This window comes from Labilithrix sp. (assembly GCA_019637155.1).
Classification (GTDB): Bacteria; Myxococcota_A; Polyangia; order Polyangiales; family Polyangiaceae; genus Labilithrix.
Genome location: JAHBWE010000001.1, coordinates 576135 through 633805, shown reverse-complemented (window position 1 = coordinate 633805; position 57671 = coordinate 576135). Strand labels below are relative to the sequence as shown.

46 protein-coding genes (1 of these 46 only partly in view) are annotated in these 57671 nt (G+C 70.7%); 25 read left to right on the top strand and 21 right to left on the bottom strand.

Annotation, left to right across the window (positions count from 1 at the left end):
- The first annotated feature begins 301 nt into the window (after positions 1-301).
- The gene (pbpC, locus tag KF837_02715; GenBank protein MBX3226192.1) at positions 302-2833 is read left to right on the top strand and encodes a penicillin-binding protein 1C; all 2532 of its coding nucleotides are present in this window, start codon (positions 302-304) and stop codon (positions 2831-2833) included.
- A 184-nt stretch (positions 2834-3017) separates the two neighbouring features.
- Here the strand turns inward: pbpC and KF837_02710 are convergent, their stop codons facing one another.
- Complete coding sequence (locus KF837_02710) at positions 3018-3923, bottom strand: GGDEF domain-containing protein (protein ID MBX3226191.1); 906 nt, start codon at positions 3921-3923, stop codon at positions 3018-3020.
- Positions 3924-4040: 117 nt separating this feature from the next.
- On the opposite strand from KF837_02710, the gene KF837_02705 reads away from it, so the two are divergent.
- From KF837_02705 to KF837_02695, 3 genes are all read left to right on the top strand, one after another.
- Entirely contained in the window at positions 4041-10118 is a 6078-nt protein-coding gene (locus KF837_02705; protein MBX3226190.1) for a hypothetical protein, read from the top strand.
- A gap of 206 nt (positions 10119-10324) precedes the next feature.
- Complete coding sequence (locus KF837_02700) at positions 10325-10669, top strand: hypothetical protein (protein MBX3226189.1); 345 nt, start codon at positions 10325-10327, stop codon at positions 10667-10669.
- Complete coding sequence (locus KF837_02695) at positions 10666-11208, top strand: GNAT family N-acetyltransferase (protein ID MBX3226188.1); 543 nt, start codon at positions 10666-10668, stop codon at positions 11206-11208. Before KF837_02700 ends, KF837_02695 begins: the two co-directional genes overlap by 4 nt.
- A 30-nt stretch (positions 11209-11238) precedes the next feature.
- Here the strand turns inward: KF837_02695 and KF837_02690 are convergent, their stop codons facing one another.
- Both KF837_02690 and KF837_02685 read right to left on the bottom strand, forming a co-directional pair.
- Positions 11239-12147, bottom strand: coding sequence for a VanW family protein (locus tag KF837_02690; protein MBX3226187.1), 909 nt, complete (start codon positions 12145-12147; stop codon positions 11239-11241).
- The gene (locus KF837_02685) at positions 12144-13157 is read right to left on the bottom strand and encodes a hypothetical protein (protein ID MBX3226186.1); all 1014 of its coding nucleotides are present in this window, start codon (positions 13155-13157) and stop codon (positions 12144-12146) included. The genes KF837_02690 and KF837_02685 overlap by 4 nt, the downstream gene beginning before the upstream one ends.
- 89 nt (positions 13158-13246) lie before the next feature.
- Here KF837_02685 and KF837_02680 point away from each other — a divergent pair, with 89 nt between their 5' ends.
- The 3 genes from KF837_02680 (at position 13247) to KF837_02670 (ending at position 14626) form a co-directional block, all read left to right on the top strand.
- Positions 13247-13813: a hypothetical protein gene (locus tag KF837_02680; protein MBX3226185.1), complete on the top strand. Its 567-nt coding sequence runs from the start codon at positions 13247-13249 to the stop codon at positions 13811-13813.
- Positions 13814-13898: 85 nt separating this feature from the next.
- Positions 13899-14228 carry a nucleotidyltransferase domain-containing protein gene (locus KF837_02675; GenBank protein MBX3226184.1) on the top strand — a complete coding sequence of 110 codons (330 nt, stop codon included), beginning with the start codon at positions 13899-13901 and terminating at the stop codon, positions 14226-14228.
- A 68-nt stretch (positions 14229-14296) separates the two neighbouring features.
- A complete protein-coding gene (locus KF837_02670; protein ID MBX3226183.1) occupies positions 14297-14626 on the top strand; it encodes a HEPN domain-containing protein in 330 nt (109 codons plus the stop codon).
- Here KF837_02670 and KF837_02665 read toward each other — a convergent pair.
- The 3 genes from KF837_02665 to KF837_02655 are packed head-to-tail and all read right to left on the bottom strand — an operon-like array spanning position 14623 to position 18513.
- Complete coding sequence (locus KF837_02665) at positions 14623-15528, bottom strand: glutathione S-transferase family protein (GenBank protein MBX3226182.1); 906 nt, start codon at positions 15526-15528, stop codon at positions 14623-14625. The two genes, KF837_02670 and KF837_02665, sit on opposite strands and share 4 nt — an antisense overlap.
- 9 nt (positions 15529-15537) lie before the next feature.
- Positions 15538-17853 (bottom strand): heavy metal translocating P-type ATPase, encoded by a 2316-nt coding sequence (locus tag KF837_02660; GenBank protein MBX3226181.1) that lies wholly within the window; start codon positions 17851-17853, stop codon positions 15538-15540.
- 30 nt (positions 17854-17883) lie between these two features.
- Positions 17884-18513, bottom strand: coding sequence for a sigma-70 family RNA polymerase sigma factor (locus tag KF837_02655; GenBank protein ID MBX3226180.1), 630 nt, complete (start codon positions 18511-18513; stop codon positions 17884-17886).
- A 35-nt stretch (positions 18514-18548) separates the two neighbouring features.
- Here KF837_02655 and KF837_02650 point away from each other — a divergent pair, with 35 nt between their 5' ends.
- From KF837_02650 to KF837_02630, 5 genes are read left to right on the top strand one after another with little or no spacing between them, the layout of a single operon-like run.
- Positions 18549-18815, top strand: a complete 267-nt coding sequence (locus KF837_02650; GenBank protein ID MBX3226179.1) for a hypothetical protein — start codon at positions 18549-18551, stop codon at positions 18813-18815.
- On the top strand, positions 18815-20185 hold the full coding sequence (locus KF837_02645; GenBank protein ID MBX3226178.1) for a TolC family protein: 1371 nt from the start codon (positions 18815-18817) through the stop codon (positions 20183-20185). The genes KF837_02650 and KF837_02645 overlap by 1 nt, the downstream gene beginning before the upstream one ends.
- Positions 20186-20189: 4 nt before the next feature.
- Positions 20190-21389 (top strand): copper oxidase, encoded by a 1200-nt coding sequence (locus KF837_02640; GenBank protein MBX3226177.1) that lies wholly within the window; start codon positions 20190-20192, stop codon positions 21387-21389.
- Positions 21390-22067 (top strand): methyltransferase, encoded by a 678-nt coding sequence (locus KF837_02635; protein MBX3226176.1) that lies wholly within the window; start codon positions 21390-21392, stop codon positions 22065-22067.
- Between the two features lie 13 nt (positions 22068-22080).
- A complete protein-coding gene (locus KF837_02630; protein ID MBX3226175.1) occupies positions 22081-24627 on the top strand; it encodes a hypothetical protein in 2547 nt (848 codons plus the stop codon).
- Positions 24628-24642: 15 nt separating this feature from the next.
- Here KF837_02630 and KF837_02625 read toward each other — a convergent pair whose 3' ends face one another.
- The 3 genes from KF837_02625 to KF837_02615 are packed head-to-tail and all read right to left on the bottom strand — an operon-like array spanning position 24643 to position 28320.
- Complete coding sequence (locus KF837_02625; GenBank protein ID MBX3226174.1) at positions 24643-25173, bottom strand: hypothetical protein; 531 nt, start codon at positions 25171-25173, stop codon at positions 24643-24645.
- A 12-nt stretch (positions 25174-25185) separates the two neighbouring features.
- Positions 25186-27261, bottom strand: coding sequence for an oligopeptide transporter, OPT family (locus tag KF837_02620; GenBank protein MBX3226173.1), 2076 nt, complete (start codon positions 27259-27261; stop codon positions 25186-25188).
- A 3-nt stretch (positions 27262-27264) separates the two neighbouring features.
- A complete protein-coding gene (locus tag KF837_02615; protein ID MBX3226172.1) occupies positions 27265-28320 on the bottom strand; it encodes a class I SAM-dependent methyltransferase in 1056 nt (351 codons plus the stop codon).
- Positions 28321-28482: 162 nt separating this feature from the next.
- Here KF837_02615 and KF837_02610 point away from each other — a divergent pair, with 162 nt between their 5' ends.
- Both KF837_02610 and KF837_02605 read left to right on the top strand, forming a co-directional pair.
- Positions 28483-29202, top strand: a complete 720-nt coding sequence (locus KF837_02610) for a trypsin-like serine protease (protein ID MBX3226171.1) — start codon at positions 28483-28485, stop codon at positions 29200-29202.
- 258 nt (positions 29203-29460) lie between these two features.
- Positions 29461-30609 carry a hypothetical protein gene (locus KF837_02605; GenBank protein MBX3226170.1) on the top strand — a complete coding sequence of 383 codons (1149 nt, stop codon included), beginning with the start codon at positions 29461-29463 and terminating at the stop codon, positions 30607-30609.
- 129 nt (positions 30610-30738) lie between these two features.
- Here the strand turns inward: KF837_02605 and KF837_02600 are convergent, their stop codons facing one another.
- The 3 genes from KF837_02600 to KF837_02590 form a co-directional block, all read right to left on the bottom strand.
- The gene (locus KF837_02600) at positions 30739-32148 is read right to left on the bottom strand and encodes a sigma-54-dependent Fis family transcriptional regulator (GenBank protein MBX3226169.1); all 1410 of its coding nucleotides are present in this window, start codon (positions 32146-32148) and stop codon (positions 30739-30741) included.
- A gap of 286 nt (positions 32149-32434) precedes the next feature.
- Positions 32435-33829, bottom strand: coding sequence for a serine/threonine protein kinase (locus KF837_02595; protein MBX3226168.1), 1395 nt, complete (start codon positions 33827-33829; stop codon positions 32435-32437).
- Positions 33830-33871: 42 nt separating this feature from the next.
- Positions 33872-34897: a hypothetical protein gene (locus tag KF837_02590; protein MBX3226167.1), complete on the bottom strand. Its 1026-nt coding sequence runs from the start codon at positions 34895-34897 to the stop codon at positions 33872-33874.
- Positions 34898-34945: 48 nt separating this feature from the next.
- Between KF837_02590 and KF837_02585 the strand changes: the two genes are divergently transcribed.
- The 3 genes from KF837_02585 to KF837_02575 all read left to right on the top strand — a co-directional run bounded on the left by KF837_02585 (position 34946) and on the right by KF837_02575 (position 38009).
- Positions 34946-36028 (top strand): aromatic ring-hydroxylating dioxygenase subunit alpha, encoded by a 1083-nt coding sequence (locus tag KF837_02585; protein ID MBX3226166.1) that lies wholly within the window; start codon positions 34946-34948, stop codon positions 36026-36028.
- Positions 36025-36834: a hypothetical protein gene (locus KF837_02580; protein MBX3226165.1), complete on the top strand. Its 810-nt coding sequence runs from the start codon at positions 36025-36027 to the stop codon at positions 36832-36834. Before KF837_02585 ends, KF837_02580 begins: the two co-directional genes overlap by 4 nt.
- Before the next feature lie 83 nt (positions 36835-36917).
- Positions 36918-38009, top strand: coding sequence for a hypothetical protein (locus KF837_02575; GenBank protein ID MBX3226164.1), 1092 nt, complete (start codon positions 36918-36920; stop codon positions 38007-38009).
- Here the strand turns inward: KF837_02575 and KF837_02570 are convergent.
- Positions 37924-39141 carry a hypothetical protein gene (locus tag KF837_02570; GenBank protein ID MBX3226163.1) on the bottom strand — a complete coding sequence of 406 codons (1218 nt, stop codon included), beginning with the start codon at positions 39139-39141 and terminating at the stop codon, positions 37924-37926. The genes KF837_02575 and KF837_02570 overlap by 86 nt on opposite strands.
- Positions 39142-39382: 241 nt before the next feature.
- On the opposite strand from KF837_02570, the gene KF837_02565 reads away from it, so the two are divergent.
- On the top strand, positions 39383-39940 hold the full coding sequence (locus KF837_02565) for a hypothetical protein (GenBank protein MBX3226162.1): 558 nt from the start codon (positions 39383-39385) through the stop codon (positions 39938-39940).
- 8 nt (positions 39941-39948) lie between these two features.
- Here KF837_02565 and KF837_02560 read toward each other — a convergent pair whose 3' ends face one another.
- The 4 genes from KF837_02560 to KF837_02545 all read right to left on the bottom strand — a co-directional run bounded on the left by KF837_02560 (position 39949) and on the right by KF837_02545 (position 43909).
- Positions 39949-41190 carry a glutathionylspermidine synthase family protein gene (locus tag KF837_02560; GenBank protein ID MBX3226161.1) on the bottom strand — a complete coding sequence of 414 codons (1242 nt, stop codon included), beginning with the start codon at positions 41188-41190 and terminating at the stop codon, positions 39949-39951.
- Positions 41187-42035 carry a DUF350 domain-containing protein gene (locus KF837_02555; protein ID MBX3226160.1) on the bottom strand — a complete coding sequence of 283 codons (849 nt, stop codon included), beginning with the start codon at positions 42033-42035 and terminating at the stop codon, positions 41187-41189. The genes KF837_02560 and KF837_02555 overlap by 4 nt, the downstream gene beginning before the upstream one ends.
- Before the next feature lie 17 nt (positions 42036-42052).
- The gene (locus tag KF837_02550) at positions 42053-42682 is read right to left on the bottom strand and encodes a hypothetical protein (protein ID MBX3226159.1); all 630 of its coding nucleotides are present in this window, start codon (positions 42680-42682) and stop codon (positions 42053-42055) included.
- Between the two features lie 105 nt (positions 42683-42787).
- Positions 42788-43909 (bottom strand): hypothetical protein, encoded by a 1122-nt coding sequence (locus KF837_02545; GenBank protein ID MBX3226158.1) that lies wholly within the window; start codon positions 43907-43909, stop codon positions 42788-42790.
- Between the two features lie 64 nt (positions 43910-43973).
- Here KF837_02545 and KF837_02540 point away from each other — a divergent pair, with 64 nt between their 5' ends.
- The 4 genes from KF837_02540 to KF837_02525 are packed head-to-tail and all read left to right on the top strand — an operon-like array spanning position 43974 to position 47129.
- On the top strand, positions 43974-44798 hold the full coding sequence (locus tag KF837_02540) for a hypothetical protein (protein MBX3226157.1): 825 nt from the start codon (positions 43974-43976) through the stop codon (positions 44796-44798).
- Positions 44795-46156: a hypothetical protein gene (locus KF837_02535; protein ID MBX3226156.1), complete on the top strand. Its 1362-nt coding sequence runs from the start codon at positions 44795-44797 to the stop codon at positions 46154-46156. Before KF837_02540 ends, KF837_02535 begins: the two co-directional genes overlap by 4 nt.
- A gap of 3 nt (positions 46157-46159) precedes the next feature.
- A complete protein-coding gene (locus tag KF837_02530) occupies positions 46160-46738 on the top strand; it encodes a hypothetical protein (GenBank protein ID MBX3226155.1) in 579 nt (192 codons plus the stop codon).
- 1 nt (position 46739) lies between these two features.
- Positions 46740-47129 carry a hypothetical protein gene (locus tag KF837_02525; protein ID MBX3226154.1) on the top strand — a complete coding sequence of 130 codons (390 nt, stop codon included), beginning with the start codon at positions 46740-46742 and terminating at the stop codon, positions 47127-47129.
- Between the two features lie 6 nt (positions 47130-47135).
- On the opposite strand, the gene KF837_02520 is transcribed toward KF837_02525, so the two are convergent.
- Positions 47136-47801 carry a hypothetical protein gene (locus tag KF837_02520; GenBank protein MBX3226153.1) on the bottom strand — a complete coding sequence of 222 codons (666 nt, stop codon included), beginning with the start codon at positions 47799-47801 and terminating at the stop codon, positions 47136-47138.
- 164 nt (positions 47802-47965) lie between these two features.
- On the opposite strand from KF837_02520, the gene KF837_02515 reads away from it, so the two are divergent.
- A complete protein-coding gene (locus tag KF837_02515) occupies positions 47966-50002 on the top strand; it encodes a cation:proton antiporter (GenBank protein MBX3226152.1) in 2037 nt (678 codons plus the stop codon).
- A gap of 6 nt (positions 50003-50008) precedes the next feature.
- Here KF837_02515 and KF837_02510 read toward each other — a convergent pair whose 3' ends face one another.
- From KF837_02510 to KF837_02500, 3 genes are read right to left on the bottom strand one after another with little or no spacing between them, the layout of a single operon-like run.
- Positions 50009-51295, bottom strand: coding sequence for a hypothetical protein (locus tag KF837_02510; GenBank protein ID MBX3226151.1), 1287 nt, complete (start codon positions 51293-51295; stop codon positions 50009-50011).
- 15 nt (positions 51296-51310) lie between these two features.
- The gene (locus KF837_02505) at positions 51311-52051 is read right to left on the bottom strand and encodes a hypothetical protein (protein ID MBX3226150.1); all 741 of its coding nucleotides are present in this window, start codon (positions 52049-52051) and stop codon (positions 51311-51313) included.
- Positions 52052-52083: 32 nt separating this feature from the next.
- On the bottom strand, positions 52084-53079 hold the full coding sequence (locus KF837_02500; GenBank protein MBX3226149.1) for a hypothetical protein: 996 nt from the start codon (positions 53077-53079) through the stop codon (positions 52084-52086).
- A 1030-nt stretch (positions 53080-54109) separates the two neighbouring features.
- Here KF837_02500 and KF837_02495 point away from each other — a divergent pair.
- Both KF837_02495 and KF837_02490 read left to right on the top strand, forming a co-directional pair.
- Positions 54110-55558: a serine/threonine protein kinase gene (locus KF837_02495; GenBank protein ID MBX3226148.1), complete on the top strand. Its 1449-nt coding sequence runs from the start codon at positions 54110-54112 to the stop codon at positions 55556-55558.
- A 17-nt stretch (positions 55559-55575) separates the two neighbouring features.
- Positions 55576-57671, top strand: the 5' portion of a protein-coding gene (locus tag KF837_02490; protein MBX3226147.1) for a hypothetical protein. It continues 52 nt past the right edge of the window; only the first 2096 of its 2148 coding nucleotides appear in the window; it begins with the start codon at positions 55576-55578; its stop codon lies off the right edge, out of view.

Below are 57671 nucleotides of genomic sequence, written 5' to 3'. Positions count from 1 at the left end.
GATGACCTGCGAAGCGTTCTCACCCGCGGGCGGACGCGAGCCCCTTTCAGCTCCTTCAAATCATGCACGCGTGCGGCTCTCAACGTCGGGGCTTCGCCCCGACACCCCACCCCAGACACGGCCCTCGCGCTGCGCGCTCGGGGCGCTTCGCGCCCGCTTCTCAACGTCGGGGCTTCGCCCCGACACCCCACCCCAGACACGGCCCTCGCGCTGCGCGCTCGGGGCGCTTCGCGCCCGCTTGCGCGGCCGCTTCTGGGGCCCTGTATTGCGCTTGCGCGAGGTCGACTATAGAGGCGCCGTGATGCGGCGGCGCGTGGCTTCGTTCTTCTCGGCCGCGCGGCGACGGGGCGTCGGCTCGATCGTCGCGGCCGCGCGGCGACGGCTCACCCGGCGGAACGTCGGCTTGGTCCTCGCGGCCGTGCGGCGACGGCTCACGCGCCGGCGCGTCGTCGCGGCGTTGCTCGCCGTCGTCGCGGCGCCGTTCGTGATCGTCGCGATCGTCGCGGTCTTCACGCCGCTCCCGGCGGAGCTGCGTGAGCCGGCGCCGCCGTCGCTGCGTGTGCTCGCGAAGGATGGGAAGCTGCTCCGTGAGGTGCGCGCCGATGACGGCGCTCGCGCGCGCCCGCTGCCGCTCGCGGCGTTTCCGAAGCGCGTGACCGACGCGGTGCTCGCCGCGGAGGACCGCCACTTCCGCTCGCACCTCGGCGTCGACGTCGCCGCGGTCGTGCGCGCGATCGGGAGCAACGTCGCGCACCGCCGCGTCGTGTCGGGCGCGTCCACGATCACGATGCAGCTCGCGCGCACGGTGCGGCCGCACAAGCGATCGCTCTGGGGGAAGATCACGGAGGCGGGGCTCGCGGTGCGGATCGAGGCGTCGCTCTCGAAGGACGAGATCCTCGAGCAGTACCTGAACCGCGTCGTCTACGGACCCTCGATGCGCGGGTTCGCGGCCGCGGCCCATGGCTATTGCGGCGTCGCGCCGGACGGCCTCTCGCTCGCGGAGGCCGCGCTCGTCGCGGGTCTGCCGCGCGGGCCCTCGCTCTACGCCGTGACGAAGCGGCCCGAGCTCGCGCGCAGGCGGCGCGACCGCGTGCTCGATCGCATGGCGGACGCGGGCTTCGTGACGAACGAAGAAGCGGAGCGCGCGAAGGCGGAGCCGATCGCCGCCGCGCTCGACAAGCCTGCCTTCGGCGCGCCGCACCTCGTGCGCGGCCTCGCGTCCGGCGCGCTCGCGTCGTGGCAGCCAGGGCTCGCGGAGGCGCTCGGGGAGCGCAAGACGATCCAGGAGATCCACACGACGATCGATCCGGAGCTCCAGCGCGTGGCGGAGGACGCGGTCGTCACCTCGCTCGCCGCGCTCGCGGACCGGCACGTCACCGCCGCGTCCGTCGTCGCGATCGACAACGCGACCGGCGACGTCCTCGCGTGGGTCGGCTCGCCTGCGTTCTACGACGAGGCCGCGCTCGGCCAGAACGACGGCGTCGTCGCGCTGCGCCAGCCCGGCTCGGCGCTGAAGCCCTTCGTCTACGCCGAGGCGATGCGGCGGCTCGGCTTCACGCCGGCGACGATGCTCCCCGACGTCGAGATCCACATCCCGCTCCCCGGCGGCGGCGACTACGTCCCCCACGACTACGACCAGAAGCAGCGCGGTCCGGTCCGGCTCCGCGAGGCGCTCGGGAGCTCGCTCAACATCCCCGCCGTCGACACGATCCGGCGCGTCGGCACCGAGAACGTCCTCGCGCGCTTGCACGCGTTCGGCTTCGAGTCGCTCCGCGAAGAGGCCGAGCACTACGGACCCGCGCTCGCGCTCGGCGACGGCGAGGTCACGCTCGTGGAGCTCGCCCGCGCGTACGTCGCGCTCGCGCGCGGCGGGACGACGAAGCCGCTCCGCGTCGTGAAGCGCGTCGTGCGGTCGCCCTCCGACGCCGTCCTCCTCGCGCCGCGCGAAGGCGAACGCGTCGTCGACGAGCGCGTCGCGGCGATGCTCGCCGACGTCCTCGCCGACAAGACCGCGCGCATGTCCGCGTTCGGCGATCAGAACGTGCTCGAGGTCCCCGGCGTCGAGGTCGCGGCGAAGACCGGCACGTCGAAGGGCTTCCGCGACAACGTCGCGGTCGGCTTCAGCCGCCGCGTCACCGTCGCGGTGTGGGCCGGCAACTTCGACGGCTCGCCGATGCAAGGCGTGAGCGGCATCAGCGGCGCGGGCCCGATCTTCCGCGCGGTGATGACGGCGGCCTCTACCGGCGAGAAGCGCCGCCCGTTCATCGCGCCGGAGAGCGCGGAGCAGCTCGGCCTCGCGCGCACGTCGGTCTGCGCGCTCACCGGCGACGTCCCGGGGCCACATTGCCCCCACACCGTCCGCGAGTGGCTCCCGGCCGACGCGGCCGAGCACGGCGCGACGTGCACCGTGCACCAGGCGGTGCGCGTCGACGTACGGAACGGCCTCCCCGCCGGCGAAGCGTGCGGCGGCGAGCTCGTGCAGACGCGTCTCTTCGAGGCGTGGCCGCCATCGTACCGCGCGTGGGCGGAGCGCATGAACCGCCCGCTCTTGCCGCGCGAGAGCTCGCCCGCGTGCCCTCTCGCGCCGCGCGACGACGACGACGGCGCGGCGCCGACGATCACGTATCCCGTCGACGGCGCGCGCTTCGTGATCGATCCCGATCGCCCGCGCGACCTCCAGCTCCTCCACGTCGAGGCGATCGGCGACGACGTCGAGGTCGACGGCGAGAAGCTGCCGCCCACACGCGAGTGGCGCCTCGAGCCCGGCGACCACGTCCTCACCGCCCGCCGCGGCGCAACGACGAGCAAGCCCGTCCGCTTCACCGTACGCTGACACGCCGCGCGAACCGCCACGCGCGCGGACGCGTCCTCGTGGAGGCGCAGCTGCCACGCCGGCGGAAGCCCTCGAAAGGAGACGCCCGAGCACGAGGCGGCGAGCCGCGCGAGCGTCGCGTCGTCGATCGGCGGCTGTGTGTCGTGGAGGATCCGGTCCGCGAAGACGGCGAGGTGCACGTCGGTCAGGGACCGACGACGCGGTTGCGGCCGCCTTGCTTCGCGGCGTAGAGGCGCTTGTCGGCGGTGCCGAGGAGCGTGGCGCGATCGCGGCTCTCGCCGCAGCACGCGAGCGAGGCGACGCCGCCGCTCGAGGTGATCTTGATGTCCTTGCCGTCGAAGTGGATGGTCTCCGCTTCGACCGCGGCGCGGAGGCGCTCGGCGAGGACCTCTGCCTGCGCGACGTCGGTGCCGCGCGCGATGACGACGAACTCCTCGCCGCCGTAGCGCGCGAGGATGTCCTCCGGGCGGATGAGGCGCTTCAAGAGCGCCGACATGTGCTTGAGCACCGCGTCGCCGGCGAGGTGGCCGAGCGTGTCGTTCACCTTCTTGAAGTGATCGACGTCGATGATGATGATCGAGAGCGGCTCCTCGTGGCGCGTCGCGTACGCGAGCTCGGCGGTGAGGCGCTCCTCGAGGTGCTTCCGGTTGTAGACGCCGGTGAGGCCGTCGAGGTGGGCCGCCTCGAAGACGCGGCGGAGCGCGATCTCCTCCTGATCGTCGACGAACTGGAAGCGGAGGAACGTGCTCGTGCCGAGCTGCACGCGGTCGCCGTCGCGCAGCTCGGCGACGGTGGTGAGGCGCTGCTCGTTCACGAACGTGCCGTTCGTCGACGTGTCCTTCAGGATGTACGCGCCGCCGGCCCGCATCACGATCGCGTGCTCGCGCGAGAGGCTCTGGTCCTCGAACGAGAACTGGCACTCCTTCGCCCGCCCGAGCGTCGTCATCCCGTCCTTCGTGAGGACGAGCACCTGCCCGGCGTCGAAGCCGGCCGCGACGATGAAGACGCCGTGCCGGCGCGCGGAGTGGGGTTGTGCCTCGATCGCACGGGTCTTGTCGGCGCGGGAACGAGGCGGCTGGTCTCCAGACATGCCCCACCAGGGTGCTCCCGTCCGCGCCGTTCGTAAAGGGTCGTGGAATAGGTCGCGGCTCGACGCGCGTTTCCGCGCACCCCCTGATCACAGGGGCCCTGATATAAGGGCCGCGCAATGCCGTCTCGTCGACTCTCCTTCGGCTTCGTCGGGCTGATCGCTCTCGCGTCGTGCTTCCACGGCGCCGCCCCCGTCGCGACCATCTCGCCGCGCGGCGCCGACGCGCTCAGCGCGCGCACGCAGGGCCCGTTCGCGGTGGTGCACGCCGCGCCGAAGGGCCACGTCGCCGACCGCAAGCAGCCCGGCGTGACGGTGATGTTCTCGCGCGGCGTCCGCTCGGTCGACACCGCCGACGATCAGAGCCTGCCCGCGATCACGATCAAGACGAGGACCGGCGGCCTCGTGAAGGGCACGTGGCGCTGGACGGGGACGCGCGGGCTCCTCTTCTCCCCCGACGGCGAGCTCCCCGGCGGCAACGACTACGTCGTCACCGTTCCGCCCGACGTGCGCGCGCTCGACGGCTCCGTCCTCGGCAAACCTTACGTCCTCGAGCTCTCGACCGACGGACCGCAGATGACCCACTACTGGGTCTCGGGCGCCGCCGGCGTGACGGAGCGCTCGCTCCCGACCGATCCCGCCTTTCACGTCCAGTTCGATCAGGAGGTCGACCCCGCCGCCGTCGCCGCCGCGACGACGCTGCACGTCTTCGAGAAGGACGGCGACAAAGGCACGACGATGAAGGTCGTCGCGACGCGCGATCCCGATCACGCCAAGGTCACGCCGCCGATCCCCGACGGCTGGCTCGTTCGGCTCAAGCCGGAGAAGCCGCTACCGCCGAACCACCAGATCGAGCTCACGATCGCAGAGAGCCTCCGCGGCACCGGCGGCCCGCGCACGATGGAGGGCCCGATCACGCGCACGATGCGCACGCACGGCCCGCTCCGCTTCGTCGATTTCTACTGTCCGCGCCTCGAGGCGAAGGGCCGCTGCCGCCAGGGCGGCGACGTGAAGGTGATCCTCTCGAACCCCGTCGCGCCGGCGGAGCTCAAGGCGCACCTGAAGACGGACAAGCTCCCGCCGCGCCCGCCGCCGAAGCCCGGACAGAAGGCGCCGATCCGGAAGATCGACACGTCGACGGAGCACTGGCTCGGCGTCGCGCCGAAGCTCGGTGAAAAATACAAGGTCACCCTCACCGCGGGGATGAAGGACGTCTTCGGGCAGAAGCTCGAGAAGGACGCGTCGTTCGATCTCGTGGTCGAGGCGCCGCTCGTCGCTCCCCCCGCGCCCGCGCCGGCCGCGCCCGAAGAGGAGAAGGCGGCCACGCCGAAGAAGCCGCCCGCGCCGGTCGCGGACCTGCGTCCGCGCCGCGAGCGACTTCCCTACCGCCTCGACGTCGGGCTCAGCGGACAAGTGCTGGAGGCCAACGTGCCGGGCGGGCACAAGATCCCCGTCGGCGCGATCAACGTCCCGACCTACTCGAGCCTCGCCGCGCCGCTCACGGAGGCGCAGGCGACCTCGTGGACGCTCTCGCGCGGCTCCACGACCGAGTTCCTCTCCCGCAACGGGTTCGCCTCGACCTGGATCTCGAACCGGGCGCCGCAGAACGAGCGCGTCGTCGACTTCCTCGACCTCGACGCCGTCCTCGCCCCGAAGAAAGGCCGCGGACCGGCGCTCCTCGTCGTCTCCCCGCCCGGCGTCGTCAGCACGAACGGCAGCGGCCGCACCGAGTCGTTCGTCACCGTGACCGACCTCGGCGTGAGCGCGAAGATGAGCGCGTTCGGCTCGCTCGTGTGGGTGACGAGCCTCGCGACGGGGAAGCCGATCAAGGGCGCGTCGGTCACGGTGCGCACGACGAAGGGCGGCGACGTCTACAGCGGGACGGCGGACGACGGCGGCCTCGTCGTCGTCCCGACCGATCGGTTCGATCCGATGAAGAACGAAGGCGGGGGTCCGGCGCCGTCGCCCTACGACGACGACGGCGACGACCGCGTCCGCGCCGACGCGGCGCTCGTCGTACGCCACGGCGACGACTGGACGATCCACAAGATCGGCCGCTCGAGCGTCGAGAGCCGCCTCACGTCCGACTTCGCCAGCCTCTCGAAGGAGGGCCGCTGGGCGGGGATGGTCTTCGCCGATCGCGGCGTCTTCCGCCCCGGCGAGACGGCCAAGGTCGCCGGCATCGTGCGCGTCGTCGACGGCGACGCGCTCAGGTCCGTCGCCGGGCGCGAGCTCCGGATCGAGCTCAAGGACCACAACGGCGAGCAGATCTTCGACGGTCGCGCGAAGTGCGACGACTTCGGCACCTTCGCGGTCGACATGCCGATTCCCAAGAACGCGGAAGTGGGATTGGCGGAGGTCTCCGCCACCGCCCTCCCCGGCGGCAAATCGAATACGAAGCAGGCGGCAGTATTCAGCAGTCCGATCCGGATCCTCGAGTTCAAGCCGAACGAGTTCAAGGTCCTCTCGGAGGCGGACAAGCCCTTTTACGTCCGCGGCGACGAGGCCACGTTCACGACCCAAGGCGATTACCTCTACGGCGCGCCGATGCAGGGCGCCGACGTCGTCACGACCGTGACGCGCCAGGAGGTGCCTTTCACGCCGCCCGGCGCCGAGGCCTTCACCGTGTCGGACGACCTGTTCACCGGCGACTACGCCGACGAGACGAGGTCGGCGGCCGAGGTCGAGAGCGAGGACGGGAAGCTCGACGCGAAGGGCGGCTTCTCGCGCAAGGTGAAGCTCGCGTTCGACGATCAGCGCCGCCCCGAGCGCATCGTCTTCGAGGCCGAGGTCGCCGACCTCTCGCGCGCGACCGTGACCGCGCGATCGACCGTGCTCGTCCATCCCGGCGAGTTCTACGTCGGCATCAAGTCGCCGCCGGACCGCTTCGTCGCCGCCGGTGCGCAGATGCGCGCCGACGTCGCCGCGATCGAGCCGACCGGCAGCCGCCGCGCGAACGTGAAGGTGAAGGTCGAGCTCGTGGAGCGCCGCTGGTCGAGCGTCACCGGCGAGCAGCCCGACGGCCGGCCCGCGCGATCGAGCAAGCCCGTCGACACCGTCGTCGGCTCCTGCGACGCGCTCACCACCACGACGACCGGCACGTGCAACGTCCAGGTCCCGCACGCCGGCTTCTTCATCGTGCGCGCCACCGCCTCGGATCCACGAGGAAACGCGGTCCGCGCGAGCACCTCCGTGTACGGCACCGAGACGACGACCGCCGCCCAGACCGCGTGGGCGGCGGACGATCGGCACGGGATCAAGCTCGAGGCGAACAAGCCGCGCTACGACGTCGGCGACACGGCGAAGATCCTCCTCCGCAGCCCGTTCAAGGACGGCAACGCGCTCGTCACGGTGGAGCGCAACGGCGTCCTCTTCCACAAGGTGATCGCGATCAGCGGGCCGGTGCCGGTCGTCGAGGTGCCGATCGCGCCGAGCTTCTACCCGAACGCCTTCGTCAGCGTCGTCGCGCTGCGCGGCCGCGTGCAGGCGCCGCCGCCGCGGGGCGCCGACCTCGGTGGTCCGGACTACCGCTACGGCTGGACCGAGCTCGTCGTGAACGAGGAGGCGCATCGCCTCACGGTCGGGGTGAAGGCGGACAAGGCGGAGTACCAGCCGGGCTCGATGGTCGAGGCCGACGTCGAGGTGAAGGACAAGAGCGGCAAGCCGGTCGAGACCGCGCTCACGTTCTACGTCGTCGACGAGGGCGTCCTCGCGCTCACGAGCTACCAGACGCCCGATCCCCTCCCCGCCTTCGTCCAGCGGCGGAAGCTCGGCGTCTTCACCTTCGATAATCGGGAATCGCTCGCGCATATCCTCGCGATGAAAGCGGGAGAGAGGGTCGCCTCGCTCGGCTACGAATACGCCCTCGCGCGCAACCCCGGCGACGCCTTCGACAAGGGCGACGACGGCGGCGACGGCGCCGACGGGCTGAAGCGCGCCGATTTCCGGACGACGGCCTATTTCGAATCAGGCAAGAAGACCGACAAGAGCGGCAAAGCCCATTTCTCGTTCAAGCTGCCCGACAACCTCACGACGTTCCGCCTCATGGCGGTCGCGGCCGCGGCCGACGACCGGTTCGGCTCCGGCGACTCGAAGCTCTCCACCTTCCGCAAGCTGATGGCGCGCCCCGCGCTGCCGCGCCTGCTCCGCGTCGGCGACCAGGTCGAGGCGAGCGTGGTGGTGTCGTCGAAGCCGGACGAGAAGAGCCAGGACCGCTCCCCGATCCCGGTCAACGTCGCGATCGACGTCCGCGGCCTCACCCTGACGGGGCCGAAGACGAAGTCGATCACGATGCCGCGCGGCGGCCAGATGGAGGTCCGCTTCCCGGTGAAGGCGACCGATCCGGGCGAGGCGATCGTCACGTTCGACGTCGCGTCGAGCGCCGGCGATCGCGACCGGGTCGAGCTGAAGCGAAAGGTCGAGCTCCCGGTGTCGATCGAGTCGACCGGCGTCTACGGCGAGGGCTCGCGCGACGCGTCGATCGCGCTCGGCGACCTCACCCAGATGCGGAAGGACTTCGGCGGGCTCGACGTGCGCGTCTCCTCGAGCGCCCTCGCCGGCCTCGGCCTCGTCGTCGATCGGCTGAACGACTACCCGTACGACTGCACCGAGCAGCTGACGAGCCGGGTCCTCCCCCTCGTCGCCGCGTTCGATCTCGCGAAGGACGCGGGTGCGAAGATGCCGCCCGACGTCAACGCGCACATCGACGCGACGATCGAGAGCATCCTCAAGCGCCAGAGCTACGAGGGCGGCTTCGGCTTCTGGGACAAGACCACCTCCGAGCCGTGGCTCAGCGCGTACGCGATGCTCGCGATCGGCGGCGCGACGGAGCGAAAGCGCTTCGTCCCGCGCGACGTGCTCGAGCGCGGCCACGACTACCTGAACGGCGTGCTCGCGGCGTCGACACGGCGCCTCGCGAAGCCGCCGCCGTCGGAGGACGACGCGAAGAAGCCGGACGCCGACGCTGGCGCGGCGGCGGCGGAGAGGGCAGCAGAGAAGGCGCTGAAGGAAGAGACCGAGCGCGTGCTCGACTTCGTCAACGCGGCGATGGTGGCGGACACGCTCGCGTCCCTCGGCTGGCCCAACCCGGGCGCGCTCAACGTCCTCTACGACGCGCGCTTCGGCCAGCGCCTCTCCGGCCTCGCGTCCCTCCTCCACGCGATGACGAAGAGCAACATGCCGCCCGCGCAGATCAAGGCGCTGCGGAGCGAGATCGAGCAGCGGATCCGTGTCGGCGCGAACACGGCGGAGGTCGACGAGCCCGAGAGCGATCGCTGGGAGCCCGTCCTCGATTCGCACGTCCGCACGCAGGCGCTCGTCCTCCGCGCGTTCGTCGCGGCCGACCCGAAGGATCCGCTCGCGGCCCGCCTCGCGCGGCGCCTCCTCGCGCTCCGCCAGCAAGACGGCGCGTGGCGCACGACGCAGGAGGACGCGTGGGCGCTCATGGCGCTCGCGGACTACCGGCGCGCGCAGGAGACGAGCGGCCCCGGCCTCGACGTGCGCACGCTCCTCGGCGGCACGGAGATGATGCGCACGAAGATCCCGCGCGGCAGCTTCCGCGAGGACAAGCTGTTCATCTCCGCCGACACGCTGGTCGCGAAGGGTCCCACGCTCTCCTTCGACGTGAAGGAGGGCCGCTTCTTCTACTCCGCGCAGCTCAAGTACGCGACGGCGGCGCTCCCGACCAAGCCGGTGGACGAGGGCCTCTTCGTCGCGAAGTACGTGCGCGGCGTCGCGCCTTCGGCGGTGAAGGAGGCGATGAGCTCCATCCCGAAGAAGACGGCGACCGAGATCACGGCGGGCGACCTCGTCGTGGTCGATCTCGTCTTCGAGACGGCGGAGCCGCGCGACCGCATCGTGATCGCAGACCCGCTCCCGGCCGGCCTCGAGGCGCTCGACTACGACCTCGACACGACGTCACGCCACGACACGAGCATCCCGGAGGATCCGACGAAGCCGCGACCGACCTTCCTCGGCACGACCTTCCGCTACGCCGACTCACGCCGGCAGATCCACGACGACCGCGTCGACACGTTCTTCGCCCACGTCGACCCCGGCATGTACCACGTACGCTACCTCGCCCGCGCGACCGCGATCGGCTCCTTCGTCGTCCCACCGACCCGCATCGAGGCGATGTACGCCCCCGAGGTCTACGGGCGCACCGCGGCGACCGCGCTGGCGGTGAGGGCGAAGCCTTGAAGGTGCGGATGGCTTGCTATTCGCTTCGGACGAGCCGCGGGAGTGGCGCACGAACGAACGCCTGACGGATCTCGGCCCACGAAGGCAGGGACTCGTCGTCGTCGAGCTCGGCCGTAGCCGTGAGCGTCTACTGACGACGAGCTTGCCAAGGATGCAGGTCGGCCCTACCCTCAATTTTACCTCACTATTGAGGTACAGGAGCTCCCATGCGGCTTGAAGCAACCGTTCCCGATACCCGTGGCAGCGCGATCGTGCAGCTCGCGGAGGAGCTCGGGCTCAGCCGCAGCCAGATCGTCGACGAGGCGCTCGCTCTCTTCCTCAAGGCCGTGCTCGAGGTACGCCGGGGGCGGCGGCTGGTCACGCTTGATCCGACATCGTCGCAGCCCGCGTGTGAGATCGCGACGCCGACGCTCGCGGCGCTCGAGTGGGCGCAGAGGCCCGAGAAGCTCGAGCTCCCGTCTGAAGCGCTTGCGAAGATGAAGGCCTTGACTGAGGCTGCGTCGCAGCCGAGCCCGCGCCTGCGAGCGGCCGCCAAGCGCCACTCGAGATGAGCGAAGCCGAGTCCCTTTACGTCACGACACCGATCGAACCCGCCGACGCGAGGTCCGGCTTCTCGTGCGGCAAGCACGCGCTCGACGACTACTTCGCGCGGCACGCCGTGGCGAACGACGCTACTGGCCTTGGTCGCGCCTACGTATTGCGCCGGGGGGCCGAGGATCCAACCACGCTTCCCATCGTGCTCGGCTTCTACACGCTGAGCATGGCCGTCGCCGACTCGGCGCACGTCGCGCAGATACTGGAGAAGAAGCTCCCGAAGTACCCGATGCCCGTCGCGTTGATCGGGCGACTCGCCATCGACCATCGCGCCCAAGGACGACGACTCGGCGAGAAGCTGTTGATCGACGCCTTGCGCCGGGTCGTGGACGCCGCGAGCATCCTCGGCTGCCTGGGCATCATCGTCGACGCGAAGGACGAGGACGCCGAGCGCTTCTACACGAAGTACGACTTTGTTGCGATCACGGACAGCGGCTGGCCGAAGCGCATGTTCCTGCCGATCGGCACGGCGCGTGCCGCGTTCGCAGAGATCTGAACGCACGCCCTAGCTGATCTACTTGCCGATTCAGGTCCGGTTGTCGAGCGTCACGAGCGTGCTCGGCTTGAGCTGCGCGGCGGCGGGGCGGAGCGCGGTGGGGGCGGTCGTGACCGTGACCTTCGCCATCGCGGCGTGCTCCTCGTCCTCCGGCGGCGCGAGGCGGGCGTGGTCGAAGCCGGGCGCGACGCGCAGGACCTCGGGGACGGCGGCGTAGGTGTCGATGCGGACGTCGTGGCGCGGCGTGCCGTCGTCCTGCACGAGCGTGCGCACGCGGCGGACGCGATAACCGGGTATCCCGAACGCGGTGCGGCGCGCCTCGTCGGGGCCGACCTTGGGATCGGGCTCGAAGGTACGCGGGATCGCGGTGCGGTCGAGGACCTCCGTCGTCAGCGTGACGTCGCGGCGCGTAATGCCTTGAATCCGTATTTCGATGTTGCCGTTGGCGGCGCGGGCGACAATTCCGACTTCGTCCGCGGTCGAATTGGCTATTTTCAGGTCGATCTTCGGATAAGCGACGGTCGCGTCGAGCGCCATCCGGACGTAAGCGCTGGGCCGCGAGTGCGGGACGCGGAGCGCGACGTCGAGGCCGGCGAGGAGGGCGGCGGCGTGCAGCGTCGACGCGACCTGGCAGGCGCCGCCGCCGGCTCCCTCCGCGAGCATCCCGTCGCGGAGGACGAGCGCCTTCGCGTACCCGAACGCCGCGGTGCGCTCGCCCACGGCGTCGTTGAACGAGAAGGTGCCGCCGGCGGGGACCTTCTTGCCGTCGATCGCCTCCGCCGCGAGCTGCACGTTCGACGCCCGCGCCTTGTGCTCGGCGTCGAAGGCGTACGACGTCGCGAAGCGGCCGAGCGTGACGAGCGCGGGCTCGGCGCCGGCGCGGCGGGCGACGAGGGACGCGGCGCCGCCGAGCACGAGCGCGCGGCGCGGGAGCTTCATTTCCCTTTCGTCGCGACGACGAGGCACGCCTTCGCGGGTTGCACGTGGTAGCCGAAGCCGAAGGGGAGCGCGGCGACGCTGCGGTGCTCGAGCGCGACCTTGAGGTCGCTCTCGGCGCGGTCGGCGTAGGCCGGCGGCGGCGGCTCGTAGGCGCCGTAGAAGCGCATCGCCCAGCGCGCGTCGAAGCAGCGGAGCGGGACGCCGGTGTCGTCCTGCAGCACGACGGCGCTCTCGTCGAGGATCGTCTGACGGAGGTACGAGAAGCGGGCCTCGCCGAGCAGGTACATCGCCGCCTTGAGGAACGTGACGTACGGCGCGAGCGCGTGGATGTCGGCGACGAGCTGCGCCTGCGCCTTGAGGCCGGTGTTCGCGAGGTCGGTCTGGACGTAGTCGAGGCGCCGCGCCTCGCCGGCCTTGTTGATCCAGTCGATCCGCGCCGACGGCGGCGTCGCGCCGAGCTGGACGCTCGCGATCTTCCCGCCGAGCCGCGCGATCGTGCCGGCGAGCGCGGCGACGACGCCCTCGCGCGCGAAGTCCGACGCCATCTCCTGCGTGCGGAAGAACCCGAGGCGATGGAGGTCGGCCTGCGCCGCTCCGAGGCGCGTGAAATACCCGGCGGCGGGGGCGCGCGCGGCGTCGGGCAAGGCGCCGACGGGCTCGAGGCCGACGAGGAAGAGGCGCTTCGCCTTTCCGAAGAGCGCGACAGCGTGGAGCGCGTCGGGCCCCGCGAACGGATAGACGACGGGCCGATCGAACGGAAGGCTCGCGAGCTCGCGCGCCGACCAGTCTTCCATCGCCTTGATGCGCGGGGCGGTCGCCTGCCAGCGCTCCGTCTCGGTCTGGGCGAAGGCGCGCCACTCCGCGCTCGCCTCGAACGCGCGCGGCGGCTCGAGCCCCGCGAGCCATCGCGCACGGGCGTTCTCGCCCTCGTCGTCGGCGCGGGCGCGCCCACCCCCGAGCGCCGCCGCCGCGAACGCACCAAGGACCAGAGGACGCCGCCCAACCCGCACGCCCCCGTTGTTCCACAGACACGAGCCCGCCGCCACTTCGCGAACGCCGCTACTTCGCGGGCGACGCTGTCGCGTGCTTTCATGGGGGCGTGGCGCGGATCGGGATGTGGATCGCCGTCGGGCTCCTCGCGGTCGCGATGCCCGCCTGCCGCACGCACCGCCGAGCGCGGCCGCCAGTGACGATGGTGTCGATGCAGCCGCCCGCGGACACGCCGCACGCGCAGGCGAGCGTGCCGGTCGGCGGGAGCGTGACGTTCGAGGCGGAGCACGTCGTCTCGTGCGAGTCCGACGTGCCGGACCTCTTCCGCGCCTACGCCACGACGCAGTCGCTCACGCTGCTGGGGCGCAAGGCCGGACGCGGGACGCTGCACCTCCGCATCCAGGCCGGCGACGAGTTCTACCTCGACGTCGACGTCACGAGCGACGAGCCGGCGCGCCGGGCCCTCGCCGTCGGCGAGCAGCTCCCGCTCCCGCTCGATGACGTGAAAGACACGAGCGTGACCGGCGACGCCGTCACCACCGCGAAGTCGAGCGACGGCACGCAGCTCTTCGTCACCGCGGTGAAGCCGGGCATCGCCATCGTCGTCCTCGAAGCCAACGACGGCACCCCGCGCCCCGTCGACATCCTCGTCATCAGCGGCACGCGGCTCCTTTAGAGGTGCCAACGTCTCACGCGACGAGGATCGGACGAACCTCGACGCCGGGACGCCTGACGCGTAGTAGCTGCGCTAAGCTCGTGAGATGCCGATCCCCGACTCGCTGCGCGGTCCGCTCGAGCAGTACCGCGAGCTCCTGCGCGGGATGTTCGGTGAGCGCCTCCGTGACGTGCGGTTGTTCGGTTCCTACGCGCGGGGTGAGGCCCACGAGGACTCCGACGTCGACGTGCTGGTCGTCATCGACGGGCTCACGCCGGCCGAGCACTGGCGAACGGCCGGCGCAGAGACGCCGATCGCCCTCGCGAGCGGCCTCATGATCGCGCCGCTCATCTTGGCGACGGAGAAGCTCGACGAGCTACGACGCTCGGAGCGCCTCCTCGCGAAGGACCTGGACGCGGAAGGGATCTCCCTTTGACCGACGAGAATCGCCGCGCCGCGATCGCGAAGGAGCTGGCGCACGCCGACCAAGCGTACCGCGCTGCCGTGATGCTGCGCGACGCTGGCCTCTTCAACGATTGCCTGAGCCGCCTCTACTACGCCCTCTTTCACACGATGGTCGCGCTCCTTCTGACCGTCGGCGTCGAGCCGCGACGTCACCGCGCCCTTCCCCACCTCCTCGGCCAACATGTCTCGAACGTCCTGACCGCGAGCGAGATCGCTGCGGTGGGCCGCGCAGCGACGTACCGCGAGCTGGCGGACTACGAGCGTGCGTGGGATGCGGATGCCGAGGCCGTGAGCGAGGCGTTCGCCGAGATCGACCGGCTCATCAAACGCGCGCGGGCGCACCTCGTCGGTGGTGGATGGGCGGCTTAGAGATCGAGCGACGGGCCGAGCGGGACGATGCGGGAGGGGTTCACCGTCGTTTGGCTCCAGTAATAGTGGAGCTTGATCTGGTTCAGGTCGCAGGTGCGCTTCACGGCGGGGAGCGAATAGAGCTCACGTACGAAGCGCCAGACGTTCTTGTAGTCCTGGATGCGGCGCACGTTGCACTTGAAATGCGAGTAGTAGACGAGGTCGAAGCGGAGTGACGTCGTGAAGAACGCCACGTCGGCCTCGGTCATCGTCTCGCCGCAGAGGAAGCGCTGATTGCCCAATAGCGCGTCCATTCGATCCAGCGTCGCGAACACGTCGCGCACCGCCTCGTCGTACGCCTCTTGCTTGCCGGCGAATCCGGCGCGGTAGACGCCGTTGTTGTAGGGGTCGTAGATCTCGTCGAGGCGCTGATCGATGAGCGGCACGAGGTCGGGGGGCGCGAGCGACGGGCCGTCCGCGAGCGCGTCGAACGCGGTGTCGAGGATGCGGATCACGTCGCGCGACTCGTTGTTGACGATCGTGTCCTTCTTCTTGTCCCAGAGCACCGGCACCGTGACGCGGCCGGTGTACTTGCGATCCGCGCGCGTGTAGACGTCGCGCAGGTACGGGTAGTCGAAGAGCGGATCCTTCTCGCCCTCGCCCCCGAAGGACCAGCCCTCGTCGGTCATGCGCGGGTCGACGAACGTCATCGCGATCGCGTCCTCGAGGCCGCGCATCGCGCGAACGATCATGGCGCGATGCGCCCACGGGCAGGCGTAGGCCACGTAGAGGTGGTAGCGACCGCGCTCGACGTCCGCCGGCGCGACGGTGCCGCGGAAGACCGTCTTCGGTCGCTGGAACGCCCCCTTCGCGTCGGGATCGTACCAACCCTTTTGCCACTTCCCTTCGACGAGCTGTCCCATTCCCTCTCCTTAGCGCACCCGGCCGCGGAGGCGGAGCGCGTTGGCGATGACGCTGACCGAGCTCACGCTCATCGCCGCCGCAGCGATCATCGGCCCAATTCGGCCGCTCGCCGCGAGCGGCAGCGCCGCGACGTTGTACCCGAACGCGAGCACGAGGTTCTGGCGGATGTTGCTCGCGGTGGCGCGACCGAGATCGAGCGCCCGCGCGATGCCGCGGAGGTCCCCCTTCACGAGCGTCACCGGCGCGCTCGCGATCGCCACGTCGGAGCCGTCACCCATCGCGATGCCGACGTGTGCGCGCGCGAGCGCCGGCGCGTCGTTGATGCCGTCGCCGGCCATCGCGACGATCGCGCCTTCCTTCTCGAGCCGCTCCACCGTCGCGACCTTGTCCGCCGGCAACACCTCGGCGACGACGTCCCGCTCGAGCTCGGCGTCGGTGAACCCCGCCTCCCGCGCGACCGCCCGCGCCGTCGCCTTCGCGTCCCCGGTGAGCATCACGACGCGCAACCCACGCCCCCGCAAGACCGCGAGCGCCTCCTCCGCTCCGGGCTTCAGCGCGTCGCCGATCGCGACGACTCCGGCGAACGCGCCGTCGAGCGCCGCGAACGACACCGTGAGCCCCCGCGCACGCAGCCTCGCCACCGCCGCGTCGAGCGCCTCCTCGCGACCGGCCTCGCTGGTGGATTGCACAACCGTGGTTGTGGGAATCGTCACGCCGCGGTCGGCGAGCAACGCGGCGGTCCCGAAGACGAGCGGGCCCGCGACGATGCCCTTCCCACGCACCGCCTCGACGCGCGCCGCGTCGGCGGCGGTCGCTGCGCGGTCCGTGAGGTACGCGACGATCGCGCGGGCGAGCGGGTGCTCGCTCTGCTTTTCGGCGGCGAGGAGGAGCGTGAAGAGGCGCGCGCGGTCGGTGGTCGGGGCGAGGAGGACCTCGTGGACGCGGGGCTTGCCGGCGGTGAGGGTGCCGGTCTTGTCGACGACGAGCGTCGTGACGTGCGCCAGGCGCTCGAGCGCGTCGGCGTCCTTCACGAGGATGCCCGCGCGGGCGCCGGCGCCGGTCGCGACCATGATCGACATCGGCGTCGCGAGGCCGAGCGCGCACGGGCACGCGATGACGAGCACCGCGATGCCCGTCACGAGGGCGTGCGCGAAGCGCGGCTCGGGACCGAGCGCGAGCCACGCGATGAAGGTCCCGATCGCGAGCGCGACGACGGCGGGCACGAAGTACGCGCTGACGCGGTCCACGAGCTGCTGCACACGCGCACGCGAGCGCGCGGCTTGCGAGACGAGCTGCACGATCTTCGCGAGGGTCGAGTCCTTGCCGGTGCGGGCCACGCGGACCAGGAGCGCGCCGTCGCCGTTCATCGTGCCGCCGGTCACGCTCGCGCCGGCGGCCTTCTCGACGGGAAGCGGCTCGCCCGTCAGCATCGACTCGTCCACCGCCGACTCGCCCTCGACGACGTCACCGTCGGCCGGCACGCGCTCGCCGGGGCGCACGCGCACGCGGTCGCCCTCGCGCAGCTCGACGAGCTCGACGTCGGACTCGGTGCCGTCGTCGGCGACGCGCCGCGCGGTCTTCGGCGCCAGCGCGAGGAGGGCGCGGATCGCCTCCGCCGTGTGATGGCGCGCGCGGAGCTCCAGCACCTGGCCGGCCAGGACCAGCGTCGTCACCATCGCCGCGGTCTCGAAGTAGACCTCCGGCGGCGCCGGGAAGACCCCCGGCGCGAGGGCGGCGACGAGGCTGTGCACGTACGCGACGCCGACGCCGAGCGCGATGAGCGTGAACATGTTCGGGGAGAGCGCCGGGATCGAGCGCGCGCCGCGGACGAAGAACGGCGCGGCGCACCAGAGGACGACCGGCGTCGCGAGCACGAGCTGCACCCACGTCCACAGCGAGCCGTGGAACGCATGCACGAAGTGACCGCCCATCGCGATGACGAAGAGCGGCACCGTGAAGACCGCGGCGACGACGAGACGCCGCCGCATGTCGATGAGCTCGGGGTCCGGCCCCGCCTCCGCGGTGACCTCCTTCGGCTCGAGCGCCATCCCGCACTTCGGGCACGCACCGGGACCCAGCTGCACCACCTCCGGATGCATCGGGCACGTGTACTGGGTCGCTTCGCGACCGCTCTCGCGGCCGCTTCTGGGGCCCCGATCGAGGTCCTCCTCCGGCGCGGGCGGCGCGAGGTACTTCGCGGGGTTGGCGGCGAATTTGTCTTTGCAGCGTGGGTTGCAGAAGAAATGCGTCTCGCCCTCGTGCTCGAGGACGTGCTTCGCCTTCGCGGGGTCGACCTTCATTCCGCAGACGGGGTCGGTCTTCATGGCGGGGCTGACGCGCGGGAGGGGCGGCGCTTACACGCCGTGCTTGCAGGTGCAGTCGACGCAGCCGTGCGTCGCGCAGGACTTGCACGTCGCGACGACGGCCTCGCGCAGCGCGGCGCGGGCGCGGTGGAGGCGGACGGCCGCGTTGTTCGTCGTGATGCCCGCCTCCGCGGCGACCTCGCCGAGCGATCGCTCCTCGAGGTCGACCTGCTCGAGCATCCGCGCGTACTCGGGCTTCAAGCCCTTCGCGAGCCTCCGAACGCACGCGCACGCGCGCGGCTTCTCGTCGGGCGGCACGTCGTCGCTCGCCTCCGTCGCGCCCGCGGCGACCTCCTCGAGCGCGCGGCCGGCGGCGTCGCGGCGGCGGTAGTGGTCCACGACCGCGTTCCGCAGCGTGCGGTACATCCACGCCACCGCGCTCTCGTCGGCGCGGAGCTCGGCCGCGTGCTCGACGCCGCGGAGGAGCGCGGACTGGAGGATCTCCTCCGCGACCGCGTCGCTCTCGACGCGGCCGCGCACGAAACGGAGGAGCTCCGCGCGGCGTTCGAGCATCTCGGAGACGGCCGACGACGTCATTCCGATGTCCCTTAGCACTTTCGACGCGACCCCTGTAAGAGCCTGCGACCTCGTGCGTCGGCAGCGCCGTGAGCATTCCTGCATCCCTCCCCGCGGCGGCGAGGTATACCGCCCGTCTCATGCGCCCTTCCTTCGAATGGCTCGTCGCGATCGCCATGGCGGTCGCCGCGTGCTCGCCCGCGCCGGCGCCCGTCGCCAGCTCGTCGCGCGATCCCTCGAACCCGGCCGCGCCCGAGAGCGTCGATCCCGTCGCCGCGCTGAACGTCGCCGTCGCGCCCGCCGACGCCGGCCCCGTCGTCTACGCGTGCCCGATGCACCCCGAAGTGACCGCCGACCACGCGACGAAGTGCCCGAAATGCGGGATGACGCTCGCGCCGAAGAAGTGATGCGCGCGCTCTCCTACGGCCTCTTGCTCCTCGCCGCGACGGTCACCGGCTGCGCGTCGACCACGCCCACCCGCGCGACGGCGGACGTCCGCGACGACGTACGCGCGCGGATCGGACACGACCTTCGATGGGACCGGCAGACGAAAGAAGACGACGAGGCGAAGAAGGCGATCGACGCGCTCCTCGCGCGCGAGCTCGGCGTCGACGCGGCGGTCCAGATCGCCCTCCTCGCGAGCCCGCGCGTGCGCGCGCTCCTCGAGGAGCTCGCGATCGGTCAGGCCGACCTCGTCCAGGCCGGGCTCCTCTCGAACCCCGTCTTCGGCTTCGGCAAGACCGCCTGGGACGGCGAGCACATCGTCCCGAACCTCTTCGCGAGCGTGGAGCAGAGCTTCCTCGACGTCGTGACGCTGCCGATGAAGAAGCGCGTCGCGGCGACCGAGCTCGAGGCGACGAAGCTCCGCGTCGCCTTCGAGGTGATCGACCTCGCCGCCGACGTCCGCCGGGCCTACTACGAGGCCCAGGCCGCCGAGCAGACCGCGGCCGTGAGCACGCTCCTGAACGAGGCGTCGCAGACCGCGGCCGAGCTCGCGCGCCGCCAGCACGCGGCCGGCAACATGAACGACCTCGCGCTGAGCAGCGAGCTCGCCCTCGCCGCCGACCAGGCGCTCGCGCTCCGGCGCGCCGTCACCGACGCCGCCGTCGCCCGCACCGAGCTCGACAAACACATGGGGGTGTGGGGCCCGCGCACGGCGTGGAAGCTCCCGCGCCGGCTGCCCGACCTCCCGCCGGAGGAGCCCTCGCTCGAGCACCTCGAGGCGCGCGCGGTGGGGGAGCGCCTCGACCTCGCCGCGGGGCGGCGCAGCCTCCAGGCGCTCACGTCCGCGATCTCGCTCGCCAAGACGACGCGCTGGTTCGGCAAGGTCGACGTCGCGGTCGAGGCCGGCCGCCTGCGCGAGACCCGCCGCTACTCGTTCGGACCGAGCGTCGCGCTCGAGATCCCGCTCTTCGATCAGCGGCAGGGCGCGATCGCGCGGCTCGAGGCGATGGCCCGCCGCACCGACGACGAGCTCCAGGCCCTCGCCGTCGACGTCCGCGCCGACGTGCGCGCGGGCCGCGCCAAGCTCGTCGCGGCCCGCGCGACGGTGAGCGACTACACGCGGACGATCATCCCACTACGCGAGGACATCGTCCGTTATTCGCAGCAGCAATACGACGCGATGCTCCTCGGCGTCTACCAGCTCCTCCAGGCTCGTCAGGCCGAGTTCACGGCCTATACCGACTCCATCGCCGCGCTCCGCGATTACTGGATCGCGCGCAGCGAGCTCGAGCGCATCGTCGGCTCTCGCCTCACCCCGAACAATCCACGGTAATCGCATGAAGCTCCTCCCTCGATTGCTCGTCCTGATCCTCGTGCTCTGCGCGAAGACCGCCTTCGCGCAGCAGTACGTCCCCGTCGTCACCCCCAACGGCTCGACGCTGCCGTACGTGATGAAAGACGGCGTAAAGGAGTTTCGCCTCACCGCGGAGCAGGTCAAACGCGAGTTCGCGCCGGGCATGATCGTCAATGCGTGGGGCTACAACGGATCTTCGCCCGGACCCACGATCGAGGCGGTCGAGGGCGATCGCGTCCGCTTCTACGTCACGAACAAGCTGCCGGAGCGCACGAGCGTGCACTGGCACGGCATCCTCCTCCCCAACGGCCAGGACGGCGTCGCCGGGCTCAACCAGGACCACATCAAACCGGGCGAGACCTACGTCTACGAGTTCACGCTCCGGCAGCACGGCGTCCACATGTATCACCCGCACTCGGACGAAATGGTCCAGATGGCGATGGGGATGATGGGCTTCTTCGTCGTCCACCCGAAGGTGCCGGAGGTGCCGAAGGTCGACCGCCACTTCGTCGTCATGCTCGGCGAGTGGTTCGTCGAGCCCGGCACCGCGACGCCGAACCCGATGGTGATGAACGACTTCAACCTCTTCACCTTCAACAGCCGCGTCTGGCCGGGGACCGATCCGTGGGTCGTGAAGAAGGGCGAGCGCGTCCGCTTCTCGTTCGGCAACCTGTCGATGGACAGCCACCCCATCCACGTCCACGGCTACACCTTCGAGGAGGTCGGGACCGACGGCGGCGTCGTCCCGAAGAGCGCGCGCCGGCCCGAGACGACGGTGAACGTGCCGGTCGGGTCGACGCGGACGGTGGAGCTCGTCGCGAACGTCGAGGGCGACTGGGCATTTCATTGCCACAAATCGCATCACACGATGAACGCGATGAGCCACGATATCCCCAACATGATCGGCGTCGCGCAGCCCCCCGCGCTCGAGGACAAAGTGCGGAGTCTCCTCCCCGGGTACATGGCCATGGGCGAAAAGGGAATGGGCGACATGATGGAGATGGGGCTCCCGAAGAACACGCTCCCGATGATGACGGGCACCGGCCCGTTCGGCGCGATCGAGATGGGCGGCATGTTCACGGTGCTGAAGGTCCGCGCCGGCATCACGAGCTACGCCGATCCGGGCTGGTACCAGAACCCGCCCGGCACCGGCGCGCACAAAGTCGACGCCCCTCCCCCCTGAATGGCCTTCGATCCGTCGAGCCGCGTCCGCCTCAAGCCGACGAGCGCGCACCACTTCGCGGGGAGCACGCTCTTCGATCGGATCGGGCGCGTCGTGTGCTCCACCTCCGCGCTCCCGCGCAAGGAGCTCTACGAGTCGTGGGAGGTCGCGCGGCGCACGCGGCGGCGCTTCCGCGGCGGCCGCGTCGTCGACCTCGCCTGCGGCCACGGGCTCGTCGCGTTCCTCATGCTGCTCCTCGACGACACGTCGCCGTCCGCGCTCTCCGTCGACAAGCGGATCCCGAAGAGCGCAGGCCGCCTCGCGGAGGCGCTCGTCGCGGAGTGGCCGCGCCTCGCGGGTCGCGTCACGTTCGAAGAGCGCCCGATCGCCGAGGTCCAGCTCGCGTCCGGCGACGTCGTGGTGTCGTCCCACGCCTGCGGCGCGTTGACCGACGCGGTCCTCGACGCCGCGGCGGCGGCGCGGGCGCGCGTCGCGGTCCTGCCCTGCTGCCACGACGAGGAGACCTGCGACGCGGGCGGCCTCGCGGGATGGGTCGACCTGCCGCTCGCGATCGACGCGACGCGCGCGCGCCGCCTCGCCGAGCGCGGCTACGCCGTCCACACCCAGCTCGTGCCCGCCGCGATCACCCCGAAGAACCGCCTCCTGCTCGGCGAGCCGAAGGACAGCCAAATAGACTGATAGCATCGGGCGCATGCAGCGAAAGACCTTCGCGGCGCTGTGCGCCGTCGCCCTCGGAGTCGCGTGGGCGGCCGGATGCGGGAGCTCCGCCGACTCCGCCTTCGTCGATCCCGACGCCGGCCCGGACGGGAACACGAGCTCGAGCTCCGGCGGCTTCACCCCGACCGACGCGCCGGTCGGTCCGCCCGACGACGTGAACGTCACGCCGCCGCCGCAAGCGAGCTGCGGACCCGACGCGGGGCCCGACTCCGGCACGTGCCAGTACGACACGTACTGCGATCCGCTCACGAGGCAGTGCGTTCCGTTCCAGCCCGGCGCCAGCAACAGCGAGTGCCGCCGCATCGTCGTCCCCGGCAACTTCGCGCCGAAGACGAAATGCGAGTTCCCGAGCGCGATCCCGATCCCCGGCGATCCCTTCCCGAACCACGTCGACGTCCAGACGACGCCGCTCGTCGTGCGCTTCGGCGCGCTGCCGACGCCGCCGAGCATCGTCGCGCCCTTCACCGTGCCGGTGAAGCCGGACGCGGGGCAATACACGGAGCACCTCGGCGTCCTCCGCATCCTCCGCGGGACCGACTGCACGCAAGAGGCCGTCCTCGGCGGCGTCGATCTCGACGGCGACGGGCAGACCGACTGGTTCCGCTCCTCCGCCGTCCCCGCGATCGGCGATCTCGACGGCGACGGACTGCCCGACATCGTCGCCTTCACCACCGCCGAGAACACCGTCACCGAGACGATGATGGCCTTCACGCGGAAGAGCGGGACGTGGGAGCCGCTCTGGCTCACGAAGAAGGCGACCCAGACGAACGGCGTGACCGTCTTCACCGCGGACGTCCCCGCCGTGAACACGACGGCCGGCCTGAACTTCGGAAAGAACAACTGGGCCTCGCCGAGCATTCACGACCTCGACGACGACGGCATTCCGGAGATCATCCGCGAAGGCTGGGTGTTCGACGGCGCGACGGGCCGCCTCCGCGCCGCGCCGCCGGCGAACTACGCGACGTACCGCCAGGGCATGCACCCCGTCCTCGCGAACCTCGACGCCGATCCGAAGATCGAAATGACGAACGGCGCGCGTATTTGGGAGTTCGACGGCGCCGCGAACGCCTGGGTCGAAGAGACCTATTACGATCAGACGACGTCGAGCCCGCCGGGCTGGGCCGCCGTCGCCGACTTCGACCCCGCGCCCGGCGTCACCGCCGTCCCCGAGATCGCGGTCGCGGCGGGCGGCTCCGTCTCCGTGTTCAAGACCGACCACAGCGTCTTCATGGGCATGACGCTCCCGGTCCCCGGCGGCGGCGGAGGCCCGCCCACGATTGCCGACTTCGACGGCGACGGGCTGCCCGAAATCGGGATTGCGGGCGAGGCCTTCTACACCGTCTTCGATCCCGACTGCCAGGCGACGCCGCGCCCGGGCGGCAAATGCGAAGACCGCGCGCACTGCGATCACGTGAGCGGCGGCGCGTGCCCCGACAAGATCCTCTGGTCCCGCGCGACGCAGGACATCTCCTCCAACGTCACCGGCAGCTCCGTCTTCGACTTCGAGGCCGACGGCAAGGCCGAGGTCGTCTACGCCGACGAGTGCTTCACCCGCGTCTACTCCGGCACCGACGGCACCGTCCTCTTCTCGCGCTACCGCTCCTCCTGCACCTGGAACGAGAACCCGATCGTCGCCGACGTCGACGGAGACTTCCGCGCCGAGCTCGTCGTCCCGAGCAACACCGCCTGCGGTGAGATCGGACAAGGCCGCCCCTGCCTCGCGACCGACGCGACGCCCGACCGCGGACAGCTCGAGCCCGGCACGCGGATCGATTCGCAGTTCGCCGGCCTTCGCTGCCTCGCGAACACCGACTGCGTCAGCGGCTCCTGCGTGAGCGGCCTCTGCCGCTGCACGACGAGCGCGGAGTGCTGCGCCGATCGCGACGTCGCCGCGTGCGAGCTCTTCGGAACGCAGTGCGCCGATCCGCCGGCCGGCACACCCGGCAGCGGCAAGACCTGCCGCGCGAACCACCCGAAGGCGACGCAAGGCATTCGCGTCTACGAAGACGCCAACGATCAGTGGGTCCGCTCGCGATCGATCTGGAACCAGCACGCGTACGCCGTCACCAACGTCTCCGAGGACGGCACGATCCCGAAGACCAGCGCGTGGGCGACGAACTGGACGCAGCCGGGCCTCAACAACTTCCGCCAGAACGTCCCCGGCACGCAGAACGCGACCGACATCGGCGACCTCACCTCGCAGGTCTCCGCCGCGTTCGCGTGCAACGGCTCGGCGGCCGAGCTCGCGACCCCGGTCTGCAACCGCGGCACCGCGCCGATCGGCGCCGGCGTGAGCGTCGGCTTCTACGTCGGGACGACGAAGGCCTGCGGCGCGAAGACGGCGAACGTGCTCCAGCCCGGCGCGTGCGAGTCGGTGAAATGCACGTGGGGCGCGCCGCCCTCCTCCGGCCCCGGCGTCGACGTGACCGTGATCCCGAACGACGACGGCGCGATCACGCAGTGCGATCCCGACAACGACAAGGGCCTCGTGAAGGCCGTGTTCTGCACCGGTCCGAAGTAGCGCCCGGAGCCTGCGTCAGCTCGCGTCGATCGTCAGGGTGAAGGTCTGCGTCGGCTTCGCGGTCTTGTCGCCGGCCTTCTTGTTGCCGAAGGTCGCGGTCGACTTGCCGGCCTTCACGCCGGTCCACTTGAACTGGTGGCCGTTGGTCTTCGGCGCGAAGCCGGGGATGACCTCCTCCTTCGGCTTGCCGACGGAGCCGTCCGCCTTCTCGAAGGCCCACACCGTGCCGGGGTAATCCGGGAGGAAGAGCGTGAGCGATCCGGCGGGCGCGACCTTCACCGAGACGGTCGCGTCCTTGCTCGGATCCTTCACCGTGACGATGCGATCGTCCGGCTCGCCGCTCACGAGCTGCGAGCTCCCGTCCGCAGACGCCGACGGAGCGGCCGACGGCGCGGCCGACGCGGTCTCGGGCGGCGGCGGCGGCGGAACGACGACCGACGCCACCGCCGACGCGGACGTGGCGGTGGGCGTCGCCTCCTTCTTCTCGTCGCACGCGACGACGAGGACGAGAGCAGCAGCGACGAGACCGAGGCGCGTGTAACCCATTGGCGCCCGAGCTTACGCGGAGACCTTGCTCCGCGCGACCTTGTAGAGGACCGCCGCCATCCCCGCGAAACAGAGCGCGCCGAGCGCCTCGTAGCCCTTGGGGCCGAGCGCGGCGACGAGCGAATGCTCGATGCTGAGCGCCTTGAGGCCCTCCGCCCAGGAGTCCTTCGCCGAGAAGATCGCGACGACGACGCCCGCGATCGCGCCGCCCGCGACGAGGCCCGTCGCGAAGAGGTTCCCCGGCCCGAGCTCCTCGTCCTCCGCGCTCTTCTCCTCGCCCTTCTTCTTCCCCGCCCAGTCCGCGAAGCCCTTGATCACGCTGCCGGCGAAGATCGGCGCCGTCGTCGAGAGCGGGAGGTACGCGCCGACCGCGAACGAGAGCGACGGGATCCCGCAGAGCTCCATCGTGATCGCGAGGAACGCGCCGACGAGGACGAAGTTCCAATCGAGGTTGAACGCGAGGAGGCCCTTGATGAGCGTCGCCATCAACGTCCCCTGCGGGGCGGGGAACTTCTCGGTGCCGATCGCGTGCGTGATGCCCTGCGCCGCTTGCTCGGCGGAGGGGTGGTCGAGGACCTGCACCGTGACGCCGATGACGGCGGCGGCGGTGACGCAGCCGATGACGAGGCCGAGCTGCTGGAAGCGCGGCGTCGCGCCGACGAGGTAGCCCGTCTTCAGGTCCTGCGACGTCGCGCCCGCGTTCGCGGCGGCGATGCAGACCATGCTGCCGACGCAGAGCGCCATCGGCTGGTACACGTCGCCGGTCCAGCCGACGCCGACGAAGACGAGGCTCGTCGCCATGAGCGTCGCGATCGTCATGCCCGAGATCGGGTTCGACGACGAGCCGATGATGCCGACGATGCGGCTCGAGACGGTGACGAAGAAGAAGCCGAAGACGACGATGAAGATCCCGAGCACGAGCTTCGAGAAGAGCCCGGTGCCGGGGAGGAACGGCAGGATCGCCATCGTCAGGACGAGCACGCCGCAGCCGACCACGACGTACGTGATCGGCAGATCGCGCTCGGTGCGCTTCTGCGCGGCCGCGCTCACGCCCTTCCGCAGCGCCGCGACGCTCTCCTTGAACGACGACACGATGGTGGGGAGCGTCTTCAGCAGCGTGATGAACCCGCCAGCCGCGACCGCGCCGGCGCCGATCTGACGCACGTACGCGAAGTAGATCGCGACCGCGGTGTTGCCGAACGTGTGGGTCTCCGGATCCCAGCCGCCCTTGCCGCCCTTCGTCGCGACGTCGGCGAGGTAGCCGAGCTTCACGAGCTGCAGCGCGATCGCGTCGGCGGGGACGAGCGACGCGAGCAAGGGGATGAGCGCGAGCCACGCGAGGACGCCGCCGGCGACGAGCACGCCGCCGATGCGCGGGCCGACGATGTAGCCGACGCCGAGGTACTCGGGCGTGATCTCGCCGTTGAGCGTCGCGCTCGGGAAGTACTTGTTCGTCTGCTGCGTGACGAGCGCGGGCGTCTCCGCGATGACCTTCACGACCTTCTGGAGGAGCGCGTAGACGAACGCGAAGAGCACGCCGCGATACGCGACCGCGGCGAGCTTGCCGCCCTTCTCGCCCGCGATGAGCACCTGCGCGCAGGCGGTGCCCTCCGGGTACGGGAGGTTCTTGTGCTCGTTGACGATGAGCGATCGCCGGAGCGGGATCATCATCATGACGCCGAGCGCGCCGCCGAGGAGCGCGAGCGTGAAGATGGTCCAGTACGAGAAGTAGTGCTCGCCGACGCTGACGCCGGTGCCGGTGTCGCGCGAGAGGAAGAGGAAGCCGGGGAGCGTGAAGACGACGCCGGCCGCGATCGACTCGCCGGCGGAGCCGATCGTCTGGACGATGTTGTTCTCGAGGATGGTGGAGCCGCCGAGGCGGCGGAGGAGCGAGATCGAGAGGACCGCGATCGGGATCGACGCCGACACGGTGAGCCCTGCCTTGAGCGCGAGGTACACCGTCGCGGCGCCGAAGATGACGCCGAACACCGCGCCGATGAGGATCGCCTTGAGCGTGAACTCGGCGATGACCTCGTCGGCGGGGATGTACGGCTTGTGCTCTTCGCTCTCGTGCTCCCCCTCGCTCATCGGCTACTTCTTCACGACCTTCGTGAACTTGAGGGTCATGCGATCGCTCTCGCCGATCGCCGTGTACTTCTCGCGGTCCTTGTCGCCGCCCTTCAGCGTGGGCGGGAGCGACCACACGCCGTCGGGGTGGTCCTTCGTGTCCGCCTTGTTCGCGTTGATCTCGGCCTTTCCGGCGAGCTTGAAGCCCGCGGCCTCGATCTTCTCGATCGTCCACTTCTCCGGGAGGTAGCCCTTCTTCGCCATCTCCTCCGCGTTCGAGCCCTCCGGCGCGCGGTGCTCCTCGATCCCGAGGACGCCGCCGTTCTTGAGGCTCTTGTGGAAGGTGGCGAGCCACGCGTCGAGCTTGCCCTGGTTCACCATGCCGTGGAGCGCGCGCATCACGAGGACCATGTCGAACTGGTTCTCGCGCGCGACGTCCGGGTTCTTGCCGTCGACGAGCTGCGTCTCGACCTTGCCGTAGAGCTCGGGCGACGTCTCGAGGAACGACTTGAACCGCTCGGCGTAGAACGTGCTGCGCTCGAGCGCGGGCCCGTTCGGATCGCCGTTCGTCGCGACGAGCTTGCCCTTCTTCGCGAGCGCGGGCGCGAGGAGCTCCGTGTACCAGCCCTCGCCCGGGCTGTACTCGAGCACCGTCATCGTCGGCTTGAAGCCGAAGAAGTCGAGCGTCTCGACCGGGTGCCGGTACTTGTCGCGCGCCGCGTTCTCGGGCTTCCGCGTCTTCGCCGCGACGGCCGCTTTGATCGCGTCCTTGCCGTTCGGGTAGGCCTTGTCCGCCAGCTTCGTCGCCTCGGCCTTGAGCTCGGGCGTCCAGCGCGCCTTCTCCTTCTCGAGGTCGGCCTTCATCTTGGCGCGGTCCTTCTCGAGCGCCGCGATCTGCTCTTGCTTCTTCTTCTCCTCCGGCGTCGGCTCGGCGGGCTTCGCCTCGACCGGCGGCGTGGTCGGCGGCGGAGCGACGGTGGGCTCCGGCGGCGGCAGCGGCGCAGGCGGCGGCGGCGGATCGGACCCGCACGCGAGGGACATGGACAAGAGGAGAGGAGCGGCCAGAAGGATGCGCTTCATGGCCCCTCCTCTACTTCTCCCGTCCGCCCGCGAGAAGCGGCTGCCGACGAGCCGCTGGATCCAGGATCCACCCGTGGCGGCCGAATCCAGCCCACACGGAATCGCAACTCTCTGAAATCGCTATGCGCCTACATCGGCACACGTCTTGGATGACATGTAGGCATGCTCGCCCGCATCGCCCTCGTCCTCGGGATCGCCACCACCGTCGCCTGCGCGGCACCGGCGCTGGAGGCCGAGGAGCAGGGCTCGACCGAGTCCGCCGTCATCGGCGGCAAGCAGGACGGCGAGCCGACCGGGCTCCCCGAGGTCGTCCAGGTCCTCGTGAACAACCGCGCGCAGGACTACTGCACGGGCGTGCTGGTTTCCCCGACGCGCGTGCTCACCGCGGCGCACTGCATGGGCGGCACGACGTTCGTGGTGAAGGCGCCGTACGCGCCGGGCCGCCCGCAGTCGAACGCGACGAAGCTCGGCTCGGTCGTGAGCTCGCGCGCGTTCAACGAGGAGGTCTGGAAGGAGGACGCGGCGGTGCTGACGCTCGCGACCCCGATCGAGATCGAGCACTACCCGGAGCTCCGCGACGTCGGAGAGCTCGGCGACGAGACGCTCACCGCGGTCGCGGTCGGCCGCCAGTGGCAGGAGCGCAACGCGCCGCTCGTGAAGTCGACGCCGCTCACGGTCTTCGACGGCACGCCGCACGGCTACACGACGGGCCTCGGCAGCGAGTACTACTCGTCCGGCGGCGACAGCGGCGGCCCGCTCTTCCTCGTCGAGGACGGCGAGATCCAGCACGTCGTCATCGGCATCGAGCGCCAGCCCGACCCGCCGCGCGAGTGGTTCACCCGCATCACGCCCGCGGTGAAGGCGCTCGTCGCGAAGAAGTAACGCGAGGACGCCAGCGGCGGCGGTGGTGCAGCGGCTATGTGTTCTTTACTTAGGCGCGCACGACTCTCCAGCACGCCGTGACGCCTTCGGTATGCGGCGTCGCGAGGATCTGCCGTTTCGCTCCGCATCACGCCCACGTCCCAGCCATCGCGTCATCCCCGAGTCCACCACCCAACTCCCGGTCCGGCGAGAGAGTCAGAAATGTTGGGATTGGGGCTACCACCCGCGCCTACATGTGCTACCTAACCTTACCTGACGATGGCGCGTGACCGGGAAGGACAGCTGCTCGACGGGAGGTACCTCATCGAGGGACCCGCGGAGGACGGCTACGCGGCCACGGACCTTCGGGACGGAAAACGCGTGCATATCTCGTTCGTTCCGCGCGCTGCGGTGGCGGGGGCGCGGCGCGCGAGGGACCTCACGGGCGCGCACGTCGTTCGCGTCCTCGACGTCGGCGACACGGCCGAGGGCGCGGCGTGGATCGCGCGCGAGCACGTCGCGAGCAGCAGCCTGCGCCGCCACCTCGCGCGGAAGGGCCCCCTCACCACCCACGACGCGATCGAAGTCGCGCTCGGCGTGTGCGACGCGGTCGCGGAGGCGAACGGGTACGGGCTCGCGCACGGCGCGATCGACGCGAGCAACGTGTACCTCGCGTGGTCGGCCTCCGGCCTCGTCGACGTGCAGCTCGCCGGCATCGGGAGCGTGTCCGACGTGCAGCCGCGCGACGACGTCCGCTCGATCGCGAAGCTCATCGACACGATGCTCGCCGGTCGCGTCCCGGCGGACCTGCGCGCGGTGCTGGCGCGCGGCGCATACCGCGCGATCGATCTCGCCGACGCATTGACCACGTTCGCCAAAGATCCCGACTTCGCAGGCGATCGCGTCGCGATGCGTCGCCATCGCTCGGCGATGTCGACGACGGTGATCGCCTCCGGCGCGTACCCGCAAAGCGCGTTCCCCACGCCGCCCGTCCCGCTCGCGGAGCTCGCGCCGGCGGTGCGCGACCTCGCGCCGCGCGCCCGCAAGCGCTCGCGGAAGCACAGCATCAGCCGCGATCTCCCGACCGTCATCGCGCCGCGACCGTCGCCGGGCTTCTCGCGCCGCCGCGCGGTCCGCATCCTCGGCGTCGCGACCGCCGCGATCTCCGTCGCGCTGCTCGTCCTCATCGGAACCGAGGGCGCCCGCATCGCGCAGACGTCGCGCAGCGCCGCCGTCTCCGCCCCGCCCGTCGTCTTCACCGAGACGAACGCGACCAACGAGACGACCGCGACGACCGACGCAACGCCCCCCGCCCCCGCGTCGATCGTCCCGCCGCTCGAAGCCGCCCCACCCCCCAGCGCCGCCCCGATGCCCATCACGCGCGCAGCGGATCTCCCGCCCGCAAAGCCGACGAAGAAGCGACGCTAGCCCCAACGTTCACGACCGCGCGCACCTACGGAGGACTCGGCGCGACACGCGGCGCGCGGCGAGGAAGCGAGCGAGAGCGGGCCGCGGCTTCGAGTTGCGCCGTTCGAGGTCGGGCGCCGGTCTCCACGTTCAGCGCTCGATGCCGTAGCGCTTCATCTTCTCGTAGAGCGTCGAGCGCGAGACACCGAGGAGATGCGCCGCGGCCGACTTCGAGTCGCCGGCGAGCTTGAGGACGCGCAGGATGTGCTCGCGCTCCACCTCGTCGACGGATCGCCCACGCGCGTCCCGCAGCTGAAGCGGCGGCACGCCGTGGCGAGGCTTCGTCGTGGGCTCGATGAGGCCGGGCCCGATCGTATCGCCTTCGCACATCATCACCGCGCGCTCGATGACGTTCCGAAGCTCACGGATGTTGCCCGGCCACGCGTGGCGAAGGAGCTCCTCCGTCGCTTCCTCGCCGAGCCGGCACGGAGAGCGCCCGAACTCCTGGCAGAAATGCGCGACGAACTCGTTCGCGAGGGGGATCACCTCGTCGATGCGCTCGCGGAGCGGAGGGATCCGGATGAGGGTCCCAAGCCGATAGAAGAGATCCGCGCGGAGGATCTTCGCCTGGACGAGATCGTCCGGGTCGCGGTTCGTCGCCGCGAGGATCCGCACGTTGATCGCCCGCTCGCGATCGGAGCCGACAGGGTAGAAGCGCCGCTCTTCGATCGCACGCAGCAGCTTGGCCTGCAGATCGAGTCGGAACTCGCCGATCTCGTCGAGCAAGATCGTGCCGCCGTCGGCGGAGGCGAGGTAGCCGACGCGATCGCGTTTGGCGTCGGTGAAGGCGCCGCGCGTGTTCCCGAAGAGCTCGGCTTCGATCACGGTCGCGGGGATCGCCGCCAGGTTGACGCGAACGAACGGCCCCTCGCGCCGCGCGCTCCTCTCGTGAATCCGCGCCGCGAGGACCTCCTTCCCCACGCCGCTCTCGCCGACGATGAGCGCCGACGACGCCGGCGTCGAGGCGACCCGATCGGCGAGCGCGAGCGTGCTCTTCATGACGGCGCTCGTCGGATCTCGATCGGAGACGCGCTCGGAGATGCGCTCGCGGACGCGAGCCGAGTGCACGCGGGAATGCGAAGGAGGTGGCTTGGCCTCGCCGCGTCCACGTTGCGAAGACGGCTCCGCCGGCGGCCGGCCTGCGGCGCCGACCGCTCGGTCCAGACGAACGCGAAGCACGGAGGGCTCGATCGGCTTCTCGATGAAATCGGAGGCGCCGAGCCGCAGCGACTCTACGGCCGTCTTGATGTCCCCCACCCCCGACATCATGAGCACGGCGGCCGGTGGATCCGACGCCTGCGCGGCGGCGAGCACCGCCCGCCAGTCGCCGTCGAAATGGACGTCGAGGAGGACCAACTCGTAGTGGCCGTGGGACAGGAGCGCCAGCGCCGAGCCACCGGAATAGGCTATTTCAACGAAATTGAAACCCCACCCCCGCAGCGAGCGGCGAAGAGCCTCGGTGAGTGACGGGTCGTCGTCGACTATGAGGGCACGGCGCACGGTAAAAGGGTCCCCCACACCTCGAGAATCATGCGAGCTCCAACGAACAATTGCGGAGTCGGCGGCTCCGCACGCGCACGGGTCGCCGGCGGGTGAAGCCTGGAATACGGCGCCGCATGCGCTCACGCGGACCGCTCTGAGCACGGTCCGTGCCGCGTGCAAAGATGCACTACGACGTGCGCGCGTCGGCGCTTGCTGCGTCGCCGCTACACCGCCTCTGTGGTCTCGATGCGACGACAGGGCAGCGAGATCAGGAAGACGGCCGCGAACGCCGCGCGCGCGGAGCTCAGATGCATTCCGGCTTGTAGTGACGGTTGCCCGCCGCGTCGGTCGTGTACGGCGGAGTGCAGTCCTTCGCCGGCGGCTTCGGCGCAGGCTTGTGCTTCGCCGGCTTCGCGACCGGCGCGGCGCTCGGCGCGGGAGGAGGAGGCGGCGGCGCAGGCGCAGGCGGCACCGTGACCGCAGGCGGCGGCTCGGGCTCCGGCGCGGCGATCGCCGTCACCGGCGGCGCGCTCGCCTGGAGTCGCCCCGCGTAGAGCGCATAGAAGAGGAAGCCGGTCGAGAGGATCGCCATGATCGCGAGGACGGAGAGACGGACGGGGACCCCGCGCTGCGGGATCGCGTCGACGCTCGACACCTCGCGCGACATCGTCGCTCGAGTGAGGACCTCGAGGACCGCCTTCGACTCGGCGTTCATCACCGACGCGCTGAACGACGGCGACGACGGCGTGGGCGACTTGAAGAAGCGCGCGCGCGCCTCGGTCTCCTGCGGGCAGAGACCGCGCACGAGCTGGCCGACCTCGTCGCGGCTCGCCGGCTTCACCACCTCCGTGAGGCGGCGGCTCATCTCCGCCGTCGTCGCGAAGCGCGCGGCCGGATCCTGCGCGAGCGCGCGCTCGACGAGCTGATCGAGCCCCTCCGGCAGGCGCTCTCCGCGCGTGACGCTCGGCGGCGTCATCGTCCCCTTCGTGACGAGGAGCACGAGCGCGGCGTCGGTCGGCGCGTTGAAGAGGCGCTCGCCGGCGAGGGCCTCCCACAGCACGACGCCGCTCGCGTAGACGTCGACGCGGCGGTCGAGCTCCTCGCCGAACATCTGCTCCGGCGCCATGTAGCCGACCTTGCCGCGGATCTCGCCCGTCTGCGTCTTGTAGCTGCGCCCCGTCGCCTTCGCGACGCCGAAGTCGACGACGCGCGCCACGCCGTCGACGCCGACGAGGATGTTCTGGGGGGACACGTCGCGATGAACGACGCCGAGGGGCTGGCCGTTCTCGTCGCGGAGCTCGTGCGCGGCGTGGAGCCCCTCGAGGACGTCGTGCACGATCGCGGCGACGACGCGGGCGGGGAGGTGCATACCGCGCGCCTTCGCCTCCTTGAGGAGGACCGAGAGCGAGACGCCCTCGACGTACTCCATGATGAGGAGGAGCTTCGACTCCGACTGGACGATGTCGAGCGTGGGGACGACGTTCGGGTGGCGGATGCGGGCGGTGAGGTGCGCCTCGTCGATGAACATCGCGCGGAAGGCGGGGTCCTTCGCGAGCTGCGGATGCATGCTCTTGATCGCGACCGTGCGCGAGAAGCCGAGCGCGCCGCGCTGCCGGCCGAGGTACACGGTCGCCATGCCCCCGGTCGCCAGCTCGCCGAGCAGCTCGTATCGTTCGATGTTGTCGCTCGGCGAGAGCACTCTGCGCGATGATACGGCGCCTCCGCTGCGACCGCCACGGCGTCAGGTGAAGCTGATCGCGTGGAGGAGCTCCGCGCTCGCGACGAGGAGGAGCCCCTCGCCGTTGATGATCGGCGGCGTCGCGAGGACGATGTCGGGCGCGGACCACAGCTCCGTCGCCTTGCCCTTCCGATCCACCGCGACGACCTTGTTCTGATCCGCGACGAGGACCTGATCGTCGATCGTGATCGAGACGCCGCCGCTCGGCGCGCCCTTGCGCTCCCAGAGCTTCTTGCCGTCGAGCGCGTACGCGACGACGCCGGTGTCGAAGACGACGACGCGCACGTTCTTGCCGAGCACGGGCGGACCGATCGGCCGCTTGCCCTTGCCGAGCTTGTGCCGGCCGATCGCGCCGCGGGACGAGATCGGCACCGTCCAGAGCGAGAGCTCCTCGCCTTGCTTCACGACGACGGAGGCGACCGAGCTCTCGTCGATCGCCACGTCGAACGCCTCGAACTTCCCCTCGATCGCGCGCTCGCCCACCGCCACCGCGCCGTCCTTCACGAGCACGACGAGGCCGTTCTTCGCCGCGGTCTTCGCGTCGGCGGGGAGGTCCGGCGCGCGCACGTCGTCCGCGACGACCGCCCCGCTCGCGCGATCGATGCGGACGTAGGGAGACTCGAGCTCGCGCCCTGCGATGCGAACGCCCTTCGTGTCGAAGAGGATCCACGCGTCGGCGGTCGTCACTGCGATCCGGTTGCCGGCCGCGAGCACGAACGTCGCGCGCACGGCCGGCGCGTCGGCGAGCGCGAGCGGCGTGCGCCATACCTCCTTCCCGCGGCCCTTCGGGAGGAGCGCGTCGAGGCGGGAGGTCCGCTCGTTGCGGACGTAGGGCACCGGCGCGTCGCCGCCCGACTCGGTCGGCCGCCACGGCTCCGGCTTCGGCTCTTCCTTCTCCGTCACGATCGTCGACGGCTTCACCGGCTCGGGCTCGACCCGGCGCTCGGTCACGGCGGGCCGCGGCGGAGGCGGCGCGCTCCCGCAACCGGCGACGGCGAACGCGAGGACGAAGAGCAGACGCGGGCTCACGCTCGGAGCCTACCTCGCCCGCGGGGACGAATGGATTATCGTTCGCGCATGCCCTCCCCGCTCGCGCGCTCGGACGTCGAGGCGGTGCTCGCGCCGCTCGAGCGCGCGCGGCCATTCCCCGCGCAGGCGTTCACCGACGGCGCCGTGTTCCGCTTCGAAGAGAGCGCCATCTTCGGGCGCGCGTGGCTGTGCGCCGGCCGCGAAGAGGAGGTCGCGCTTCCGGGGCAGTGGCTCCGCGTGACGGTCGCGGGCGAGCCGGTGCTCGTCGTGCGCGGGCCCGACCTCCACCTCCGCGCGTTCTTCGACGTGTGCCGCCATCGCGGCGCCTCGATCGTGGGCCGCGCGGCGTGCGGGCGCACGCTCCGCTTCGAGTGCCCGTACCACGGCTGGACCTACGAGCTCGACGGCCGCCTCGCGAGCGCGCCGTTCACGAGCGGGCTCGCGAACGAGGCGATGCGCGCGGTCCGCGTGGAGACGTGGCGCGGCTTCGTGTTCGTGACGCTGAGCGACGAGGCGCCCGCGCTCGCGGAGCAGATGGGCGCGACGCCGCCGTGGCTCGACGCGCTCGGACCGCTCCGCCTCGGACGGCGCACGGCGTGGACGACGCGCGCGAACTGGAAGCTGTGCGTCGAGAACTTCCAGGAGTCGCACCACTTCCCGCGCGTGCATCGCGCGCTCGAGGCGCTCACGCCGACGCGCGACGCGCGCACGTGGCTCGGCGGCGGGCGGTGGCTCGGCGGCACGATGGAGATCGAGGACGCCGAGACCGTGTCGCGGACGGGCCGCCTCGAGGGGCGCCCGCTCGTCGGACCACGCGGCCGCGTCCACGACGCGATGCTCTTCCCTTCCCTCCTCACGAGCCTGCAGCCCGACTACCTCTTGCTCTACCGCCTCGAGCCGCGCGCGGCGGACGAGACCGCGATCACGTTCGACGTCTGGTTCCACCCCGCCGCGACCGACGACGCCGCGATCTACGAGCTGTGGGACGAGATCAACGCGGAGGACCGCGCGATCTGCGAGGACCAGCAAGCGAACGCGTCGTCGCGCGCGTTCGTGCCGGTGTGCTACGCGTCGGTCGAGGAAGGAATGCACGCGTTCGATCGTCTGGTCGCGGAGGCGCACGCGCGATGAGTCGCCTCTGCGGGATCTTCGGGCGTCCGTACGCGGACCTCTCGTCCCTCATCGATCCGTCTCCGCTCGCGGCGATCGACGACGAGATCATGCGCGCGCTCCCGCGCCTCGAGACGTCGTACACCGGCGGGAGCCTCAAGTGGATGGGCGTCACCGCGCCGTGGGTCACCTCCGATCCGTATGCAGACTACATGCGTGTCGTCGAGGGCTTCTCGCAGGAGGAGCTCGTGACGTTCGTGAGCTACGGCGTACCGCCGGAGGGCTTCGACCCCGAGCGCGCGCGCGAGTACCGCTTCGGCGACGAGACCGATCACCCGCTCTCCCGCGAGCAGATGCTCTATTTGAAGTACCGCTACGGGGTCTATTTCCCGTGGAAGGTCTGCTACCACCTGCTCGAGAACGATCGCTGGGAGGACAAACACAGCGGCGACGGGAAGGACTTCCGGCCCGACGCGCGCGCGCTCCTCCCGCGCACGGTCGCCTTCGTCGAGTCGCTGCCGTTCACCGAGATCGGCCGCGTCGTCCTCTTCGGGATCGAGGCGAACGACCACGCACCCGCGCACCGCGACTCGGAGCCGGGCAAGGCGCTGTCGATCGCGCAGTCGATCTCGTTCGACCCGCGCGAGAACAAGCGCTTCTACGTGTGCGACCCGACCGGCGGGAACAAGACGATCATCGACGCGCCGATCTACTGGTTCAACGACATGGACTACCACGGCGTCGAGCCGGACCCGTTCTTCCGCTACTCGATCCGCGTCGACGGCGTGTTCGAGCCGGGCTTCGTCGAGTCGATCCGGGCGCAGTGATCGCGGTGTGTCGGGCTGTGCCGCCGCGAACCCCGCGAGATCGGCCCGATTTCACCCGGCACGCCAGCTGCTACAACGCGGGCATGTCTCCTCGCTTCCTCTTCGCCGCCGCGACCGTCGCGGCGCTGTCCCTCGCCGCCACGAAGCCCGCGGAGGCGTGCTCGCCGCCGGACCACATCGACCCGACCGAGATCCGCAACGTGCAGCTCCAGCGCGAGGGAGGCCTGCCGAAGAACGGCGCGCTTCGCTTCCAGATCGCGGCGGGAGAGTCGCTCGCGGACCTCGCCTCGATCGCGGCGCGCGTGCAGGTCGACGTGAAGAAGGGCGGCGAGACCGTCGCCGGCGCGTTCCGCTTGCTCGACGATCAGAACGGCGCCATCGGCTACTTCTGGAGCGCCGACGGCGGCGGCCTCCCCGTCGGCGCGCTCACCGTCACGATCACGTTCGCGGAGATGCCGGACGGCGAGCCGAGGAGCGAGTCGTACGAGGTCACGGTCGACGATCGCGTCCTCACCGCGACGCCGGCCCAGCTCACGGTGAAGGCGACCGCGTACGAGCTCGACGATCCGTCGTCGCCGAAGATCCAGTGCACGACGAAGGGCGGCCTCGGCGACTGCAGCGGCGGCCGCGACAGGGTGTCGGAGATCGCGACCCGTCGCGTCGCGTGGCCTTACGTCACGTTCACCGCCGCCGAGGTCCCCGCCGGCGATCGCGGTCTCCTCAAGCTCGAGACCGACGTGTTCGGCCGAAACAAGGACGGCACGACGAGCACCCGCCTCGCGAGCTCGACGCGCATCTTCGAGGAGACGTGGGACGAGTACTGCGTCCACGCGACGACGCACGTCATCGGCGAGGTCACGAAGGTCGAGAACACGGTGTGCGTGCCGCACGCGATGGACCTCCACGTCGACGAGGCGAAGGTCGCAGCGTTCGTGAAGCAGCAGGTCGCAGCGTGCGACAGCGCGGTCTATCCGCCCGGCACGTCGGCGGAGGATCCGACCGGCACCGAGTCGGACGGCTGTCACGCGGGCGCGCGATCGAGCGCGACGCCGACGGGGGTGCTCGTCGCGCTCTTCGGGCTCGCGCTCGTCAGGGGCCGGCGGGCGCGCGGACGTCGATGTCCGCCTCCGGCGCCGACTCCTCTACGATCGTCTTGCAGCCGAGGACGACGCTGAGCGACGCGGCCTCGTCCTTCATCGCGCTGCACGCCTCGCCGTAGAGCTGGATCTGCGTGCCGTTCTCGAGGTAGTCCCAGCCGTTCTTGCGGCCCGGATCGCGCGCGACGGTGCCGCTGCCCGCGAGCTGCACGTTGATGAGCGACGGATCGGTCAGGTCGGTCGCGGCGGGGAGGTTGAACGTGCAGTCGAAGGCCTGGCGGCTGACCTCGTCGAACACCGCCGAGAGGTCGTCGGCGAAGCTCTCGTCGGTCAGCTTGTAGAAGCAGGAGTCGTTCTTCTCGCAGCCCGGCGCGCGCTTGGTGCCGCCCGCGACCGCGACCGGCGACAGGTTCGACGCCTTCGCCGCCTGCCGGCTCGAGTCGACGAGGCCGATGACGAAGGTGCGGACGAGCGGGCCGGCGCCGTCGAGGCCGACCTTCGCCGCGTCGACGACGTGCGAGACGTCGTTCGTGATCCCGCTCTCGCCGCACGAGGTCGGGTTGCCGTCGGTGAGGAGGATGACCGACTTCGCGCCGGGCAACGTCGACGCGCGCTGCGCGGCGATCGCGGCGCCGAGCGCGGACGCGAGCGGCGTGCCCCAGTAGAACTCGGTGTCGGAGGCGGAGACGCTCTCTCGGAGCCGCTCGATCTGCTCGACCTCGAGGTGATCGCTCGACACGCTCGTGACGTACTTGCTCGCGTCGCAGCGCGCGGCCTGGCTCGGCTCCGGCCAGCTCGACTTGCAGCGCACGTCGTTCACCGACGCGTCGATCCCGCACCACGCGTTGACGGGCGCGTCGCCCTGCGGGAACAGCATGAGCCCCGCCGCGGTCGTGCGGGGGAGCTTGCCGAGGAGATCGAAGAAGCCCTTCTTCGTCGCGTCCCAGCGCGTGGCCTTGCTCGGCAGCTGGATGTGCATGCTGCCGGAGCGGTCGTAGAGGAAGAGGACGTTCGAGGGCTCACGCTCCGCGAGGTACGAGCCGCGCGCCTCGGCGCAGATCGGCGGCGCGGGCTTCGGCTCACGCGGCTCCTTCCGGCTCCCGGCGAACTGAGGAGTCCGGTCCTCGACCGGGACCTCTGCGTCGGGCTCGCTTCCACAAGCCGCGACCGAGAGGAGCACAATGCCAAGAACCGTGTTGAGCCGCGACATGGAAGGCCTTTCGGGTGATTCGCGCCCTCCATACCGTCTGCGCACACTGTATGCAAGCAGTCGCCAAAAGTTTCAGGGAAACGCAAATTTACGCTGCGGCTGATTTCAGGAAGAGGACCCGAGTCCGCGCCCTGCGTCTCCCCCGCATGACGGCTTTCCGGCGCCTCGATCCGAGATCATCCGGGCGCGCCACGTCCTCTCGCGGAGATACGCGCGGCCCCACCGTTGCACACATGAGGGCATGCGCCGCCTCCTCGCTCCTCTCCTCCTTCTGGCTGCTGCGTGCGTGAGCACGAACGACGACGAAGCCGGTTCGTCCGAAGGCGCGGCGACGGCGGAGGCGCGCGCGAGCCTCGACGCGTTTACCGGGCGCTGGCGCGTCGAGAGCGACGCGAGCGAGGTGAAGGCCTTCCCCGCCGAGGTCCTGATCGTGGTGACCGATCAGGCGGTCGATCCGGTGACGAAGACGACGAAGGGCACGCGGCTCCGCATCATGCGTGTCGACGCGCCGAACGTGCCCGCGGTCGATCGGGCGCCGTTCCTCGACGTCGACGAAGGCAAGGACTGCGAGAACACCTCGCTCGGCGGCGGCGAGAGCGTCACGTGGTGCCACGAGACGACGCTCACGAACGGAGGCAAGAAGCTCTCGCACACGATCTCGGGGCGGAGCTGGACGGGGTACATCTTCCCGTCGGGATGGTCGAAGGCGACGCAGGTCCTCGCGCTCGAAGACGGGAAGCTCCACTACACGTACGAGATCGACGGCGAGCCCGCGGGAGACGTCACGCTCGTGCGCTGATCCATCGCTCAGCGGACGAGCACCGGCGCGCTGAGCGCGTGGTCGTCGGTCGGGCCGACCTGGACGCGCGCGTAGAGACCGCAGGCCTCACCCGCGACGAGGAAGACGCCGTGGTTCACGATCGAGCCCTGCTCGTCGATCGGCTTCGCCTCGAAGAAGCGCTGCGCGACCCAGCGCTTCGGGCGCGCGTGCAGGAGCGACTCGCGCCACACCTCGTCGGTCACGTGCTTGCCGACGATGACCTCCTCGCCCTCCGCGCCGTAGTCGCTCTTCAGCACCCACTCCTCGCGCTGCACCGCGAGCTGCTCCTCGTGCATCGTCTCGAGCCGCTGCGTGAGCGGGACGTAGCGCTGGATCACGTCCTGCGAATGCGGCGAGAAGCGATGGATGTGCTCCCAGAAGAAGGCCATCGCGCGCTTGTTCTGCGGGAGCGTCGCGCCGAACGGGTTCACGACGGTGGCCTTGCCGGCCGCCATCCCCTCGAACAGCGCCGTGAGCGACTCGTGGAGCGCGTCGGTGTCCGGCACCTCGTCGTCGTCCCAGACGCTCTGGCGCTCGCCCCACCAGTCCGTCTTGTAGTGACGGAGCACCACCCCGACCGGCGCGTCGAAGAGCACCGTGCGACCGCCGTCGCTCGCGAGGTTGTACGGCGACCCCAGGACGAGGTCGTAGCCGCGCGTCTCGAGCCACAGCTTGTAGAGGCGCACGAGCGAGAGGTCCTCCGTGAACTCGGTCGGGTACACGAGCCCGATCGCCTTCGGCGCGTCGTCGTCGAGGTCGCGCGCGGCGATCGCGGCGATCATCGCGAGGAAGCGCTCCTCGAGCGCCGTGTTGGGATCGACGAGCGACGCGTCCTCCGCGTCCTCCACCCCGAGCCGTCCGAGGATGACCGCCTCCGCCTCGCCGGTGGGCGTGTCGCAGTTGATCTCGGTGAACGCGAGCCCGTCGTCGGTGAGGAACACGTCGGCGCGCGCGATGCCGTGCCAGTGCGGCTGCGACGCCTGCCACATCGCCTTCTGATACGGCGTGAGGCCGAAGAAGTCGTCGAGGAAGCGCGGCTCGTCGGCGACGATGAGGCACAGCTCGTTGTAGACCGCAGCGACCTCCTCGGCCGCGCGATAGAGCTCCTGCTGGAACGACGCCGATACGACGTAGGGCTCCTGCCGGAACCGCGGCTGGCCCGCGATCCAGGGGTCGGAGAGCACGCCGCTCGTGATGATGCGACGCGCGAACGCGTCGTAGTCCGTCATGCCAGGCGGGTGATGGAGAGCGCGGTCGCGATGTACGTCACGGCCTCGAGCGCGCCGAGGCCGGCGCTGCGCTCGACCGAGATGCCTTCGTCGATCGGCCCGCCGCGGAGCTTGAGCGGAGCGCGGAGGAGGAGCATCTGCACGAACACCTGCCGCACGGGGTAGAGCGCGACCACGCACGCGATCACGCCGGCGTAGCCCTTCAGCGACGCGCTCCATCCCGTGAAGTCGCCCTCCGCCGCGCGCGCGATGATGATCGCGATCGCGATCGCGGCCCCGGCGTAGGAGAGCGCGGCGGCGAGGTTCTCCCCCGCGATCTGCTCCGCGTCGTCGTAGGTCGTGAGCGCGCGGAAGAGCGACACGAACACGTGGAGCGTGATCTGCCCGAGGACGAAGAACACGACCGAGATGCCGAGCGTGCCGACGTCGTTCCCCGCCATCGCGTGCGACGTGATGATGCCGGTCGCGACGTAGTGGGCGCCGCCGGCGAGGCCCGCCGCGACGTTGCCGCGCTCGATCTCGGCCGGCAGCCGCGAGTGGAGGAGCAGCCCCACCCCGAGCCGCCCCGTCACCGCGATGAGGACGACGCCGGCGAGCCCGAAGGCGCCGACCCACGTCGCGTCGTGGAGGATGCTCTCCCCCTCCACCGACGACTTCACGGCGTTGGCGGCGACGAGGAAGATCGCGGACACCTGCCCGACCGCGAAGAGCCGCTGGGCCGAGTTCCCCTTCGTGAGCTCCGCCGCCAAGCTCCGCCGCGCGATCAGCGCCGCCACGAGCATCAAGAGCGTCGTCGCCGCCCCAAAGCTCACGAGGTAGAGCGGCTTGACGTCGACGTCATCCATCGACGCCGGAGGGTACCTTACTTTTGCGCGGTGAGGCTCGCGGCTTCGCAGCCGAGGACGCCCTTGTCGTTGCAGTGCTTCTTGGCGCACTCGGTCATCGCCTCGCGGCCGATCTCCTCGAGGCCGCTCATCGCGAGCGCGCACTCGGTCTTCGAGGCGCCGGTGCACGACGCGGCGATCGCGTCGCACGACCTCGTCACGCTCTCGGCGCTCGAGTCGTCGCACGCGTTCATGAGCGCGACGTGCGCGCACAGCTCGATCCGCTTCGGGTCGCAGCGCTCCGCCGCGGTGAGCTTGTTCAAGCACGACACCGCGCGCTCCGCGACGCGCGGCTTCATCGTCTTCTTGAAGTCCGCGCACCGCATCGCGGCGAGGCCGCCGCAGCCGCCCTCGGCGGTGGGCAGCCCGATCGCGGGGCAGTCCCCCGGCTCGCCGGCCGAGTCGTCGCACGCCGCCTTCGCGGAGGTGAGCTCGGTCGACGCCGGCAGCTCGAGGACGTGCGCCGGCTCCGGCAGCGGCTCCGGCGGCGCCGCCGCGCGATCCGCGAGGTGCGGGACGACGTCCTTCTCGGACAGGAGGTAGCCCGCCGCGCCGCCGGCGGCGAGCGTGGACACGAAGAGGAGGAAACGACCGCGATCGACTTGCATGATGCACGGTCTCGCTGCTCGCCGCGTGCCGGCGCCGCGCTATGCGAATTCGGATAGTTGGCGGCGCTGCCGCGTGGCAGAGCGCCCCGCCGCGCGGCAGCACAGCTACGGGAGCGGCAAGAACCGGACGACGCCGCCGCGGCTGACGTCGCGGGCGAACGAGGCGATCGGCTTGCCGTCCGCCTGGAAGGAGAGGCGGCCGACGGGCAGCGAGCCGGGCAGCGCGAGCGTGAGCTCGACCGCGCCGCGCGCGTCGAACCGACGGAGCTCGCCGTGCTCGAGGAGGATGAGGCGTCCGAACGGATCGAAGCTCATCGTCCGTGACCAGCCGTAGCCGGCGACGAGGAAACCGGCCGTCGCCCAGCTCGGGTCGAGCGCGCCGTCGTCGGTCACGCGCGCGATCGCGGCCTCGCGGCTCGTCGCGCAGGAGAGGTAGATCGCTCCGCCGAGGGGCTCGACGCCGCAGGCGTAGCCGCCGTCGCGGAAGTCGATCGTCGCGACGCCGTTCGTGCCGAACGACGGATCGAGCACGCCGTCGATGAAGCGAGCGAGCGCCGGCTGCGAGGTGGCGCCGTCGACGCCGGCGACGACGAGACGACCGGCCGCGTCGTGCGCGATGCTCGAGACCTCGCCGCGCGGGCCGAAGGGGACCTCGATCGAGCGCGCGACGGCGCCGTCGTCACCGAGCGCGAGGACACGCGTGGAGCCTCCCGCCTCGTTCAGTCCGAGGAGGAGCTCCCCCTCCGGCGAGATCGTCGCGACGCGCGAGGCGCTGCGCGCGCCCTCGATCCGCACGACGCTGCCGTCGCCGAACGACGTGTCCCGCGCGCCTTCGGGGGTGAGGCGCTGGACGAGGATCCTGTCGCTGCCGTTCTGCGACACGAGGTAGATGCGTCCGTCGGGCGCGACCCTCAGGAGCGGGAGGTACAAGCTGCTCCACGTCACGCCGGCGTGCTCGCCGAACGTCCGATCGACGCCGCCGTCGGCGTCGAAGCGGTAGATCCCCGAGCTCCCCGTGCAGACGGCGAGGACCTTCCCGTCCTGGAGCGGCGCCGCGCCGAAGCAGCCCTGGTGGACGTCGACGACGCCGCTCGCGCCGAACGACGGATCGGTCGCCAGCGTGACGACGGCGGCGGTGGACGTGTCCGCGTGATCGTCCGCCGGGGCGGCGGTGCAACCCGAAGCCGCGAGTACGAAGAGCGCCGCGAAGGAAGTGGCCTTGAGCATCGGCGGCTTCATTCCACCCTCGATCTGAAAGTCAAGGCGCCGACCGGCGGGCTACGATGCACGGGTGGCCCTGCTCGGCGTGTTCCCCGGCGTTCCGTTCGCGCGGCTCGAGGCGCTGCTCGACCTCGAGCTCGGCGTGCTCGACGCGGTGCACGACGAGATCTGCCTCGCGCTCACGCAGGTGTCGGTCGACTACACCGGCGGGAGCCACCGCTCGATGGGGATCATGCCGGCGTCGCGCACCGGCGAGGCGATCGTCGACTACGGCGAGGCGATCCGCGCGATGAGCGACGCCGACTACGCGACCTTCCGCTCGCTCGCGGAGGACCCGGCGTCGGTGCCGGTCGCACGCGACGAGAGCGAGTTCGGAGAGGAGCGCGATCACCCGCTCTCGCGGCGGCAGATGCTGTGGCTCAAGGTCCGGCACAAGGTCTACTTCCCGTGGAAGGCGTACGTGGAGCTCATTCCCAACCGGTACTGGACGGAGAAGAGCGACCCGGCCGGCAAGGCCTTCACCCGCGTCGCGCGCACGTTCTTCCCCAAGACGGTGGCGCTCGCGAAGAGCCTGCCGTTCGAGCACATCGGCCGCTGCAACGTCATGGGGCTCGAGGCGAACGACCACGGCACAGTGCACCGCGACGGCGAGCCGGAGGACCAAGCCGAGACGGGCCCCGATCACTTCATCACGCTCTGCCCCGCCGGCGACAAGCGGCTCTACCTCTGGGACGAGGAGACGAAGACGAAGACGCCGGTCGACGGACGCGCGTACTGGTTCAACGACCACGATTATCACGGGGTCGACGCCGATCCGTTCTTCCGCTACTCCATTCGCGTGGACGGGGTGTTCAAGCCCGACTTCCTCGAGGCCCTCCGCGCGAGCACCAAGTGACCAACGTCCCCGGCCCCGTCTTCACGCAGAAGGAGACCATCGACAAGCCCGGCATCGTCGGGGCGCGTTGGTGGCAGGAGAGCATCGCGACGGAGGTGCCGCGGCGGAAGGCGCTGAAGGGGCTCCTCGCGCTCGGCGGCGTGCTCGGCGCGATGGCGCTCATCGGGACGTGCGCGTCGCGCGCGTTCAAGGGCGGCTCGCTCTCGCCGTTCTCGAGCAAGCCCGACTTCGAGTTCGCGAACAAGTCCGCGCTCGAGATGCAGAAGGAGTTCGGCTGGAGCTTCGGCGCGACGGGCGATCCGCTCGTGTTCGACGGCACCTCGACCGCGCCGTTCGACCGCGCCGCGCTCGATCGCGTCGACAAGGACCTCGCGCCCGCCAACGCCGCCCACGCGCCGTGGTTCGTCCCCACCCTCTTCCAGTCGCCCGGCGCGATGCCGAAGTCGAAGCCGACCGGCGATCCCGACGCGCCGCCCTTCAAGCCGCTGAAGGACGTCATCGTCCCGGTCATGACGAGCCCGATGCAGATCGCGTTCGAGCAAGGGCGCGCGCTCGCCGCGCTGCTCGCGGTCGCGCCGAAGGCGAAGGACCTCGCCGTCGTCGTCGACCTCCCCGGCACGAGCGCGGTCGCGTTCGCGGCGGGCGCGGCCGGCATCCTCGACCCGGTCTTCCTGTTCGACAACTGGCCCCATCCGCGCGGCGTCGTCCCGGCGCACCTCACGCTCGCGGCCGCGATCTACTACCAGCCGCTCTTCGCGAAGAAGCGCGCCGAGTCGAAGAGCGCGCAGCCGATGTTCGTGCTCGATCGAAACCGCCTCTCGAGCTACGTCGACGACGCGACCCAGTTCGACAACCGCCACACCGCGCGCATGCCGACGCCGGAGAAGCTGCTCGCGCTCGGCGTGAAGGACGTCCTCTACGTCGGGCCCAACGCGGTCGATCGCTTCGAGCTCGACGACCTCGTCGACGACTTCCTCGCCTACGCGGCGGCGAACATCGGCTTCCACGTGTGCCCGGCGATGGCCTTCGAGCAGGCGAGCCCGGGCGACGCGGGGGCGGCGACGCCGTTCTGGTACGGCGGGTCGGCGCAGAGGAACGCGGACTTCTGGAACCACTGGGACTCCGTCGCGGCGGTGCGGACGCCGAACGAGGTCCAGGTCTACAAGCCGAAGCCGCGCGCGACGCCGTACTCGGTCGGGACGCCGACGAGCTCCACGTCCGCCGCCCCGCGCCCGCGCCCCACGAACTTCGGGATGGTGCCGGTCGCGGTCGCGGTCGGCACCGGCGTCATCCTCGGCGCGCGCGGGAGCCGGAGCGGCTCGTGGAACCGCACCACCAGCCCGAGCACGTCGAGCTGAACGATGGGGTCCTCGATCTTCTCCATCGAGGTCGCCGCGCGGCTCGATCGCGCGCCCGACCTGCTCGGCGTGCTGCGCGGCGCGATCAAGGAGCAGCCCGCGGCGATCGGTCTGCAGCACAAGTGGGCGCTCTACAAGCGCGCGTGCGACGCGCTGCTCGCGAACCTCGGCGTCATCGAGCGCGGCTGCTGGGACTTCTTCGAAGAGGACGACAAGGCGGAGAAGGACTTCAAGATGTGGCTCGGCGGCATGACGACGGAGGAGGGCGCGCGCCGCCAGCCCTCGGGCAAGGCCGACGCGTACCGCGGCGGCGACCCGCGCTTCCTCACCTTCACGATGACGCTCCTGCTCTTGCGCCCGTCGCCGACGCACTTCACGCTCCAGCGCCTCTGCGACATCCCCGAGGCGCACCTCTGGCGGCGCGACGTCTTCGGTCGCATCCTCGGCGGCCTCGGCGCGGTGAGCTTCGCGAGCGTAAAGTCCGACGTGATGTACCTGATACCGCGCGACGACGACTGGGGCCTCACCGTCGACGACCTGCGGCAAGACAAATTCCACTACCTCCGCCCCATCGTAGGTTGACGTGCCCGTAACTCCGAAAAAGCCCAAGCCCACGAGCGGTCCCTTCCGCGGCGTCTATCCCTACGTCTACCGAAAGGGCGAATGGCGAATACTGATCGTCGTACGAAACCGCGCACACTCGATAAGCGGTTATTCGACCGCGGTCGCCGCCGCGATCGCGTACGACCGCGCCGCTCGCTACTACGGTCTCCCGGAGGCGTACCTGAACTTCCCCGATCGCGAGCACGAGCCGGCCAGCATCGAAGACCTCCGCCACGAGCTCACGCTCGAGACCGGCCGCCGCGAGCCCACGACGAAGGCCACGGCCGTAGAGAAGAGCACCGCGCGCGCCAAACGCTCCCTCCTCGACAAGCTCGCCCGCCGCACCCGCGGCCGCTACCTGCTCAAGTGAGGCCGCTCAGAACCACGTCTCCCACAGCCCCGCGTCGACCTCGGCGCAGTGGACCGTGGCGCTGATGCGCTCGCGGGCACCGGTGAAGGGCTGGATCTGGTGCAGGCGGTAGCTGTCGATCAACACCACGTCGCCGAGCGCGTAGGGGACGAGCTCGGTCCGCTCCGCGAGCTCCTCGTCGGTCGGGTGGTCGTGACCGGTGTAGAGGACGTCCCAGACCTTGAGGCCGCCCTCGCTCGCGTCCTCCGGCGGCTGGAGCATCGCGACCAGCGTGATCGCGGGGCGGCGCGACGCGAGGTGGCGCGACGCGAGGCCCTCCGTGTCGAAGTGCACGACGCCGCCGCGCTGCGAGACCGGCGCCGCCGGCGGGAACACGTGCACGCCCGGACCGCACCAGCCGCGCCGCGGCACCGCGCGCGCCCCCGTCACCCGCGCGACGAGCGCCCGCATCGCCGCCTGCAACCCCGGCGCGAAGCGCTCCACCCGCTCGTCGGAGCCCGCGACGTCCTCGAAGTAGTCCTTGCTCCGGCCCTCCTCGAGGTGCGTGTAGAATGCACGGCCGAGCGAGAACTGCTCGCCGTCGAAGTCGTGCGTCCACTCGTCGCGCGCGGCGTAGACGCCCTCGACCCAGCGCGCGCACGTCGCGGCGTCGAAGACGGCGGGGAACCGCAGCGCCAGCGAACGCGGCAGCACCTCGAGCGCACTGTCGAGAGATGCGACGGTCGTGGTCATTTGCACGGAGATAGTAGGCCGTCCCACAACGCGACGGTGTCGCGCTCGGCGACGGTGAACGACGAGATGTTGCTCGATCGGCGGGCAGACACTTCACTCGACCCATGGAAGACGCGCACGCGTTCTTGAAGACCCTCACCACCGTGCTCGCGGTCGCGATGGTGACGACGGTGGTCTTTCATCGGCTGAAGCAGCCGGTCGTGCTCGGGTACATCATCGCCGGCCTCATCGTCGGTCCTCACGTCGCGGTCCCGCTCCACGCCGACCTGAAGACGGTCCAGATCCTCTCCGAGCTCGGCGTCATCCTCCTCATGTTCGGGGTCGGGCTCGAGCTCAACGTCGCCAAGCTGATCCGCGTCGCGCCCACCGCGGGCGTGATCGGCGTCATCCAGATCGCGATCATGATGATCGCCGGCATCACGCTCGGCAACGCCTTCGGCTGGACACGCCTCGAGGGCGTGTTCGGCGGCGCCGCGATCGCGATCTCGAGCACGACGATCATCGCCAAGGTCTTCGAGGAGCTGAAGGTCGCGCCCCGGCTCCGCGAGCTCGTCTACGGCGTCCTCATCGTCGAGGACATCGTCGCGATCCTCCTCCTCGCGACGATGACGACCGTGTCGAGCGGCGACGGCCTCGACGCGATGGGGCTCGCGGTGACGACGGGCAAGCTCTTCGGCTTCCTCGCGGTGATGGTGCTCCTCGGCGCCCTCGTCGTGCCGCGCCTCATGAACCTCGTCGTCAAGGTCGGCCGGATCGAGACGACCGTCGTCGCGAGCATCGGCGTCTGCTTCGTCTTCGCCCACGCCTGCGCGGCGATGCACTACTCCGTCGCGCTCGGCGCGTTCGTCGCCGGCGTCCTCATCTCCGAGTCCGGTCACGGCCACACAGTCGAGCACGCGATCGTCCCCGTGCGCGACATGTTCGCCGCGATCTTCTTCGTCTCCGTCGGCATGCTCATCGATCCGCGCCTCGTCCTCGAGAACTGGATCCCCGTCCTCGTCCTCTCCGCGGTCGTCATCGTCGGGAAGGTCGCCGGCGTCACGCTCGGCGGCGTCGTCACCGGCTGCGGGCTCCGCACCTCCGTCCAGGCCGGCCTCAGCCTCTCCCAGATCGGCGAGTTCTCCTTCATCATCGCCGGCCTCGGCACGTCGCTCGGCGCGACGCGGCCGTTCCTCTTCCCGGTCGCGGTCGCGGTGTCCGCGCTGACCACGCTCACGACGCCGCCGCTCGTGAAGCAGGCGGAGCGCTTCTCCGCGCTCGTCGAGGCGAAGTCACCACGCCGCGTCACCGCGTTCATCTCCGTCTACAGCGCCTGGCTCGATCAGCTCCGCGCCACCCCCGCGTCGCCCACCCGCGGCGCGCGCCTCCGCCGCCTCGCCTTCCTCCTCGCGCTCGACGCCGCGGTGATGGTCGGCCTCATCATCCTCTCCGCCGTCCTCCACCATCGCGTCGCCGCGACGATCGGAGAGCGCCTCTCGGTCGGCCGGAGCGCGTCCGAGGCGGTGTTCCTCACCTGCGCGGGCGTCGTCGGCCTGCCGTTCCTCCTCGGCGTCGTCCGCCTCAGCCGCGCGATCGCGCTCACGGTCGCGGGCACGGAGGGCGCCGCCTCGCGCCCCGTCGCGCTCGTCGTGCAGCTCGGCCTCGTCTGCGCCGTCGCCGCGGCGTGCATCGCCGTCGCCGACGCCTTCGTGCCGCCCGCGATCGGGCTCGCGCTCATCATCATCCTCGGCGCCGTGTGCGCGTACGCGATCTGGAGGAACGCGCGCCGCTTCGACGTCGAGGTCCGCGCCGGGAGCGCGACGCTCCTCTCCGCGATCCGCATCCCTCACCACGAGGACGCGCACGGTGCGCACGGCGCGCCCGACGCGCACGGCGCGCACGCCGCCCCCGAGCCCGTCCCCGGCTTCGGCGCCCCCGTGCCGATCACGGTCCCGAGCGCGAGCAAGGCGATCGGACGCTCGCTCGGCGACATCGACCTGCGCGCGCGGACCGGCGCCGCGATCCTCGCGCTCGTCCGCGGCGACGACTCGCTCCTGCTCCCTCCCGCCGAAGAGCAGGTGCGCGCCGACGACGTCATCGTCGTGGTCGGCGCGGCGGACGCGATCGACGCCGCGCGCGCGCTGCTCAGCGAAGCGGCCTAGGACGGCTCAGGCGATCAGCTTGGCGTGCGGGTTCTCGCCGAACGGCGCGCCCGGCACCTTGAGCGCCGCCGCGACGGCGGCCCAGAAGCCCTTCGGCGTCGGCGTGCCCGGCGCGAAGCGCGCGCCCTCGCTCGTGACGCCGTACGAGACGCCGGTCTTCACGTGCTTGCCGAAGAGCATCGCGACCGTGCCGTCGCCGTGATCGCCGCTCGGGAGGCGGACGAGCTCGCCCGAGATCGCGACGACGACGTTGCGGTCCGGCATCTCGAGCATGCGCTGGAGGAAGATCTTGATCGGGTTGATGCGGCTCGAGCCGAAGCCGCCGACGTTGCCTTTGAGCTTGTTGCGCGAGAACGTGCCGTTCAGCGAGCCGCCGGTCCCGACCTGGTGGAAGTCCCACGACGCGAGGCCGTAGTCGCCGACGTGGACGACGTTCGAGCCCGCCGCGCGGATCATGATCTCGGCGCCGGCGAGCATCGCGGCGTACACCGACGTGACGTCGCTCTTGCCGCCGAGGTTGTACGCCTTGTCGATCTCGTCGAACGTGACCGGCGGCGGGAGCGGCTTCCGCAGCGACTCGACCTGCGATTTGTACGCGTCGTCGAGGGTGGCGAGCTTGCTCGGGTTCACCTCGAGCTGCCGCTTCGAGAGCGTCTGCGAGGTCTCGAGCGTGTTCGCGCCTTCGGGGCGCGTCGGGGAGTCGGCGCCGTCGGACCCGTTCGCGGCCGCGAGCGCGTCCTTGAGATCGGAGACGCGCTGGAGCGGGACGTTGTTGAAGCTGACGGGTTGATCGACGTACGCCGGCGCGCGATCGCCGAAGTAGACCGCCTTGAACGCGGAGTCGCCGCCCATGTGCGCGGCGAGCTCGTTGAGGTACGAGTGCGCGCCGTTGATGAGGATCGCGCGCTCGCCGCCGGAGCGGCGGTTCTGCGGCGTCGTGTGGAGCGCCTGACCGTGCTTCATGCCGATCGCGCCCCAGTGCTGCTTCGCGAACGCGGACACGCCGCCGAACGTCCCCGCGTCGGTGAAGACGCCGTTGCCGATCTCGACCGCCGCGCCGACGCCCGTGGTCCCCGGCGCGGTGACGCCGAAGGCCTTGCCGATGAACTTGTCGGCGTTGCCCGCGAAGAGCGCGTTGAGCCCGCCGTTGAAGAAGATGTGCACGAAGTGGGCGGGCTCCGCCGGCGCGGCCCACGCGCTCTTGACGAGCGGTCCACCGATGCGCGAGCCGGCCGCTGCGCCGGCGGCGGCGAGGGCGCTCTTGAGCAGGTTGCGGCGAGAGAAATGGCTCATCGTGACTCCTCGCTCTCAGAACGTGAGGAAGTGGCTGGAGGAGAGGACCGACGCACAAACGTACGACCAACGGCGCGTGACGTCTTCTTCCCCGGAGAGCTTGTTCGTCGCGAGGTCGACGCAGCTCTCGACCTCGTCGCCGGTCGGCGTCTTGCTCCACGCCTTCCGCATCAGCTTCGTGCACTCCGTCTTCGCGCTGTCCGCCGTCGGCGCGGCGGCGAGGCTCGCGTTCTCGCGCGCGTAGCCGAGGCAGCCCTCGAACGCGATCTCGTACATCTTGTTGATCGAGACGCCGGAGTACCCCGTCTCCGCGTGCCAGCGCGCCGGCGGCGCGTCGAACGATCCGCCCGCGCCCTTGAGCGACTCCGGCACCGTCCCGATGACGCGCTGGAACTCGGTCTCCATGACGGCGTAGGGCTTCATGCGCGCGCGGTTCACCGCAACGCCCTCGTTCTCGCGCTTGTCTTCGAGCTTGCTCCCGTCGAACAGCGCGTAGGTGCGCGTGTTCTCCGGCTTCGCGTTGCACTGGAGCGCGGAGGAGACGGAGGACTCGCCGAGGCAGACCTTCGCGACGAGGTCGCACTTGCCGGACTGGCACTGCTCGTCGCTCTCGCACGGAGCGCCTTCGGTCGCGCCCTCCTTCTTGCGCGCGCCCTTGCCGTTCGTGAGCGTGTCCGCTTCGTCGGCGCAGGCGGCGGTGCCGAACACGGCGAAGGCCGCGAGGAGGAGACCGATCTTCGTGGTGGAGGAGCTCATCGTCGTCTCTCGGTTCTCAGTTCTCGAGTTCGTCAGTTCGTGCAGAAAGAGGCGTCCTTCGCGACGGCGGCGACGGCCTTCTGGATGGTCTTGCCGGTCTCGAGCGCGGCGACGCACGCGTCGAACGTCGCCGCCTCGCACTGGTTCTCGGGGCGGCCGTAGAGGAACTTGAAGACCTCGCGGCACTGGTTGAACTTCCACGCGTCGGAGGAGACGAGCGTCTCGACGAGCTCGCGATCGTCCTTGAGCTCCTTGCCGAGGAGGTTCACCGTCGTCGCCTTCGGCGGGTTGATCTTGAGCGCGTCGCCGGTCCCGGTGCGGGTCGGGAGGAGCTCGGCGGCGGTGTCGAGCGCGAACCACGCGTCGTAGTGGCAGCCCTTGCAGACGCCGGACTTGCGGCCCTCGGCGGTGCGGTCGTCGTCGGGCTCGCCGACGGAGGGCACGAGCTCGAGCCCGGTCGTGTTCTGCATGACGCGGAACGCGCCGACGAGCATGAGGCCTCCGGGATCGTTGCCCGCGTACCGCTTCTGCCACGAGAGCGTGCGGAAGTAGCCGAGCCCCTCGGCGTCGTCGGTCACGTCCATCCCGTTCGCGGCGACGGCAGCGGGCTTCACCTGGTAGGGCCCCATGAAGAGGTCCGACCACGGCATGCCCTCGCCGATGACGTGCTTCGCGAGGTAGTAGATGGGGTCGTCGTTCGCGGCGGCGATCGGGCCGCCGTTGAACTCGGAGTTGATGAACCGCGCGAAGCGCTCCGCGAACTCGGGGCTCGCGACCATCGCGTCGACCTTCGACTGCGGATCGCCGTCGGCGAGGAGCGCGGCGTCGGGGCTCTTCCCGGTGAGAGCGATCGCGAGGCGCACCGCACACTTCTCGGCGGTCTCCGCCTTGTCGGCCTGGGTCGCTTCGTCGGCGTGCGCGCTGGTCTTCCCCACGAGCGCAGCGCCCGCAGCGAGCACCGGCGCGAGCGCGGCGATGAGAGAAATGCGCAGGCCCCTGCGCGCGACGAGTCGGCTCTCCGAGAGCATGTCACACCCTCGTCGCAAGCCACATGCCTACCTGTAGGACACACCCTCACCACGCGATTCCAATGACAACGGCCCAAATAGCGCCATCCAACGGAGATTTACCTACCTCAGATCACCGTGTGTCTCCGGAGGGGGACGCCGAAGGTGGATCGCCACGACACCAGGACTCGACGGAGATCACTTGCCGATCATCCTCGAAGAACCGCAGATTCTCGCCCCTCGAAGCACATGCATCATACACGCATGTCCCTCACCGATCATGCGTCCCCCGCGCTCATCTGAGCGCAGCAGGCGTCACATGGTCCTCGCGTTCCATGATGTGAAGAGGCCGCTGCGCGAACGAATGCCCAAGCTGCGCTCTCTTTTTCTCACTCAACGTCGGGGCTTCGCCCCGACACCCCACCCCAGACACGGCCCTCGCGCTTTGCGCGAGGGTCGCTTCGCGACCGCTTGCGCGGCCGCTTCTGGGGCCCCCGGTGGCAGCCGCCCGGGCGGCTGGCTGGGTGTCGCGCCGAGCGCGGCCGCCCGGCTGCCTGGGGTGTCGTGGCGTCTATTGCCGTGGCCCGCTGCTCGGCAAGGACGCGTCGAACGCGGCCACCCGGCTTTCCTGGGATGTCGTGGCGTCCATGTGATTTTTTTTGGCGTGCACGACTCTCCAGCACGCTGCAACGCCTTCGGTATGCGGCGTCGCGAGGATCTGCCTTTCGCTACGCATCGCGCCCACGCCCCAGCCAAGGCGCCATTTCCGAGTCCACAACCCCACCCCCCGCTCGCGACGAACAAGCGCAACGCGAACCCCCCGCACACCTCGCGTGGTGCCCGCTCGTCGCCCGCGGCCACGCCGCCATCGCCCAACCGCATCGCGGCCATCGCCCAACCGGCTCGGGCGCCCGACGCCTCACCAACGCCGCGCCGTGGCACCGTTCGGCGGGCGGCGGCGGGGGGAGGGAGACCTACCGGTACGCCTGGCGCGGTGGGGCGTGCGAGGAGGCGGGTTTCGCTCCTTTAGTCGACTATACTCCACGGCGCCGTGAACGGTGGAGCCGCCGCATCGTCGTGGGCCGACGAGCGTGACCTTCGACCGGGTCACGTCATCGGGCCGTTCGAGCTCATCGGGCTCGTCGGTCGCGGCGGCATGGCGCGCGTCTGGGCGGCGCGTGACACGCGGAGCGGATCGCTCTTCGCGGTGAAGATGCTGCGCGCGCACCTCGCCGAGAACGAAGAGTTCCGGAAGATGTTCTTCGACGAGGCGCGCATCGCGATGCGCATCCAGCACGAGAACGTCGCGCGCACCTTCGAGCTGTGCGAGCTCGACGGCATCCTCACCCTCGTGATGGAGCTCGTCGACGGGCCCTCCCTCGTCCGCATCATCCGCCCCGGCTTCGCCGAGCGCGAGGACGCCAAGCGCGTCGCGCTCCCCCCGCGCGTCGCCGCGCGCATCGTCGCGGAGGCCTGCGCCGGCCTGCACGCCGCGCACGAGCTGCGCGACGAAGCAGGGCGGCTCCTCAACGTCGTCCATCGCGACGTCTCCCCCCACAACGTGCTCGTCACCGGCGACGGCCGCGTGAAGCTCACCGACTTCGGCATCGCGAAGGCGATCGGCAAGACGCACCAGACCCTCGCCGGGACGATCAAGGGCAAGCCTGCGTACATGTCCCCGGAGCAGCTCGCCGGCGGCGGGCTCGATCGCCGGAGCGACGTCTTCGCGCTCGGCTGCGTCCTCTACGAGCTCTCGGTCGGCGTGCGCGCCTTCGACGGCGAGACCGATCCCGAGATCATGCGCGCGATCCTCGCCGGCGATCCGACGCCGCCCTCGCGCATCGCGCTCGACTACCCCGCCGTCCTCGAGCAGATCATCATGACCGCGCTCGCGCCCACCGCCGACGGCCGGTGGCCGACCGCGCGCCACATGCAGGACGCGCTCGAAGCGTACCTCGCGGGGAGCGGTCCCCTCGTCGGCGCGCAGGACGTCGCCGCGCTGCTCAACGAACGGATCGGTCCGCCACCGTCGTCGGAGCCGCTGCGGCGGCCCGCGCCGCCCGCGCTGCCGTCGCGGGAGATGCAGTCCGGCACCCGACGCCGCAGCGTCGAGAACCACACGTCGTGGACCCTCGTGCTGGTCGCGATGGTGGTCGGCCTCGGCCTCGGCTTGCTCGTGCTGAGGTCCGTGTACATTGCACGCAAGGCGAACGCGTCGGCGGCGGCGCTGCCCGCGCCGCGCCCGAAGCCGCCCCCGAGCGCGAGCGAGAACGCGGCCACAGGGCCCGCAGGGCCCACCGGACCCACCCCGACGTCGAGCACGACCGCGACCGCAGAGCAACCGGCGAGCGCCGCGGCCGCACCTCCGAATGCGCCCCCGAACGCGACCCCCAACACGTCCCCGAGCGCGTCACCGAGGCCGGTTGCCGCTCCCGCGCCCGCCGTCCCACGGCCCATCAAGTCATCTGCGCCGGCGCTGCCTCCGAACCCGTACGACTAGTCGTCCGATCGCGTAGGATGGTCCCCTCGGACCTGGGCATGAACTACCTCTACGGCGATTCGACGACCTCGCAGCTGAAGTCCAACTTCCTCGAGTTCCTTCGGGATGCGTTGGACTTCTGCGTGTTCGTGCTCCAGGCGGACGCGAAGATGAAGCAGGGGCGCGTCCAGATCCGCCACTACGGCGAGGAGGCCGAGCAGGAGACCCAGCGCCTCGAGCGCTTCATCAACGCGGTGCAGGGCACCGTCGTCACCGCGCAGAAGGGCAACCCCGAGTCGCCCACCGCGCGCACCGCCGATCGCCTGACCCAGCTCATCGCCGACACGCACCGCCAGAGCGTCGACGCGATCCGGCGCATGCTCGCCGACGCGATCGCGCGGATCGAGGCCGAGGAGAACGCGACCCGCGACGCGTGCGTGAACGCGCTCGCCCTCCTCATCGCGCCGCACGACCCGCCCGACACCGCCGCCGTCACGCGGCTCGGGCTCCTCGAGTCGGGACAGTACGACGCCACCCTCGACGGCAAGGCCGAGCCCGCGCTCGAGTGGACGCTCGAGCTCGGCATCCCCGACGGCCACGCGTGGGCGGCGCCGATGCGCATCGATCGGATCGTGCCGCACCTCGAGATCCGCGCCCCGCAGCTCGCGGGTTGGATCACGAAGGAGGTGAAGGTCAAGCCGATCCGCATCGAGCGCCACGTCGTGACGGAGATCGTCGAGAGCGAGAACAAGCTCACCTTCGAGCTGCGCACGGAGGCGACGAGCGACCTCGGGTTCGACTTCCACGTCGACTTCGAGAGCGGCAAGGTGAAGGCGACGCGCATCGGTCCGGCCGACGACGCGTCGAGCGGCGACTTCGAGCTGCAGGACGAGGACGGAGCCCTGATCAAGGACCTCGCGACGAAGCTGCGCGAGAGCCTCGCCGGCCTCGAGCGCATCCCCAACATCGTCGCTACGTTCGAAGGTGCCGATTTTCGCACCTTGCCCGAATACATCGAAATCGTCGACCGGCTCGTCGCGATGATGACGCCCATCGTCCGCGAGATCTCCGCCCGCTCGCTGACGCCGAACGAGCTCGTGCTCCGCCGCCTCCTCGGCAACGATCGGCGCGAGGAGATCTTCGTCGCGAAGGCCACCCTCCGCGAGAAGCTGAAGGAGCTCCCGACCGAAGCGCGCGCGCTCTTCGACCCGCTCCAGCTCGACCCCGCCCTCCCGCCGAAGCCCGCGCCCGCGCCGGCGCCGCCGCCGAAGGACGAGAAGCCGGCGATGCGCTCGGAGCTCCCCCCGTCGGTGCCGCCGCCCGCGCGCGCCGCCGCGCCGCCGGTGCGCATCCCCGCGCCGCCGACGATCAAGGGCCTCAGCACGACCCCGAAGTCGACCCCGCCCGCGACGCTCCCGAAGTCGACCCCGCCGGAGAAGGCGCCCGAGAAGACCCCCGAGAAGTCCGCCCCCGAAAAAGCCGCGCCCGAAAAAGCCGAGAAGACCGCGCCCGAGAAGGCGTCGGACAAGCCCGCGCCGCTCGCGTCGTCGCCGAGCGGGTCGATGCACGCGGTGAAGCCGACGCGCACGATCATGCCGTCGGGCGCCGCGGTGCCGCCGCCGGCGCAGCACTCCACCGTGCCGAACGTGCCGGCGGACGATCCCGACGAAGCTCCGCAGCTCGAGGTCGGCCCCGAGATCGAGATGTCGACCGACGGCCTCTTCGACGCGGTCCCGGAGTCGGCGCGCCAGCTCGTCACGAAGCCGGAGACCCCGCGGAACGAGGCGCTCGTCGGCGCGCTCAAGAAGATCATGACGCTGTCCAAGAACGGCCGCGGCGGCGAGGCGTACCAGGAGTACGCGACGCTCTTCGGCTCGGACGCGTTCGCCGAGTACAAGGCGGAGGACCAGCGGCAGGCGCTCCGGCTGATGGTCCTCGCCAAGAGCCACCCCGCCGACAAGGACGCCGTCCTCGCCGCGCACGAGGCCGCGCTCCCGCGCATCCAGGCCATGCTCGAGCAAGAAAAGACGGCGCCGGACCTCGAGCTCCTCGGCGTGACGCAGCTCTACCTCGGCGACGCGGACGAGGCGGCGAAGTCCTTCCAGGCCGGGCTCGACATCGAGCGGTCGCGAAA

Coding starts and splice junctions, on each gene's coding strand:
- pbpC (MBX3226192.1), top strand. CDS start 302: ATGCGGCGGCGCGTGGCTTCGTTCTTCTCGGCCGCGCGGCGACGGGGC.
- KF837_02710 (MBX3226191.1), bottom strand. CDS start 3,923: ATGTCTGGAGACCAGCCGCCTCGTTCCCGCGCCGACAAGACCCGTGCG.
- KF837_02705 (MBX3226190.1), top strand. CDS start 4,041: ATGCCGTCTCGTCGACTCTCCTTCGGCTTCGTCGGGCTGATCGCTCTC.
- KF837_02700 (MBX3226189.1), top strand. CDS start 10,325: ATGCGGCTTGAAGCAACCGTTCCCGATACCCGTGGCAGCGCGATCGTG.
- KF837_02695 (MBX3226188.1), top strand. CDS start 10,666: ATGAGCGAAGCCGAGTCCCTTTACGTCACGACACCGATCGAACCCGCC.
- KF837_02690 (MBX3226187.1), bottom strand. CDS start 12,147: ATGAAGCTCCCGCGCCGCGCGCTCGTGCTCGGCGGCGCCGCGTCCCTC.
- KF837_02675 (MBX3226184.1), top strand. CDS start 13,899: ATGCCGATCCCCGACTCGCTGCGCGGTCCGCTCGAGCAGTACCGCGAG.
- KF837_02665 (MBX3226182.1), bottom strand. CDS start 15,528: ATGGGACAGCTCGTCGAAGGGAAGTGGCAAAAGGGTTGGTACGATCCC.
- KF837_02660 (MBX3226181.1), bottom strand. CDS start 17,853: ATGAAGACCGACCCCGTCTGCGGAATGAAGGTCGACCCCGCGAAGGCG.
- KF837_02655 (MBX3226180.1), bottom strand. CDS start 18,513: ATGCAGGAATGCTCACGGCGCTGCCGACGCACGAGGTCGCAGGCTCTT.
- KF837_02650 (MBX3226179.1), top strand. CDS start 18,549: ATGCGCCCTTCCTTCGAATGGCTCGTCGCGATCGCCATGGCGGTCGCC.
- KF837_02645 (MBX3226178.1), top strand. CDS start 18,815: ATGCGCGCGCTCTCCTACGGCCTCTTGCTCCTCGCCGCGACGGTCACC.
- KF837_02640 (MBX3226177.1), top strand. CDS start 20,190: ATGAAGCTCCTCCCTCGATTGCTCGTCCTGATCCTCGTGCTCTGCGCG.
- KF837_02635 (MBX3226176.1), top strand. CDS start 21,390: ATGGCCTTCGATCCGTCGAGCCGCGTCCGCCTCAAGCCGACGAGCGCG.
- KF837_02630 (MBX3226175.1), top strand. CDS start 22,081: ATGCAGCGAAAGACCTTCGCGGCGCTGTGCGCCGTCGCCCTCGGAGTC.
- KF837_02625 (MBX3226174.1), bottom strand. CDS start 25,173: ATGGGTTACACGCGCCTCGGTCTCGTCGCTGCTGCTCTCGTCCTCGTC.
- KF837_02620 (MBX3226173.1), bottom strand. CDS start 27,261: ATGAGCGAGGGGGAGCACGAGAGCGAAGAGCACAAGCCGTACATCCCC.
- KF837_02615 (MBX3226172.1), bottom strand. CDS start 28,320: ATGAAGCGCATCCTTCTGGCCGCTCCTCTCCTCTTGTCCATGTCCCTC.
- KF837_02610 (MBX3226171.1), top strand. CDS start 28,483: ATGCTCGCCCGCATCGCCCTCGTCCTCGGGATCGCCACCACCGTCGCC.
- KF837_02605 (MBX3226170.1), top strand. CDS start 29,461: ATGGCGCGTGACCGGGAAGGACAGCTGCTCGACGGGAGGTACCTCATC.
- KF837_02585 (MBX3226166.1), top strand. CDS start 34,946: ATGCCCTCCCCGCTCGCGCGCTCGGACGTCGAGGCGGTGCTCGCGCCG.
- KF837_02580 (MBX3226165.1), top strand. CDS start 36,025: ATGAGTCGCCTCTGCGGGATCTTCGGGCGTCCGTACGCGGACCTCTCG.
- KF837_02575 (MBX3226164.1), top strand. CDS start 36,918: ATGTCTCCTCGCTTCCTCTTCGCCGCCGCGACCGTCGCGGCGCTGTCC.
- KF837_02570 (MBX3226163.1), bottom strand. CDS start 39,141: ATGTCGCGGCTCAACACGGTTCTTGGCATTGTGCTCCTCTCGGTCGCG.
- KF837_02565 (MBX3226162.1), top strand. CDS start 39,383: ATGCGCCGCCTCCTCGCTCCTCTCCTCCTTCTGGCTGCTGCGTGCGTG.
- KF837_02560 (MBX3226161.1), bottom strand. CDS start 41,190: ATGACGGACTACGACGCGTTCGCGCGTCGCATCATCACGAGCGGCGTG.
- KF837_02555 (MBX3226160.1), bottom strand. CDS start 42,035: ATGGATGACGTCGACGTCAAGCCGCTCTACCTCGTGAGCTTTGGGGCG.
- KF837_02550 (MBX3226159.1), bottom strand. CDS start 42,682: ATGCAAGTCGATCGCGGTCGTTTCCTCCTCTTCGTGTCCACGCTCGCC.
- KF837_02545 (MBX3226158.1), bottom strand. CDS start 43,909: ATGCTCAAGGCCACTTCCTTCGCGGCGCTCTTCGTACTCGCGGCTTCG.
- KF837_02530 (MBX3226155.1), top strand. CDS start 46,160: ATGGGGTCCTCGATCTTCTCCATCGAGGTCGCCGCGCGGCTCGATCGC.
- KF837_02515 (MBX3226152.1), top strand. CDS start 47,966: ATGGAAGACGCGCACGCGTTCTTGAAGACCCTCACCACCGTGCTCGCG.
- KF837_02510 (MBX3226151.1), bottom strand. CDS start 51,295: ATGAGCCATTTCTCTCGCCGCAACCTGCTCAAGAGCGCCCTCGCCGCC.
- KF837_02505 (MBX3226150.1), bottom strand. CDS start 52,051: ATGAGCTCCTCCACCACGAAGATCGGTCTCCTCCTCGCGGCCTTCGCC.
- KF837_02500 (MBX3226149.1), bottom strand. CDS start 53,079: ATGCTCTCGGAGAGCCGACTCGTCGCGCGCAGGGGCCTGCGCATTTCT.